Annotated in this window: 55 protein-coding genes, 1 tRNA gene and 2 pseudogenes (1 of these 58 cut by a window edge); 36 read left to right on the top strand and 22 right to left on the bottom strand. The window is 63.7% G+C overall.

The genetic code is table 11. From position 1 onward, the window contains the following. Window positions 1–198 precede the first annotated feature (198 nt). From istB to cysS, 8 genes are all read right to left on the bottom strand, one after another. Window positions 199–984: an IS21-like element helper ATPase IstB gene (gene istB / locus B7Y64_RS10275; protein WP_024815605.1), complete on the bottom strand. Its 786-nt coding sequence runs from the start codon at window positions 982–984 to the stop codon at window positions 199–201. After that, window positions 977–2,482, bottom strand: coding sequence for an IS21 family transposase (gene istA, locus B7Y64_RS10270; RefSeq protein WP_291328804.1), 1,506 nt, complete (start codon window positions 2,480–2,482; stop codon window positions 977–979). The genes istB and istA overlap by 8 nt, the downstream gene beginning before the upstream one ends. A gap of 562 nt (window positions 2,483–3,044) precedes the next feature. Then, window positions 3,045–3,137: transfer RNA gene (locus tag B7Y64_RS10265), tRNA-Ser, on the bottom strand. A 43-nt stretch (window positions 3,138–3,180) separates the two neighbouring features. After that, window positions 3,181–4,449, bottom strand: a complete 1,269-nt coding sequence (locus B7Y64_RS10260) for an aspartate kinase (RefSeq protein ID WP_024815725.1) — start codon at window positions 4,447–4,449, stop codon at window positions 3,181–3,183. 79 nt (window positions 4,450–4,528) lie between these two features. Continuing rightward, complete coding sequence (gene tilS, locus B7Y64_RS10255; protein ID WP_291328796.1) at window positions 4,529–5,491, bottom strand: tRNA lysidine(34) synthetase TilS; 963 nt, start codon at window positions 5,489–5,491, stop codon at window positions 4,529–4,531. A 111-nt stretch (window positions 5,492–5,602) separates the two neighbouring features. Then, complete coding sequence (locus tag B7Y64_RS10250) at window positions 5,603–6,580, bottom strand: acetyl-CoA carboxylase carboxyltransferase subunit alpha (protein ID WP_086911924.1); 978 nt, start codon at window positions 6,578–6,580, stop codon at window positions 5,603–5,605. A gap of 82 nt (window positions 6,581–6,662) precedes the next feature. Next, window positions 6,663–7,337 carry a DNA-3-methyladenine glycosylase 2 family protein gene (locus B7Y64_RS10245; protein WP_291326938.1) on the bottom strand — a complete coding sequence of 225 codons (675 nt, stop codon included), beginning with the start codon at window positions 7,335–7,337 and terminating at the stop codon, window positions 6,663–6,665. Window positions 7,338–7,382: 45 nt separating this feature from the next. Further along, the gene (gene cysS, locus B7Y64_RS10240) at window positions 7,383–8,759 is read right to left on the bottom strand and encodes a cysteine--tRNA ligase (RefSeq protein WP_291326940.1); all 1,377 of its coding nucleotides are present in this window, start codon (window positions 8,757–8,759) and stop codon (window positions 7,383–7,385) included. A gap of 218 nt (window positions 8,760–8,977) precedes the next feature. Between cysS and B7Y64_RS10235 the strand changes: the two are divergent. The 5 genes and pseudogenes from B7Y64_RS10235 to B7Y64_RS10215 form a co-directional block, all read left to right on the top strand. Next, window positions 8,978–9,490: pseudogene (locus tag B7Y64_RS10235) on the top strand (tetratricopeptide repeat protein); the annotation flags it as partial. Window positions 9,491–9,690: 200 nt separating this feature from the next. Then, window positions 9,691–10,275 (top strand): peptidylprolyl isomerase, encoded by a 585-nt coding sequence (locus B7Y64_RS10230; RefSeq protein WP_291326942.1) that lies wholly within the window; start codon window positions 9,691–9,693, stop codon window positions 10,273–10,275. A 24-nt stretch (window positions 10,276–10,299) separates the two neighbouring features. After that, a complete protein-coding gene (locus B7Y64_RS10225) occupies window positions 10,300–10,806 on the top strand; it encodes a peptidylprolyl isomerase (RefSeq protein WP_086911921.1) in 507 nt (168 codons plus the stop codon). 16 nt (window positions 10,807–10,822) lie between these two features. Continuing rightward, complete coding sequence (locus tag B7Y64_RS10220; RefSeq protein WP_291326944.1) at window positions 10,823–11,614, top strand: UDP-2,3-diacylglucosamine diphosphatase; 792 nt, start codon at window positions 10,823–10,825, stop codon at window positions 11,612–11,614. A 36-nt stretch (window positions 11,615–11,650) separates the two neighbouring features. Next, window positions 11,651–12,484, top strand: a complete 834-nt coding sequence (locus B7Y64_RS10215) for a M90 family metallopeptidase (protein ID WP_291326946.1) — start codon at window positions 11,651–11,653, stop codon at window positions 12,482–12,484. Window positions 12,485–12,568: 84 nt separating this feature from the next. Here B7Y64_RS10215 and B7Y64_RS10210 read toward each other — a convergent pair whose 3' ends face one another. The 6 genes from B7Y64_RS10210 to B7Y64_RS10185 all read right to left on the bottom strand — a co-directional run bounded on the left by B7Y64_RS10210 (window position 12,569) and on the right by B7Y64_RS10185 (window position 16,610). Continuing rightward, the gene (locus B7Y64_RS10210; protein WP_291326948.1) at window positions 12,569–13,243 is read right to left on the bottom strand and encodes a dienelactone hydrolase family protein; all 675 of its coding nucleotides are present in this window, start codon (window positions 13,241–13,243) and stop codon (window positions 12,569–12,571) included. A gap of 51 nt (window positions 13,244–13,294) precedes the next feature. Next, window positions 13,295–14,131 (bottom strand): class III extradiol ring-cleavage dioxygenase, encoded by an 837-nt coding sequence (locus B7Y64_RS10205; protein ID WP_291326950.1) that lies wholly within the window; start codon window positions 14,129–14,131, stop codon window positions 13,295–13,297. A 144-nt stretch (window positions 14,132–14,275) separates the two neighbouring features. Beyond that, on the bottom strand, window positions 14,276–14,683 hold the full coding sequence (gene arfB, locus B7Y64_RS10200; RefSeq protein ID WP_291326952.1) for an alternative ribosome rescue aminoacyl-tRNA hydrolase ArfB: 408 nt from the start codon (window positions 14,681–14,683) through the stop codon (window positions 14,276–14,278). Window positions 14,684–14,711: 28 nt separating this feature from the next. Further along, complete coding sequence (locus B7Y64_RS10195; RefSeq protein WP_291326954.1) at window positions 14,712–15,566, bottom strand: alpha/beta fold hydrolase; 855 nt, start codon at window positions 15,564–15,566, stop codon at window positions 14,712–14,714. 39 nt (window positions 15,567–15,605) lie between these two features. Continuing rightward, a complete protein-coding gene (aroQ, locus tag B7Y64_RS10190) occupies window positions 15,606–16,049 on the bottom strand; it encodes a type II 3-dehydroquinate dehydratase (RefSeq protein ID WP_291328794.1) in 444 nt (147 codons plus the stop codon). Window positions 16,050–16,199: 150 nt separating this feature from the next. Then, the gene (locus B7Y64_RS10185) at window positions 16,200–16,610 is read right to left on the bottom strand and encodes a hypothetical protein (protein WP_291326958.1); all 411 of its coding nucleotides are present in this window, start codon (window positions 16,608–16,610) and stop codon (window positions 16,200–16,202) included. Between the two features lie 183 nt (window positions 16,611–16,793). Between B7Y64_RS10185 and B7Y64_RS10180 the strand changes: the two genes are divergently transcribed. The 16 genes from B7Y64_RS10180 to B7Y64_RS10105 all read left to right on the top strand — a co-directional run bounded on the left by B7Y64_RS10180 (window position 16,794) and on the right by B7Y64_RS10105 (window position 26,982). After that, window positions 16,794–18,644, top strand: coding sequence for a glutamine--tRNA ligase/YqeY domain fusion protein (locus tag B7Y64_RS10180; protein ID WP_291328792.1), 1,851 nt, complete (start codon window positions 16,794–16,796; stop codon window positions 18,642–18,644). Window positions 18,645–18,699: 55 nt separating this feature from the next. Continuing rightward, on the top strand, window positions 18,700–19,779 hold the full coding sequence (locus B7Y64_RS10175; protein ID WP_291326960.1) for a DUF262 domain-containing protein: 1,080 nt from the start codon (window positions 18,700–18,702) through the stop codon (window positions 19,777–19,779). Further along, on the top strand, window positions 19,776–20,456 hold the full coding sequence (locus tag B7Y64_RS10170) for an MAE_28990/MAE_18760 family HEPN-like nuclease (protein WP_291326962.1): 681 nt from the start codon (window positions 19,776–19,778) through the stop codon (window positions 20,454–20,456). Before B7Y64_RS10175 ends, B7Y64_RS10170 begins: the two co-directional genes overlap by 4 nt. Window positions 20,457–20,604: 148 nt before the next feature. Next, window positions 20,605–21,333: a phospholipase D family protein gene (locus B7Y64_RS10165; protein ID WP_291328790.1), complete on the top strand. Its 729-nt coding sequence runs from the start codon at window positions 20,605–20,607 to the stop codon at window positions 21,331–21,333. A 21-nt stretch (window positions 21,334–21,354) separates the two neighbouring features. Beyond that, window positions 21,355–21,882 carry a zeta toxin family protein gene (locus B7Y64_RS10160; RefSeq protein WP_291328788.1) on the top strand — a complete coding sequence of 176 codons (528 nt, stop codon included), beginning with the start codon at window positions 21,355–21,357 and terminating at the stop codon, window positions 21,880–21,882. Continuing rightward, on the top strand, window positions 21,879–22,097 hold the full coding sequence (locus tag B7Y64_RS10155; protein WP_291328786.1) for a hypothetical protein: 219 nt from the start codon (window positions 21,879–21,881) through the stop codon (window positions 22,095–22,097). Before B7Y64_RS10160 ends, B7Y64_RS10155 begins: the two co-directional genes overlap by 4 nt. 99 nt (window positions 22,098–22,196) lie before the next feature. Then, entirely contained in the window at window positions 22,197–22,487 is a 291-nt protein-coding gene (locus tag B7Y64_RS10150) for a nucleotidyltransferase family protein (RefSeq protein WP_024815746.1), read from the top strand. Window positions 22,488–22,696: 209 nt separating this feature from the next. Continuing rightward, entirely contained in the window at window positions 22,697–23,008 is a 312-nt protein-coding gene (locus B7Y64_RS10145) for a hypothetical protein (RefSeq protein ID WP_291328784.1), read from the top strand. A gap of 108 nt (window positions 23,009–23,116) precedes the next feature. Next, window positions 23,117–23,407: a nucleotidyltransferase domain-containing protein gene (locus B7Y64_RS10140; protein WP_114656805.1), complete on the top strand. Its 291-nt coding sequence runs from the start codon at window positions 23,117–23,119 to the stop codon at window positions 23,405–23,407. After that, entirely contained in the window at window positions 23,404–23,754 is a 351-nt protein-coding gene (locus B7Y64_RS10135) for a DUF86 domain-containing protein (protein ID WP_291328781.1), read from the top strand. The genes B7Y64_RS10140 and B7Y64_RS10135 overlap by 4 nt, the downstream gene beginning before the upstream one ends. 169 nt (window positions 23,755–23,923) lie before the next feature. Then, window positions 23,924–24,433, top strand: a complete 510-nt coding sequence (locus B7Y64_RS10130; protein WP_291324232.1) for a helix-turn-helix transcriptional regulator — start codon at window positions 23,924–23,926, stop codon at window positions 24,431–24,433. Continuing rightward, window positions 24,423–25,136 (top strand): nucleotidyl transferase AbiEii/AbiGii toxin family protein, encoded by a 714-nt coding sequence (locus B7Y64_RS10125; RefSeq protein ID WP_291324231.1) that lies wholly within the window; start codon window positions 24,423–24,425, stop codon window positions 25,134–25,136. Before B7Y64_RS10130 ends, B7Y64_RS10125 begins: the two co-directional genes overlap by 11 nt. 17 nt (window positions 25,137–25,153) lie before the next feature. Then, window positions 25,154–25,483 (top strand): hypothetical protein, encoded by a 330-nt coding sequence (locus B7Y64_RS10120; protein WP_291324230.1) that lies wholly within the window; start codon window positions 25,154–25,156, stop codon window positions 25,481–25,483. 115 nt (window positions 25,484–25,598) lie between these two features. Then, complete coding sequence (locus B7Y64_RS10115; RefSeq protein WP_114656800.1) at window positions 25,599–25,916, top strand: DUF2322 family protein; 318 nt, start codon at window positions 25,599–25,601, stop codon at window positions 25,914–25,916. Window positions 25,917–26,052: 136 nt separating this feature from the next. Continuing rightward, on the top strand, window positions 26,053–26,514 hold the full coding sequence (locus B7Y64_RS10110) for an SRPBCC family protein (RefSeq protein ID WP_291324229.1): 462 nt from the start codon (window positions 26,053–26,055) through the stop codon (window positions 26,512–26,514). A 219-nt stretch (window positions 26,515–26,733) separates the two neighbouring features. Beyond that, window positions 26,734–26,982 (top strand): hypothetical protein, encoded by a 249-nt coding sequence (locus tag B7Y64_RS10105; RefSeq protein WP_024815754.1) that lies wholly within the window; start codon window positions 26,734–26,736, stop codon window positions 26,980–26,982. 166 nt (window positions 26,983–27,148) lie between these two features. Here B7Y64_RS10105 and B7Y64_RS10100 read toward each other — a convergent pair whose 3' ends face one another. Then, window positions 27,149–28,411, bottom strand: coding sequence for a phospholipase D-like domain-containing protein (locus B7Y64_RS10100; protein ID WP_291324235.1), 1,263 nt, complete (start codon window positions 28,409–28,411; stop codon window positions 27,149–27,151). Window positions 28,412–28,611: 200 nt separating this feature from the next. On the opposite strand from B7Y64_RS10100, the gene B7Y64_RS10095 reads away from it, so the two are divergent. Further along, window positions 28,612–29,532, top strand: a complete 921-nt coding sequence (locus tag B7Y64_RS10095; protein WP_291324228.1) for a M23 family metallopeptidase — start codon at window positions 28,612–28,614, stop codon at window positions 29,530–29,532. Window positions 29,533–29,653: 121 nt separating this feature from the next. Here B7Y64_RS10095 and gltS read toward each other — a convergent pair whose 3' ends face one another. Further along, window positions 29,654–30,850 carry a sodium/glutamate symporter gene (gene gltS / locus B7Y64_RS10090; protein ID WP_291324227.1) on the bottom strand — a complete coding sequence of 399 codons (1,197 nt, stop codon included), beginning with the start codon at window positions 30,848–30,850 and terminating at the stop codon, window positions 29,654–29,656. A gap of 404 nt (window positions 30,851–31,254) precedes the next feature. On the opposite strand from gltS, the gene B7Y64_RS10085 reads away from it, so the two are divergent. After that, entirely contained in the window at window positions 31,255–31,791 is a 537-nt protein-coding gene (locus B7Y64_RS10085) for a pseudouridine synthase (RefSeq protein WP_291324226.1), read from the top strand. Between the two features lie 47 nt (window positions 31,792–31,838). On the opposite strand, the gene B7Y64_RS10080 is transcribed toward B7Y64_RS10085, so the two are convergent. Continuing rightward, window positions 31,839–32,393, bottom strand: coding sequence for a DUF2242 domain-containing protein (locus B7Y64_RS10080; RefSeq protein WP_291324225.1), 555 nt, complete (start codon window positions 32,391–32,393; stop codon window positions 31,839–31,841). Between the two features lie 274 nt (window positions 32,394–32,667). Between B7Y64_RS10080 and B7Y64_RS10075 the strand changes: the two genes are divergently transcribed. The 3 genes from B7Y64_RS10075 to B7Y64_RS10065 all read left to right on the top strand — a co-directional run bounded on the left by B7Y64_RS10075 (window position 32,668) and on the right by B7Y64_RS10065 (window position 35,307). After that, window positions 32,668–33,588 carry a 2-dehydropantoate 2-reductase gene (locus B7Y64_RS10075; RefSeq protein WP_291324224.1) on the top strand — a complete coding sequence of 307 codons (921 nt, stop codon included), beginning with the start codon at window positions 32,668–32,670 and terminating at the stop codon, window positions 33,586–33,588. Then, on the top strand, window positions 33,585–33,992 hold the full coding sequence (locus B7Y64_RS10070) for a VanZ family protein (RefSeq protein ID WP_291324223.1): 408 nt from the start codon (window positions 33,585–33,587) through the stop codon (window positions 33,990–33,992). Before B7Y64_RS10075 ends, B7Y64_RS10070 begins: the two co-directional genes overlap by 4 nt. A gap of 658 nt (window positions 33,993–34,650) precedes the next feature. Next, window positions 34,651–35,307 (top strand): thermonuclease family protein, encoded by a 657-nt coding sequence (locus tag B7Y64_RS10065; RefSeq protein ID WP_366444426.1) that lies wholly within the window; start codon window positions 34,651–34,653, stop codon window positions 35,305–35,307. A 63-nt stretch (window positions 35,308–35,370) separates the two neighbouring features. On the opposite strand, the gene B7Y64_RS10060 is transcribed toward B7Y64_RS10065, so the two are convergent. Continuing rightward, on the bottom strand, window positions 35,371–36,306 hold the full coding sequence (locus B7Y64_RS10060) for a DHHA1 domain-containing protein (RefSeq protein WP_081739460.1): 936 nt from the start codon (window positions 36,304–36,306) through the stop codon (window positions 35,371–35,373). 234 nt (window positions 36,307–36,540) lie between these two features. On the opposite strand from B7Y64_RS10060, the gene B7Y64_RS10055 reads away from it, so the two are divergent. Further along, a complete protein-coding gene (locus B7Y64_RS10055) occupies window positions 36,541–37,008 on the top strand; it encodes a TerB family tellurite resistance protein (protein ID WP_024815765.1) in 468 nt (155 codons plus the stop codon). A gap of 21 nt (window positions 37,009–37,029) precedes the next feature. Here the strand turns inward: B7Y64_RS10055 and B7Y64_RS10050 are convergent, their stop codons facing one another. Next, window positions 37,030–37,365: an ankyrin repeat domain-containing protein gene (locus tag B7Y64_RS10050; RefSeq protein WP_024815766.1), complete on the bottom strand. Its 336-nt coding sequence runs from the start codon at window positions 37,363–37,365 to the stop codon at window positions 37,030–37,032. A 110-nt stretch (window positions 37,366–37,475) separates the two neighbouring features. On the opposite strand from B7Y64_RS10050, the gene B7Y64_RS10045 reads away from it, so the two are divergent. Continuing rightward, a complete protein-coding gene (locus B7Y64_RS10045) occupies window positions 37,476–38,270 on the top strand; it encodes a pseudouridine synthase (protein WP_291328779.1) in 795 nt (264 codons plus the stop codon). A 120-nt stretch (window positions 38,271–38,390) separates the two neighbouring features. Beyond that, window positions 38,391–38,930 (top strand): DUF924 family protein, encoded by a 540-nt coding sequence (locus B7Y64_RS10040; RefSeq protein ID WP_114656353.1) that lies wholly within the window; start codon window positions 38,391–38,393, stop codon window positions 38,928–38,930. Window positions 38,931–38,948: 18 nt separating this feature from the next. Here the strand turns inward: B7Y64_RS10040 and B7Y64_RS10035 are convergent, their stop codons facing one another. Then, complete coding sequence (locus tag B7Y64_RS10035) at window positions 38,949–39,884, bottom strand: succinylglutamate desuccinylase/aspartoacylase family protein (RefSeq protein WP_291324221.1); 936 nt, start codon at window positions 39,882–39,884, stop codon at window positions 38,949–38,951. Between the two features lie 175 nt (window positions 39,885–40,059). Between B7Y64_RS10035 and B7Y64_RS10030 the strand changes: the two genes are divergently transcribed. The 4 genes and pseudogenes from B7Y64_RS10030 to B7Y64_RS10015 all read left to right on the top strand — a co-directional run bounded on the left by B7Y64_RS10030 (window position 40,060) and on the right by B7Y64_RS10015 (window position 45,545). Then, window positions 40,060–41,697 (top strand): hypothetical protein, encoded by a 1,638-nt coding sequence (locus B7Y64_RS10030; RefSeq protein WP_291324220.1) that lies wholly within the window; start codon window positions 40,060–40,062, stop codon window positions 41,695–41,697. Between the two features lie 71 nt (window positions 41,698–41,768). Beyond that, on the top strand, window positions 41,769–41,912 hold the full coding sequence (locus B7Y64_RS10025) for a hypothetical protein (protein ID WP_291324219.1): 144 nt from the start codon (window positions 41,769–41,771) through the stop codon (window positions 41,910–41,912). Window positions 41,913–42,077: 165 nt separating this feature from the next. Further along, a pseudogene (locus tag B7Y64_RS10020) lies at window positions 42,078–45,014 on the top strand (MASE3 domain-containing protein). Next, on the top strand, window positions 45,015–45,545 hold the full coding sequence (locus B7Y64_RS10015) for an HD-GYP domain-containing protein (protein ID WP_291324233.1): 531 nt from the start codon (window positions 45,015–45,017) through the stop codon (window positions 45,543–45,545). 44 nt (window positions 45,546–45,589) lie between these two features. Here B7Y64_RS10015 and ylqF read toward each other — a convergent pair whose 3' ends face one another. Continuing rightward, window positions 45,590–46,540, bottom strand: a complete 951-nt coding sequence (gene ylqF / locus B7Y64_RS10010; RefSeq protein ID WP_291324217.1) for a ribosome biogenesis GTPase YlqF — start codon at window positions 46,538–46,540, stop codon at window positions 45,590–45,592. Between the two features lie 251 nt (window positions 46,541–46,791). Between ylqF and B7Y64_RS10005 the strand changes: the two genes are divergently transcribed. From B7Y64_RS10005 to B7Y64_RS09995, 3 genes are all read left to right on the top strand, one after another. Continuing rightward, complete coding sequence (locus tag B7Y64_RS10005) at window positions 46,792–47,046, top strand: hypothetical protein (RefSeq protein ID WP_024815773.1); 255 nt, start codon at window positions 46,792–46,794, stop codon at window positions 47,044–47,046. Window positions 47,047–47,105: 59 nt separating this feature from the next. Then, window positions 47,106–47,288: an oxidoreductase-like domain-containing protein gene (locus B7Y64_RS10000; protein ID WP_291324216.1), complete on the top strand. Its 183-nt coding sequence runs from the start codon at window positions 47,106–47,108 to the stop codon at window positions 47,286–47,288. 586 nt (window positions 47,289–47,874) lie between these two features. Further along, window positions 47,875–48,468 carry a PEP-CTERM sorting domain-containing protein gene (locus tag B7Y64_RS09995; protein ID WP_291324215.1) on the top strand — a complete coding sequence of 198 codons (594 nt, stop codon included), beginning with the start codon at window positions 47,875–47,877 and terminating at the stop codon, window positions 48,466–48,468. A 327-nt stretch (window positions 48,469–48,795) separates the two neighbouring features. On the opposite strand, the gene gshA is transcribed toward B7Y64_RS09995, so the two are convergent. After that, window positions 48,796–49,681, bottom strand: the 3' portion of a protein-coding gene (gene gshA, locus B7Y64_RS09990) for a glutamate--cysteine ligase (protein ID WP_291328776.1). 638 nt of this gene lie beyond the right edge of the window; only the last 886 of its 1,524 coding nucleotides appear in the window; the start codon falls outside the window, past its right edge; its stop codon occupies window positions 48,796–48,798.

The raw sequence follows: 49,681 nt of genomic DNA, 5'->3' as shown, positions 1-49,681 counted from the left end.
TGTTGGCGCCGATTCAAAATTGAGCCACCGTGCCGATTGAATTTTGAGCCAGGGCTAATGGCCAACCTGTGAAGGTCGGCTGTGGATAAGTGTAGTGCCTTGGGTCGGTTTTGGTCTCCTTGGTGATCGAGCTCGGTGGTCGTCCGTTGAGGGCAAGCCGCGCAGGGCGAAGCCCGTAGCGGCTTGCCCTTGAACCGCTCAGAACGGCTCAGCCTTCTTGGCCTGTTCGCGTGCCTTGATGCGTTTCTTGGCCACGGCTGTGCTGTGCATGAACCTGTGGGACTCGTTGCCCGTCTCGACGATGTGGCAGTGGTGCGTGAGTCGATCCAGCAGTGCCGTGGTCATCTTGGCGTCGCCGAACACGCTGGACCATTCCTTGAAGTCCAGGTTGGTGGTGATCATCACGCTGGTCTGCTCGTAGAGCTTGCTCAGCAGGTGGAACAGCAAGGCGCCGCCTGCCTGGCTGAAGGGCAGGTAGCCCAGCTCATCAAGGATGACCAGGTCCATGCGCTGCAAGCTCGCTGCGATGCGGCCTGCCTTGCCTTGGGCCTTCTCCTGCTCCAGTGCGTTGACCAGATCCACCGTGGAGTAAAACCGCACGCGTGAGCCATGGCGCGTGATGCCCGCCACGCCGATGGCCGTGGCCAGATGCGTCTTGCCCGTGCCGGGGCCACCCACTAGCACCACGTTGTGCGCCTGCTCGGTGAACGCCATGCTGGCCAACTGCTCGATGAGCTTTTTGTCCACGGGCGAGCATTCGAAGTCGAAGCCCGCCAGGTCGCGGTGCACGGGGAACTTCGCCGTGTGCATCTGGTAGCTCACTGAGCGCATGGCCCTGTCCGTGACTTCCGCTTGCAGCAGGTGCTCCAGCAGCCAGCGCGAGCTCTCCAGCGTGGCGTGGCCGCCTTGCTTGACCAGGTCCTCCCAGGCCCCGGCCATGCCGTACAGGCGCAGCTCTTTGAACTCCTTGTCCAGCTCACGCATGATCGGCCTCCTGCATGTCGCTGCCAGCGCGCAGGCTGTCATAGCGCGCCGTGTCGGCCAGGGGTGTCTGGCTCACTTGCAGGTTGGTCGCAACCGTCTCGGGCAGGGGCTGCGCTTGCAGGCGGCCGAGCACGTTGATGACGTGCTCGGTGCTCACCCGCCCCGATGGCGGCGCACTCTCCAGGGCCAACTCCACCGCCACCAGCACGGCGTCCAGCCCTTGCTTGGGCACCTCGGCCAGTACCTGCGCCATCACCCTGTCGCCCCCCTCCTGGTGCAGCAAGCCTTTGCGCATGCGCTGCAATGGCTCGGGCAGGTCTGCAAAGGGCGCGCCGTTGCGCAGCGCGCCCGGCTTGCGCTCGATCAGCGGCACGTAATGCTGCCAGTCGTAGCGGGTCTGGTTGCGATCGCTCAGGCGCTCGTGCGTGGCCACCATAGCATCGCCGGCCACCACCACGATCTGCGCCGGGTACAGGTGTGTGCTGACCATTTGCCCCGCCCATTCGCAGGGCACCGAGTAGCGGTTGCGCGCCACCGTCACCAGGCAGGTGCTGCTCACCTTGGCCGGGTTCTCAACATAGCCATCAAAGGCCACCGGCATCGGCATCAGGTGGCTTTGCTCCAGCTCCAGCATCTCGGCGATGCTGAACGCTTTGTGCTGCGGGTGGCGCAGCTCTCGCCACAGAGCCCGGCAGCGCTCGCCCAGCCACGCATTGAGCTCGGTAAAGCTGCCAAAGCGCCGTTGCCCCGCCTCCACCCAGATGCGACGGCGGCTGTCTTGCACATCCTTCTCCACGCGCCCCTTCTCCCAGCCGCTGGCACGGTTGCAAAAATCAGGGTCGAACAGATAGTGCGCGCACATGGCTGCAAAGCGCGCATTGACCACGCGGCCTTTGCCCTTCTTGACTTTGTCGACCGCCGTCTTCATGTTGTCGTAGATGCCACGGCGTGCCACGCCACCCAGCGCTGCAAAGCTGCGGGTGTGCGCATCGAACAGCATCTCGTGGCCTTGGCTGGGGTAGGCCACCAGCCAGAAGGCCCCACTGGCACACAGCTTCATGTGCGAGACCTGCATGCGGTAGTACACCCCGCCCACCAGCAAGCCGTCTTCGCTCCAGTCGAACTGGAAGGCCTCGCCAAGCTCGAAAGTCAATGGCACGAAGGCCTTGCAGGCCGCCTGTTGGCCTTCACCTTGGCGCCACTTGCGGATGAAGTCCGTCACCCGCGTGTAGCCACCTTCGTAGCCCGCTGCCTTGATCTGCGTGAACAAGGCCTTGGCCGTGCGCCGCTCCTTCTTGGGCCGCTTGGCATCGGCCTTCAAGGCTTGCTTGAGCTCCGCCTCGTGCGCCGACAGCTTGGTCGCCTTCGCCGCCTCCCGGCGGTACTTGGGCTCGACCGGCTGCTCCTCGTCCAGCCACTTGGCCACCGTGTTGCGCGACAGGCCCGTGGCCCTCCCTTGCTGCACAAAACAGCAGGGTAGGTAAAACACCTGGCTCAGTTTTAGGTCGGCATCACACCAAAAAGTGGCTCAGTTTTCGGTCGGCGTCAACAGGTACCCTTCGGGACTGCCTGCCGCTTGCAAAAGCGGTGTTCCTGCGAATAAAGGGGCATGGATCCTTGGTGAATGCTCCTTGTTTTTCACAAGGACCCACCCTCGCTTGGGTAGGTGCAGGTTCTTGTGCGCTTTTTCCATGTGACAGAACACATGGGGCGCCACCCGCGAGCATCCCAGCGTCAACTGCCTCCACGCTATCCCCCCGACACATCAGGATAACGCCATCAGCCAGCCACTGAGACACCATCATTTCGCCACAGAATCCCCGACCAGTCAAACCATTCCACGGAGTTCCCCCCGCAGTTCAGCGGGACAAAACTGGGGCGAAGCTCAAGCATGCTGGCGGAACATGAGGGAATTTCCGGGACAAAACCGGGACACCGGCATCGATAAAAACGCAATAAAAAAAGCCCAAACGCTTCGACTATCAGGCGATGCTGGTTGTAATCTGGCAAGGCTTTCCAAAGAAAAAAGCCTAAGTGATTCAATCACTTAGGCTTCATCTTGGCGGAAACGGAGGGATTCGAACCCTCGATGAGGCTCTACACCCCATACTCCCTTAGCAGGGGAGCACCTTCGGCCACTCGGTCACGTTTCCAATCCAGCTATTATGCCTCATTTTCGAGGCGTTTCTGGCAGTCTCAGGCCGCCGGCTGGTCCAGTTCGAACGCCTTGTGCAGGCTGCGCACGGCCAGTTCCATGTATTTTTCGTCGATGACCACCGAGGTCTTGATCTCGGAGGTGGAAATCATCTGGATGTTGATGCCTTCTTCGCTCAAGGTGCGGAACATCTTGCTGGCCACGCCCACATGGCTGCGCATGCCGATGCCGACAATGCTCACCTTGCAGATCTTGGTGTCGCCCGCCACTTCTTGTGCACCCAGCTCCGGCAGCACTTTTTCATTGAGCAGTTCGACCGTACGCGCGTAGTCGTTGCGATTGACGGTGAAGCTGAAGTCGGTCTTGCCGTCCTTGCTGACGTTCTGGATGATCACGTCGACTTCAATGTTGGCCTCGGCCACGGCGCCCAGGATCTGGTAGGCGATGCCTGGCTTGTCGGGCACGCCCAGCACCGAAATCTTGGCCTCGTCGCGGTTGAAAGCGATGCCGGATACGACGGCTTGTTCCATTTTTTCGTCTTCCTCAAAAGTGATCAGCGTGCCGGACTTGGCTTCTTCGTTGATGTCGATGTCCCAGGGCGTGAAGCTGGAGAGCACGCGCATGGGCACCTTGTATTTGCCTGCAAACTCGACCGAGCGGATCTGCAGCACCTTGCTGCCCAGACTGGCCATTTCCAGCATTTCCTCAAAGCTCACCGTATGCAGACGACGTGCCTCGGGCACCACGCGCGGGTCGGTGGTGTAAACGCCATCCACGTCGGTGTAGATCAGGCATTCGGCGGCTTTCATGGCGGCTGCCACGGCCACGGCCGAGGTGTCCGAGCCACCGCGGCCCAGCGTGGTGATGTTGCCTTCACCGTCGATGCCCTGAAAGCCGGTGACGATGACCACCTTGCCGGCGTTCAGGTCGGCGCGCACGCGCTGGTCGTCGATCGACTCGATGCGCGCCTTGGTGTAGCTGCTGTCGGTGCGGATGGGGACCTGCCAGCCAGCGTAGCTGACCGCTTCCATTCCTTCGGATTGCAGCGCGATGGCCAGCAACGCTGACGAGGCCTGCTCGCCGGTGGCGGCGAGCATGTCAAGTTCGCGATGGTAAGACTGCATGGCGCGCTCGGGCGCCAGCTCTTTGGCCAGGCCGAGCAGGCGGTTGGTTTCGCCGCTCATGGCGCTCGGAACCACCACCATCTGGTGGCCGGCGCGTGCCCATTTGGCCACGCGCTTGGCGACATTGCGAATGCGCTCGGGAGAGCCCATCGATGTGCCGCCGTATTTATGAACGATCAATGCCATTGGATATTGGGGTGACGAAACTGGAGCCGCAGCGCAGGTTGGACACTGTTTTGGTGCGCCGCCGTTTTTCGTGCCGTTGTTAGACCAAAACCTCGGGATTGTACCAACCGAGCTGCGGCCCCGATCGCACCACGAATCCCCGCCCCACCTTGATGTGAATGCGATGGCCGCGCGTGGTGCAGGCGGCAAGCTGGTTCAGCAACTCCCCAAGCTGCGCCGCGGAGGGCGTGGTGGCATGCGCCACACGCAACCAGTGGCGCAACACGTTGGCCTGGCGCGCACGGCTCAAGCCTTGCAATTCGGTGATGTGCGGCGGTGCGCCAACCCGCAGCAAGTCCTGCTGCGCCAGTTCGTCCAGCAATTCGGCCGCCTGTGCAGCGTTGGATGCCGAACGGGCAAATGTGTCGCGAAACGCCGGAAACGCGGCCTCCAGCGCAGGCAACAATTGCGCGCGAATGCGGTTGCGGGTGTAGCGCTGGTCGGTGTTGGTGGGGTCTTCCACCCAGGGCTGGCCCTGCAAACGCAGCCAGCTGCGGATATCAGCACCGGCCACCTGCAGCAACGGGCGATGCCAGACCACCCCTGCCCGCTCCCAGCGGGCGGGCATGGCGGCCAGCCCGGCAATGCCCGCGCCGCGCGAAAGCGCGAGCAGCAGGGTTTCGACCTGGTCGTCCGCATGCTGCGCAATTGCTATTGATTTAATAGCTGCTTGCGCTTTACTGGCAATGGCTACAGCCTCAAAAGCCTTGTATCGCGCCTGCCGGGCAGCGTCTTCGGGGCTCTGGCCAGGGGTGTGGCGGGCGTCCAGCCGCTTTACCCACAGCGGCACATTGAGGCTTTGGCACAGGGCAGCACAATGCTGCTCGAAACCATCGGCTGCCGCCTGCAAGCCGTGGTGCACATGGATGGCCTGCACCTGCCCCGGCCATTTGCGTGCGCAGGCAAGCAACAGGGCCGTCGAGTCGGCGCCACCACTCAGCCCCACCGCCATTGGCAACGCAGGCGAAAAATCGGCAATGGCCACGTCGAACGAGACAGTCATGGCATACCCTCGCCCGCCCGCAACAACCAGACAGCCGCACCAATGCAAAGGCCCCTTGCGGGGCCATGGCACAGGGGCGAGAAGAAGGCGGCAGCCTTCATCACCAGGCAATCAACGGCTGTCGGCTTTGGTGTCAGTGAAGCGGCCATAGCTTTGCAGACGGTCGTAGCGGCGATCCAGCAGGTCTTTGGTCTTGAGGTCGGCCACCTGGCGGAACGCGTCGCCCAGAGCGCGCTTCAAGAAAGCGGCCATCTGCTTGGGATCGCGGTGCGCGCCGCCCACGGGTTCGCTGACGATCTTGTCCACCAGGCCCAGCGCCTTGAGACGGTGCGCCGTGATGCCCAGGGCGTCGGCCGCCTCCTGGGCCTTGTCGCTGGTCTTCCAGAGGATCGAAGCGCAGCCTTCGGGGCTGATGACCGAGTAGATGGCGTATTGCAGCATCACCACCTGGTCGCCCACGCTGATGGCCAGCGCGCCGCCCGAGCCGCCTTCGCCAATGATCGTGGTGATGATGGGCACTTCAAGCTGTGCCATCTCGAAGATGTTGCGGCCGATGGCTTCGGACTGGCCGCGCTCTTCGGCGTCGATGCCCGGATAGGCGCCGGGCGTGTCCACAAAGGTGAACACGGGCAGCTTGAACTTTTCAGCCGTCTTCATGAGGCGCAGGGCCTTGCGGTAGCCCTCGGGCTTGCTCATGCCGAAGTTGCGCATGGCGCGCTCCTTGGTGTCGCGGCCTTTTTGCTGGCCCAGCACCATGCAGGCGTGGCCATTGAAGCGCGCCAGGCCGCCCACGATGGACAGGTCGTCCGCGTAGTGGCGGTCGCCATGCAGCTCGACAAAGTCGGTGAAGATGTCGCGCACGTAGTCGAGCGTGTAAGGGCGCTCGGGGTGGCGGGCAATCTTGGTGATCTGCCAGGGGCTCAGCTCACTGTAGATGTCCTTGGTGAGCTGCTGGCTCTTCTTGCTGAGCTGGTCGATTTCTTCCGAGATATCGACCGCGCTCTCGGTCTGCACGTAGCGCAGTTCTTCGATTTTGGATTCGAGTTCGGCAATGGGCTGCTCGAAATCCAGAAAGGTCTTTTTCGCCAACGTATTTCTCCTTGGGTCGCGCCCTCGGTGCCTCTGGTGCGAGGCCCGTGTTGCAACCGGTTCATGACTGATGAAACGGGCCTCAATAGGCCACGGGCAACGGGTCGAGCGATCTCCAAATATACCAAGTCGCCACACTGGACCAGGGTTTCCAGGCCTCGGCCACCTCGCGGGCATCGCTGCGGCTGACCGGATCGCCCGAAAAATAGTTCTTGCTGATACCGTTGATAAGGCCCACGTCATCCAGAGGCAATACGTTGGGCCGCATCAGATAGAAGATCAGGAACATCTCGGCCGTCCAGCGGCCGATGCCGCGGATGGCCACCAGTTCGGCAATGATGGCCTCATCGTCCATCGAGGTCCAGTCCTTCACATGCAGCTTGCCTGCATCAAAGTGCACCGCCAAGTCCACCAGGTAGTCCACCTTGCGGGCCGACAGGCCGGCCGCACGCATGTCGTCGATCTTGAGCTTGAGCACGTTGCCGGGCTTCATGGTGCGCGGCAGCGCGGCGAAGCGCTCCCACACGGTTTGCGCGGCCTTCACCGATATCTGCTGCCCGACGATGCTGCGCGCCAGCGTGGTGAATGCGTCACCGCGCGTTTGCAAAGCTGCATCACCAAACTGGGGAATCAGCCGCTTCATCACCCGGTCTTTCTTCATCAGGTGCTTGCAGGCATCGGCCCAGTAGTCGGGCGTAGCCAGCGCCGGGCTGGATGGGCCGAGTGCCTCAGTCGCTACATTTTTAGAAGCTGCCACTGCTCGCCCCATCTGCCCTGGCGGCGTATTTCACATTCAAAAAAATCACTGTGCAGCTTCCCAGGTCGTTCCGGCGGCCGAGTCCTTGAGCACGATGCCCTGGGCCAGCAGGGCATTGCGGATGCGGTCAGCCTCTGCAAAATCCTTGCCCGCCTTCGCGGCTGCACGGGCGGCAATCTGCGCCTGGATGGCAGCCTCGTCAAAACCCGCACCGGCCTGCAAAAAGGCCTGCGGATCCCCCTGCAGCAGGCCCAGGCAGCCTGCCAGCGCCTTGAGCAGGCCCGCCAGTTCGGCAGAACGGGACTTGTTGACCTCGCTGGCCAGATCGAAGAGCACGGCAATGGCCTCGGGCGTGCCAAAGTCTTCGTCCATGGCCGCCTTGAAGCGTGCGGCATGGGGCTCGGCCCAGTCGATGGCCACGCTGGCTGGCGCCACCAGGCTCAATGCCGTGTAAAGCCGCTTGAGCGACTGGCGCGCGTCATCCAGGTGCGCATCGCTGTAGTTGAGGGCGCTGCGGTAGTGGGCGCGCACGATGAAAAAGCGCACCGTCTCGGCGTCGTACTGCTTCAGCACATCGCGGATGGTGAAGAAGTTGCCAAGCGACTTGCTCATCTTCTCGTTGTCCACGCGCACGAAACCGTTGTGCACCCAAAAGCGCGCCAGCGGCTTGCCCGTGGCGCCTTCGCTCTGGGCGATCTCGTTTTCGTGGTGCGGAAACTGCAGGTCTGCACCGCCACCGTGGATGTCAAAGGTTTCGCCCAGCGTGGCGCAGCTCATGGCCGAGCATTCGATGTGCCAGCCGGGACGGCCCGTGCCAAAGGGGCTGTCCCACTTGGCTTCGGGCGGCTCGCCCTCTTTGGCGGATTTCCACAGCACAAAGTCGAGCGGATCTTCCTTGCCGTCCTGCACCGCAACGCGTTCACCGGCGCGCAGCTCATCCAGCGATTTACCCGAGAGCTTGCCGTAGCCCGCAAACTTGCGCACCGAGTAGTTCACGTCGCCATGGGGCGAGCGATAGGCCAGGCCCTTGCCTTCGAGCTGGCCGATCAGCGACAGCATCTGCGGCACGTATTCGGTGGCGCGCGGCTCAAGGGCGGGGGGCTCGATGCCCAGGGCGCCAATGTCGGCGTGCATGGCAGCGATCATTTCGTCGGTGAGCTGGCGGATGGTGATGCCCCGCTCCAGTGCCCGCTTGATGATCTTGTCGTCAATGTCGGTGATGTTGCGCACATAGGTCACGCGGTAGCCGCTGCTTTTGAGCCAGCGCTGCACCACGTCAAACGCCATCATCATGCGGGCGTGGCCAATGTGGCACAGATCATAGATGGTCATGCCGCACACATACATGCGCACATGACCAGGTTCGAGCGGGGAAAAATCTTCCAAGGCACGCGACAGCGTGTTGTAGATGCGCAAACTCATGGGATTTCTGTAACGAGAGACTTGATGGGGGGACGGGTGAAGCCAGCTCACCCTGCAGCGAAAGGGTTGGGCCCTGCGAGGGGATGCGCCCAGCCTAGGGCGCCCAGCGAAATCACCAGCGGCAACAGCGCACCGTCATGACAACCCCCTCAGCTACAATCCGCCGAAGTATAAGCCCCGCCCGGCCCCGGACGGCGCGCACCTCCTCCCTACCCGCCATGAAGCAAGTCTGCAGCACCCTCCCACGACTTTTGCGCCTGTTGGCCCTGACTGCATGGCTGGGCGCAGGCATGGCCCACGCCAGCGACTATGCCGAGATCAGCCAGCTGCTTAAAACCGGCAAGGCCGCCGAAGCCCTGGGCAAGGCAGACCAACGCCTGACGGCCGCCCCGCGCGACCCGCAATTGCGCTTTCTGCGCGGCGTGGCGCAAACCGACATCGGCCAGACCGATGCGGCCATCGCCACCTTCACCCAGCTCATCCAGGAATACCCCGAGCTGCCCGAGCCCTACAACAACCTGGCGGTGATCTACGCCAGCCAGAACCAGCTGGACAAGGCCCGCACTGCGCTGGAGATGGCAGTGCGCAACAACCCCTCGTATGCGGCGGCGCACGAGAACCTGGGCGACATCCACGCCCGGCTGGCCTACCAGTCCTACACCAAGGCGCAGCAGCTGGAGGCCAGCAACCCCGCCGTCAAGTCAAAACTGACCCAGTTGCGCACGCTGTTCCAGCCGGCTTCGGCCACTGCGGCCGGTGCTGCAGGCAAGCCCGCAGCTTCGCGCCCCTGACGACCGTCCGCGCGCAGGGGCTTGCGGCAATGCCGCCTGCATCGCAAACGGTCCGGTGGTAACTTTGGCGCCATATTCCCCATCGCCGCGGCGGCCCGTCCACCACGGTTCGCGGCCCCGATTCAATCAAGGAGTTTTGCATGATTTCCAAAAGAAAATCGACCATTGCGCTTGCTGGCATTGCGCTGGCAGCTATGTTTTCTATAGCATCTCCGGTGCAGGCACAAGACGCCCCCAAGGTGAAGCTGGCCACCTCGATGGGTGACATCGTGGTGCAGCTCGACCCGGCCAAGGCGCCCAAGACGGTCGAAAACTTTCTGGCCTACGTGAAAGACAAGCACTACGACGGCACGGTGTTCCACCGCGTGATCGACGGCTTCATGGTCCAGGGCGGCGGCTTCACGGCCGACATGGTGCAAAAGCCCACCAAGGCCCCGATTCCGCTGGAAGCGGCCAACGGTCTCAAGAACGACACCTACACCATCGCCATGGCGCGCACGGGCAACCCCAATTCGGCCACCGCGCAGTTCTTCATCAACGTGAAGGACAACGCCATGCTCAACGCCCCCCAGCCGGACGGCCATGGCTATGCCGTGTTCGGCAAGGTGATCCAGGGCACCGAGGTGGTGGACAAGATCAAGGCCGTGGCCACCGGCAACAAGGGCCCACACCAGAACGTGCCTATTACCCCCGTCACCATCCAGTCCGCCACGCTGGTGAAGTGATTTTTTTCTGAAAGAAGCATCGCCATGAGCAATCCCCAAGTCGAACTGCACATCGCCAACTACGGCGTCATCACCCTCGAACTCGACGCCGACAAGGCACCCAAGTCGGTCGAGAACTTCCTGTCCTATGTGAACAAGGGCCACTACAACAACACGATTTTTCATCGTGTGATCCCCGGCTTCATGGTGCAAGGCGGCGGTTTTGAGCCCGGCATGAAGCAAAAGAACTCGGATGCCCCCATCCAGAACGAAGCCAACAACGGCCTCAAGAACGCCAACTACACCGTGGCCATGGCCCGCACCAGCGACCCGCACTCGGCCACCGCGCAGTTCTTCATCAACGTGGCCGACAACGGCTTTCTGAACCACACCGCGCCATCGGCCCAGGGCTGGGGCTATGCCGTGTTCGGCAAGGTCGTTTCCGGCACCGACGTGGTGGACAAGATCAAGGCCGTCAAGACCGGCCGCAGCGGCTTCCATGACGACGTGCCCAAGGAAGACGTCGTGATCGAAAAGGCCGTCGCCCTCTGATCTGAATACGATCTTCGTGACCACGACCGTGCCCCGGTTCGAGGAGCTTGCCGCTCCTTCGCACTGGCGCACGGTCGATTTCATTTCGGACCTGCACCTGCAGGCCAGCGAGCCCGCCACCGTGGCCGCCTGGCAGCACTATCTGCAGACCACCACGGCCGACGCCCTTTTCATCCTGGGCGACCTGTTCGAGGTGTGGGTGGGCGATGACGCCATGCACGAACCCGGCAGTTTTGAAGCCCAGGGCTGCGCTGCCCTGCAGGCTGCAGCGCAGCGCCTGCCCGTGTATTTCATGCACGGCAACCGCGATTTTCTGGCGGGCCCGGCGTTCCTTGCGCACTGCGGCATCACCGGCCTGGCGGACCCGACAGTGCTGGTCTTCGGTGGCCAGCGCTTGGTGCTCAGCCATGGCGACCTGCTGTGCCTTGACGATGTGGACTACCAGCGCTTTCGCGTGCAGGCGCGCAGTGCCGGGTGGCAAGAGCGCTTTCTGGCGCAGCCCCTGAGCGTGCGCCGCGCGCAGGCACGCGGCATCCGGCAAGAGAGCGAGGCGCGCAAACAATCGGGCGCCCTCTACGCCGATGTGGATGGCCCCGCTGCCATCGATTGGCTTGACGCTGCCCATGCGCATACCCTCATCCACGGCCATACCCACCGACCCGCGAGCCACGCCCTGGCCCCCGGCCTGCAGCGGGTGGTGCTGAGCGACTGGGACGCCACCGCCCACCCGCCGCGAGCCCAAGTACTGCGCCTGACTGCACAGGGCTTGGAACGTGTGGCTTTGCCCCCCATGTTGGGGCGATCCTGAACTGCGCGGGGTTTGACCTCCTGCTGCCTGATCGCCATGCCTCCCCTTCTCAACCGGCTCTGGAGCCGCGTTCGCGCCACCGTGGCGCCCGTGCCTGACATCTCGGCCACGCTGTGGCTCGAAACCCTGCGGCGCTACCCGTTTCTCGCGGCCCTGCCGCTGCACGACCAGGCCAAGCTGCGCGCGCTCAGCGCCCTCTTTTTGCACCACAAGCAGTTCCACGGCGCCCACGGTCTGGTGGTGACCGACGCCATGGCCATCGACATCGCCGCGCAGGCCTGCCTGCCGCTGCTGCACTGGGGCGACGCGGCCGCCGCACTGGGCTGGTATGGCGATTTTGTGGGCATCGTGGTGCACCCCGGCGAAGCCGTGGCGCGCCGCCAGACGGTGGACCAGGCGGGCGTGGTGCACGAGCACACAGAGGTGCTGCTGGGCGAAGCCATGGAACGCGGCCCCATCATGCTCAGCTGGCAGCATGTGGCCCCTGCCAGCCACCACATCGAGCGCGGCACCAACGTAGTGGTGCACGAGTTTGTGCACAAGCTCGACATGCGCAGCGGCGACCCCAACGGCTGCCCGCCCTTGCCGGCAGGCTTCATGGGCACCCGCACGGCCCGCGCCGCGCATGAGGCGTGGTGGGCCGCCTGGGAACCGGCCTATGCCGATTTTCGCGAACGCGTGATCATGGCCCAGCGCTTTGGCGCCGCGCCGCCCTGGCTGGATGCCTATGGCGCCACGGCACCGGCCGAGTTTTTTGCAGTGGCGTGCGAGGCGTATTTTGTGAACCGGGCGCAGTTTGCGCAGGAGTTTCCGGCGCTGATGCCGGTGCTGGATGCGTTCTTTCGGCCCGGGCTGCCCCAGCCGGATTGATCAAGCGCCGCAGAGCGATTAAAGACTCTGAAGCTTTACTATCAAGCGCGGGTAGCTACAAAATCAGCAGCAATCCGAGAGACCTCAATACGGCGTGGGGATGGTCGAGAGCGACTCCAGCCACGCCACCGTGGCGGCCAGCTCGGACGGGCGGATCTCGTGCGCGGCCGGAAACTCGTGGTAGCTCACCGACACCGGCAGCGTTGCCATGTGGTGCGCAATGGCCTGCGCATTGGCCAGCGGGATCACGTTGTCGTGCGTGCCGTGGCTCAGCCACAGCTTCTTGCCGAGCAAGGCTTCGTGCGGGGCCTGCAGCGGTACCACCTGCGCCAGCAGGCGGCTGTGCCAGACCACGGCGGCATGCAGCAATTCGGGCCGCGTCAGCAGCAGCGACAGGGCCATGATGCCGCCCTGGCTGAAGCCCCCCACCACCACGCGCTCGGGCGGAATGCCCAGCTGGGCCGAAGCCGCCTCAACAGTCTGCGCCACCACGGCACGGCTGTGGGCCTCTTGCTCTTCGTTGATGCTGCGCGCGCCACTGCCCGGTTCGATCGAAAAATCAAACCATGCGTGCGAGCCCGGCCCCATGCGGTGGGGCGCGCGCAGGCTCAGCACATGAAAGCGCTCAGGAATCTGCGAAGACAGACTAAACAGGTCCTGCTCGTTGCTGCCCACGCCGTGCATCAGCACCAGCAACCAGGGCCGAGGGGTGCCCGCGGCGGCAGGGCGCTGTAAAAATGTGAGCGGTAGATCAAGCATGGTCAAGCGCCAGAGGCGGTTTTGGTTAGTAAACTGTGCAAGCTTTCACGGTCAGGCAACCGGCTGCAACGCGAAGGCATCCATCGCGAGCATGCTGTACATCACCTCGCGACTCAAGTAGTTTGCGTGCAAATCATCGCCTGCGGCACCCAGCGCAAAGAACAGCGGCAAAAAATGGTCTTCAGTGGGATGGGCGCGCTCGGCGTGGGGCGCCAGGCTGCGGTAGTTCAGCAGCGCCTGCATGTCGCCGCGCTCGAGCGCCGATTCAATCCAGCGGCTGAACGCAATCACATAGGGCGCGGGCTCACGCGCGCCGCCAAAAAACTCGGCCAGGTTGTGCGTCATGCTGCCCGACCCCATCACCAGCACGCCCTGGCTGCGCAGGCCGCGCAACGCGGCGCCCAGCGCATAGACCTCGGCGGGGCCAGCGCCCACGGGCAGCGCCACTTGCACCACCGGCAGGTCGGCCTCTGGGAACAAGTGCATCAGCGGCACCCAGGCGCCGTGGTCAAACGGGCGCCCTGCATCGCCCTGGGCGGCCACGCCAGCCGCCTGCAGCAGGGCCAGCACCTCCTGCGCCAGCGCCGGTGCGCCGGGCGCGGGGTATTGCAACTGGTACAGCGCGGGCGGAAAACCGCCAAAGTCGTGCCAGGTGGCGGGCTGCGGGCCCGTCATGACCTGAGGGGTGCGGGCCATCCAGTGCGGCGACATGATGACCACGCCACGCAACGCCGGAAACTGCGCGCGCAGACCCTGGCCCCAGCGGGTGAGCGCGGGGCCGGTTTCGCCCGCATCCACCGCAAACAAGGGCGCGCCGTGCGACACATAAAGCGCCGGGACAACGGTGGGACTGGCGGCGTGGCTGGCAACAGGGTCAGAAGTGGACATGGCAGGCTTTCAATGGATACCCTGAATGTAGAAGCTATCAGGCAGCGATTCAATCAACCCGCCAACAGACACATCGTTCTGCAAACCGAGCCAATCTCGCCATAGGTCGACACATGCAGCCGACCCAGCCAGACACCATGCCGTTCAGTCGCGCACCTTGCCGCGCAACGCCTTGGTTTCGCCGCGCTGGGTTTTGGCCTGCAACCGCCGCTGCCGGGAGCCATAGGTGGGCTTGGTAGCGCGGCGCGTGCGGGGCGGCTGCGCCACCGATTGCACCAGCGCATTCAACCGATCCAGTGCGTCGGCGCGGTTTTGCTCCTGGCTGCGGTATTGCTGGGCCTTGATGACCACCACGCCATCTTGTGTGATGCGGGTGTCGCGCAGGCACAGCAGGCGCTCTTTGACGTCCTCGGGCAGCGACGAGGCACGCACATCAAAGCGCAGGTGCACCGCACTCGATACCTTGTTGACATTCTGACCACCGGCGCCCTGGGCGCGCATGGCCGTGAACTCCACCTCGGCTTCAGCAACCTGCAGCAATGCGGCGGTCATGAAAAAAGCCAAACCGGTGGCATCGCGCTCAGGCCAGCGCCGCCAGCAGCGCGGCATCAAACGCCTCGGGCTGCTCAAACTGCACCCAGTGGCCGGCATGGGGCACGAGGTGCATGCCGCGAAAATCAGGCGCAGTCGCAGCAAAGGCCGCTTCAAGCTGGTGGATCCAGCTTTTGTACAGCGCGTCGTGCTCGCCATATATGGCATGCACCGGGCAAGCCACCTGCGGCAACGCCCGCGCCAGGATGTCGGTGTGCGCCAAGCGGCGGCGCGGCATGCGGTCGCGCACCACGTTGGCCACATGCGTCTGCAGCGCCAGGCCGTCGATGAGGCGCTTGTCGTGCAGCATCAGCACACCCAGGTTGTAGCGGTGAATGGCGAGCTGCTCGTCCAGGTCGGTCAGGTGGCGCCAGGCCTTCAGCTCGAACTGCCGGTTGGGCACCACGCCCATGGCAGGCGCACCCACCAGCACCAGGCGCTCGGCCAGCTCGGGGTGGGCCGCCAGCAACAGGCCCGCCGTCATGCCGCCAAAGGAGAACCCCACCAGATCACAGGGCGCGTTGCCCAGCAGCAGTTGCAGGCCAGTGCGCAGCGGGGCCACCATAGCGTCGGCATCGCCACCCGAAAGCGGTGGCGCCGAATCACCGAAACCAGGCAAATCGGGCACCCACAGCTGGTGCCCGGCTGCTACCAGGGCATCCAGGTTGCGCACCCAATGCGTCCAGCTGCCGCTGCCGCCATGCAGCAACACCAACGGGCGCACGCCCGGCCGGGCTTGGCCCCAGACATGCCACACCAAATCGCCCGCCCCGCAGGGCGTGGTGTGGCGCACGGCTTGCGCAGCCAGGCGCTGCACCTCAGAAGGAATCACCAAATCGCTCATTGCACAGGCACGAGGGGGTCAGAAGAAAAAATCAGGCCCTTACAGCCCGGCCAGGCCGTCAATGGCCAGGCCATAGCCCTTCACGCCAAAACCGCACATCACGGCCTTGGCTGCAGAAGCAATATAGGAGTGGTGGCGAAAGCTCTCACGCGCGTGCACATTGCTGATGTGCAGCTCGATCAGCGCAACGCCCGTGCCCTTGATGGCATCGAGCAGCGCCACGCTGGTGTGGGTGTAGGCGCCCGCATTGAGCACCACGCCCGCCAGCTCACCCGCAGCGTGCAGACGGCCCGCCTCGTGGATCCAGTCCACCAGCGCGCCCTCATGGTTGCTTTGGTGGAAGCGCAGCGCAAACCCGTGGCGCGCACACGCTTCGATACACATTTGCTCCACATCGGCCAGCGTGTGGGCGCCGTACACGGCGGGCTCGCGCGTGCCCAGCAGGTTCAGGTTGGGGCCGTTGAGGACATAAACAGTTTTCAAGGGTGCGCTCCAGCGTGGCGCCTGCCGAAAGCGAAGTCTGCCGACAGGTCAGAACGCGGGATTATGCGGCCCCTGAAAGCACAAAGCAGCCTCAGCAGGCTGCTTTGCATGCGCCGCGACCAACACACGGCAAAGGCTACGCCTTAACGGTCAATCACGATGACCATGCTGGCCTCGCTCGCCGCGCCAGCCGCGCTCACCGCGCCAGCCATCGCCACGCCAACCTTCATCGCCGCGCCAGTGGCGATGCCCACCGCCACGGTAGTAGCCACCATACACAGGCGCGCCCACCACAACCGGCGGAGCGTAGTACACCGGCCGGGGCGGTGCGTAATACACCGGAGGCGGTGCCTGGTAATAAACGGGCTGGGGCGCTACATACACGGGCGCAGGGGCCACATAAGGGTAGCCGCCGTTACTCACGCCTAAGGCCACGCCTGGCGAATTCACGCCCACCGACCAATACACATCACGCGCCTGGGCAGTGCCAGCGCCCGCAAGCAGGGCCAGCGCCACACCGGCAGCTGCGGCCATGGCATAGATAGAACGGGTTTTCGTCATGGAAATCTCCTTGAGGGACAGAGGCAGCCAACCAACTGGACATGCCTCACTGGTACACAACGCACCACAAGGCCTAAAGGATGTCATGAAACGGGCCCCATATTGTTTCCGGACGTACACACCCCATCTGCGCCCACCTGTGCACGCGCCTTATTTCAACAAGCCGCCCCCTAAAATGGCCGCATGAGCACCCCCACCCCTGCCAACACCACACCCGCCGCCCCAGCGGCAGCCCCCGAAGCCGTCAAACCCAGCAACTTTTTGCGCCAGATCATCGAAGCCGATCTGGACAAAGGCACCTACGCCAGCCGCCACTGGGCCGGCAGCCCCGGCGATGCTGCCCACCACGCAGCGGGCCAGCCCGACCCCGCCAAGATTCGCACCCGCTTCCCGCCCGAGCCCAATGGCTACCTGCACATTGGCCACGCCAAAAGCATCTGCATCAACTTTGGCCTGGCGCGCGACTACGGTGGCGTGTGCCACCTGCGCTTTGACGACACCAACCCCGAAAAAGAAGACACCGAATACGTCAACAGCATCAAGGACGCGGTGCAGTGGTTGGGCTTTGGCTGGAACAACGGCGGCGAAAGCAACCTGTACCAGGCCAGCGACTACTTCGGCTTCATGTACCGCGCGGCCGAATATCTGATCGAAGCCGGCCACGCCTACGTAGACGAGCAAACTGCCGAGCAGATGCGCGTGAACCGCGGCGACTTTGGCAAGCCCGGCGTGGACAGCCCCTTCCGCACCCGCACCCCGGCCGAAAACCTGGCGCGCTTTCGCGAAATGCGCGACGGCAAGCATGAGGACGGCAGCATGGTGCTGCGCGCCAAGATCGACATGGCCAGCCCCAACATCAACATGCGCGACCCGGCCATCTACCGCATTCGCCGCGCCACACACCACAACACGGGCGACACCTGGTGCATCTACCCCATGTACACCTACGCGCACCCCATCGAGGACGCGCTGGAGCAAATCACCCACAGCCTGTGCACGCTGGAGTTTGAAGACCAGCGCCCGTTCTACGACTGGCTTCTGGAGCGTTTGACCGAAGGCGGCCTGCTGGCCAGCCCGCCCCCCCGCCAGTACGAATTTGCGCGCCTGAACCTCACCTATGTCATCACCAGCAAGCGCAAGCTGGCCCAGCTGGTGTACGACCACAAAGTCAGCGGCTGGGACGACCCGCGCATGCCCACCATCGTCGGCCTGCGCCGCCGTGGCTACACCCCCGCCGCCATCCAGACCTTTGCCGACCGCATCGGCGTGACCAAGTCCGACAGCTGGATCGACTACAGCACCCTGGAAGGCTGCCTGCGCGAAGACCTGGAACTGAAGGCCCACCGAGGCATGGCCGTGCTCAACCCCGTCAAACTGGTGCTGACCAACTGGGACGACGTGATGGGCGCAGGCCACCTGGAGCCCTGTACCCTGCCCGCCCTGCCACACGCGCCGCATGGCGCGTCTTCTGGTGCAGCGCCCGAAGGCGTGGAAAGCCCCGAGCGCCACTTCACCATCGGCAAGGAAGTCTGGATCGAACGCGAAGACTTTGAAGAAGTGCCCCCCAAGGGCTACAAGCGTTTGTTCCCCGGCAACAAGGTGCGCCTGAAGGGCGGCTACGTCATCGAATGCACCGGCGCCAACAAAGACGCCGACGGCCACATCACCGAAGTGCTGGCCACCGTGGTGCCCGACACCAAAAGCGGCACCCCCGGCGCCGATACCGTCAAGGTCAAAGCCGCCATCACCTGGGTGGGCGTGGCCGACGGCGTGAACGCCGAAGTGCGTATGTATGACCGCCTGTTCCTGGACGCCCACCCCGACGCGGGCGGCAAGGACTTCATTGAAAGCCTGAACCCGAATAGCCTGAAGGTGGTGACTGCCATCGTGGAGCCGTCACTGGCCAATGCCAAGCCGGACGACAAGTTTCAGTTTGAGCGGCATGGGTATTTTGTGGCGGACCGGGTGGATCACCGGGCGGAGAAGCCGGTGTTTAACTTGGCGGTGGGGTTGAAGGATTCTTGGGGGAAGTGATTTGCTCAGCAGAGAATAAGCCTTCAACATAAAATGAATATATAAAGAGGACAGCATGGACCTAATTGATTCAATCGATAAGAAAATTGGGGAAGTTCGCACGGAGAGCCTCGATCTTTCGGTAGGTGAGATAATTACCCTACATGAGCAAAGCGAGCTGGTAATCCAACCAGACTTTCAAAGACTATTTCGATGGTCATACGAACAACGCTCAAGGCTAATTGAGTCCTTGCTGCTTGAATTGCCGATTCCATCCATTTTTGTAATTGAAAAAGAGTCTGGGGTTTTAGAGCTTATTGATGGCTTACAAAGAATCAGCTCACTACTGCATTTCATAAGCACAAATGGTGTTCCTACCGAATCAGCACCACTTACGCTTGAAGGCTGCGATCTAGTACCAGAACTTAATGGTCTGAAATTCGATGAACTGCCATTGACTTTACGACTAAGGCTTAAAAGAACCGCAATCAGAACGGTTATCATAAAGCGACAGAGCAGTCAATTCTTGAGATATGAGATGTTTAAACGCCTTAACACTGGCGGATCACGACTCTCGGAACAGGATATTAGGAATGTTAACGCCAGAATGATGGGAGACATCGGCTCGAACTTTTACAACACAATATTAAACTGCGCGAATACGCCCCAATTTCAAGCAACTACCGAACTTCTACCGACGAACGCGCTAGAGACTCGCCAAAACGAAGAACTTGTTCTGCGGTACTTTGCCGCAAAGAACTTCAGGTATGGTTTCAAGGGCAATGTTAGTGATTGGCTTGACAACTATATGGAACAGGTCCTAATAGGCGGAGCGCAACTCACTGACAATGACATTAGCACCTTCAACGAAGTCTTCTCAACGTTAGCGGAAAAATTTGGCCAATACGCTTTCGTGAAGTACAGGAACGGGTCGCCAGTTGGGGGAGTAGCGCCAGCCTACTTTGAAGCAGTGACCATGGGTGCTCTAAATAGCCTCGACCAACTCAAAGCTATGAATCCTGATGACGCACGCCGGGCGCTTGCATCGTCAGTGGAGTCTGAAGAATTTAGAAAGGTAACTGGACCTGGAGCAAATTCTCTGCCAAAACTTGAGAAGCGAATTCAGCTCATCCAGACTGCCTTCTCAGAAATATGAGCACCTTCGCAGGACTTTTTATTAAACAGATTGAAGACGATCTGTCTTGGCGCGAAGCCGAGTTAGCCATCCTGCGAAAAGAGGTCATAAGTTCGACGCCAGGAACACCAAAACACATTACGTTTCTGCGAACAAACTTGGCCATGATCTATGCGCATTACGAAGGGTTCTGCAAATTCGCAATTAGTGTTTATATCGACGCACTTGAAAAAAGAAATACAAAACGGATTGATCTGAAGTGGAAACTTGCCTCTGCATCACTTTTTGAGCTTGTTTGCAGCCTCAAAGATGAGAAAGAGACAGCTGATTTTTTGAAAAGATTTCTAAATGAATTCGACTCTGCGCTCGAGCAGAGTGCAACCTTTCCACGTCCCGACAATATCGCCAATCTTTGGCCGGACCTTCTGATCTCGTGGCTGGATCGCTTAGATCTTAGTCATAATAACGTAAGCGAGAACTCGACACAGCTTGACAGCCTAGTAAGCAATCGGAACCATATTGCCCATGGGAAAAAACTTACGATTTCGACGCTTCCCCAGCTTGACGAGTATGCGCATGCCGCAAAAATCGCTATGCACGAGGTCGCTATCGGAATAGCTGACGCGCTCGAGAAACAGCTCTACTTAAGGAAAAGTCGAGCAATGACAATTTTTGGTCATGCGACGGATAAAGAATAGCCTAGCAAATGCTTCCAAGGGTCGGGGAGCTTGTTTCGCCGGAAGGCGCCGGCAGCTTAGCTTGGTCTTTCCCTCTAATTTATTGATGATCACAGTCAGTTGGCATCAATAAGCCATAAGCGTTCTTTTTCATGGAAGATCAACATCAATGGCGAAATTTCTTTCGACAACCGGCACCAATTACCACCTTGAAGAACTCATCAAGAGTGCGTCAGATCGCTTGATTCTGATCAGCCCCTTCCTCAAGCTCAACGACCGAATGAAGGAGCTGCTGGCCGATAAAAACCGTCTGAAAATCGACGTCCGTATCGTGTACGGCAAAAGCGAATTGCAGCCGCAAGAGATTGAATGGCTGCGCGGCCTGACCTACATTCGCACCAGCTTCTGCAAGAACTTGCATGCCAAGTGCTACATGAATGAAGAGATGTGCATCATCACCAGCCTGAATCTGTACGAATTCAGCCAGGTGAACAACAACGAGATGGGCATCCTGATTCAGCGCAGCGACGATGGGCAGCTCTACAAAGACGCTTATGAAGAGGCGCAGCGCATCATTCGCATCAGCGATGAAGTGCGCATTTCTCTGGAGCGTGTGGCCAGCAGCGAGCCCGAACCTGCGGCAACGCCTGCCGCGGAAGCCTCTGGCATCGACAGTGACTCATCCACCGGCGACAAGATTCCATCGTCCAAGCTGGCCCAGAAATTTGGACTGAAGACGGCTCAACTGCTGGAGCGAGCCACCGAACTGGGCTACCTCTCGCAGCAGGGGGACAAACATGCGCTCACGGCGAAGGGTGAGCAGGCGGGGGTGGAGTTTGTCGCCAAGTCCCGTTTTGGCCCTTACTTTCTGTGGCCGCAGGATCTGGCCTTGAACTGACCCGCAGGACGTGCCCCATCCATGATTCAAACCCAGCCTCGCGCCATCATCATTGCGGGCCCCAACGGCGCCGGTAAAACCACCTTCGCACGCGAGTTTCTACCCGCAGAGGCTCACTGCCCAGTATTCGTCAATGCAGACCTGATTGCGGCGGGGTTGTCACCCTTCGCGCCCGAAGTCGCCGCCATCAAGGCGGGGCGCATCATGCTGGCGGAAATAGACGACCACGTTGCCCATCGGCGCAGCTTTGCGTTGGAAACGACCCTGTCCGGGCGGGCTTATGCAGCGAAGGTGCTGCACTGGCGATCACTTGGCTACCACGTCAGCTTGTATTTTCTGCAGCTGCCAACCGCTGAAATGGCCATTGAGCGGGTGCGGTTGCGAGTAGCCCAGGGCGGACATAACATCCCGGACGATGTGGTTCGGCGGCGTTTTAAAGCCGGGCTGAACCAGCTTGAAATGACCTACAAGCCCATCGTCAACGCCTGGTTTCTGTACAACAACCAGCATCACCAACCCGTGCTACTGGCCAAAGGAGTTAATCCATGAGCGCCATTCCCATACCCACTCCCATCCTCGACCCTGCCCAAGCGGCACTGGCGGCCCTTTCACGCGCGGGGTTGCGCGCAGCCGAAGAGGCTCAGCGAGCCAACACCTACATGGTGGTGGAGGAAAACGGCAAAGTGCTGCATGAAAGCCCGCAGGAGTATTTGCGTAAGCGCCAGCAACAGACAACGCCGTCCACCACCAAGAACAACGATTGAAACAGAAATTGCTATTTATTTAATAGCTATTAGCGTAATATTCAAAGGTGCCAGAGGCCGATTTGATTCAAGACATGCAGCACCGCTAAACGCCAAGCTATGCGCCCGTCAGAAGCCCTATTTCGGTACCGATCACAAATCCGCGAGATCGCACTGCGCCACCGCGTCAGCAGTGTGCGGGTGTTTGGCTCGGCGCTGCATGGAGACGACACGGCCGACAGCGACCTGAATCTGTTGGTGGAGCCCACCGCGCAAACCACGTTGATGGACATTGGCGCGATTCGGTTTGAACTGAAGCAGTTGCTGGGCATGGAGGTGGATGTGCTCACGCCCAACAGCCTGCCCGCCGCCTTTCGGGACCAGGTGTTGCGCGAGGCGATGGCCGTATGAGCCGGGCGCACCCGCTCCGGGTGTGATTGCCAAGGTACAAGCTGCCGCCCAGCGCACATGGGCACCCGGTTGCTGGAGCCAGCACAAACGGGGGCGGAGCCGGGAGACGCCATTTAGAACACTCCTGTTTTGATAGCTGCTTGCGCTTACCTATCATGCGCAATAGGCCGATTTCATCCAAAGAACTGCCGCACCACCAAAGCCCATCGATGACGCCTCCGTTCACCCCCACCTACACCCACGTACCGCCCGGCCCGGTGGCAGGCCCCTTGCAGTTGTTGCCAATCAACGCCGGGGTGGTGTCAGTGCACACGGCCGATGGCGCGCATGTGGGCTCACTCAAGCAGGTGGGCGGGGTCTGGAAGTTCAAGGCCATGGGCTACAGCGCTGCCGGTGGCATGGAGCCGGGCCACGGCCCGCTGACCGAGCAGCACAACATGCAGTTCACCACACCCGATGTCGCCGAGGTGAGCGCGCGGTTGCTGGGGGCGCTGGCGGGCACACCGGGGTCATTGCCTTGATTCCTTGCATACCCAGTTTGCTTCTATTTTTATAGCTGCTTGCGCAATAGTCATGAGCTCAGGAGGCCGATTTTTCACAAAATGGCCTGCTCCGCTAAACTTCCACCCATGCGCCCTTCCCAAGCCCTCAGCCAGCACCGTGAAGCCGTCTGCCGTGCCGCAGCGCGCTACCACGCGGCCAACCCTCGGGTGTTTGGTTCTGCTCTGCGTGGGGACGATGGCGACGGCAGCGATCTGGACCTGTTGGTGGACACACTGCCCGGAACCACGTTGCTGGATCTGGGTGGCCTGCAGGACGAACTGCAGGAGTTGCTGGGCGTGCCGGTCGATGTGCTCACCCTCAAGGACCTGCCCGCCAAGTTCCGCGATACCGTCGCCCAGGAAGCCCGGCCTGTATGACCGTGAACAGGCTGGCGGATTATCTGGACCCCATGCGCCAAGCCATTGCCGACGCGCAGTCGTTCACCGAAGGCATGGCCCAGGCGGACTTCGAGCAAGACAGGCGCACCCAGCAGGCGGTGGTCATGAGCCTGATCGTTCTGGGGGAAGCGGCCACCAAGGTGATGGATCAGCATTCCGCCTTTGCAGCCGAGCACAACCACATTCCTTGGCGCAGCATGCGCGGCATGCGCAACCGCATTGCCCATGGCTACTTTGAGATCAACCTCGAAGTGGTTTGGGACACGGTTCAAACCGCCTTGCCGGTTTTGAAAACTCAGCTCGACGCCTTGCCGTTGTCCATTTGATCTGACGCCGCCGAGCGCAACCGCTTTTCGGAGCAGCACAACATGCCGCTCGCAACGCCAGATGCCGTAAAGGTGAGTGCTCGGATTGCTGGGTGCGCTGGCGTTGGATTTTTCAAAAAGCGTTTCTCATATTTGACAAAATTACGCTTTTGCAAATAATGAGAAACAAATGCCGTCACCCGCACCCCTTACCCCCGAGCATTGCGCCGCCCAGCTTCAAGCCTTGGGCGCACAGATTCGTGCCCAGCGCAAGGCGCTGCGGCTGAGCGCGACAGTGACCGCCGAGGCAGCGGGCCTGTCGCGGGTGACGCTGCACCGCATCGAGAAAGGCGAGCCGTCGGTCACCATGGGTGCGTGGTGCAACGCCATGGCGGCGCTGGGCATGGGGCTGCAGGCAATACCCGTCGCAGCCGATACAGCAAAGCCAGCACCCGACCGCACCGTCTGGATTCCGGCCCGGGTTCCGCTGGCCGACTACCCGCAGTTGCGTGCGCTGGCCTGGCAGGTGCACGGCACCGACACCCTCACGCCCGCAGAGGCCTTGGGCATTTACGAACGCAATGCGCGGCACCTCGACATGCAGGCCATGTCTGCCAACGAACTGGCCCTGCTGCAGGCATTGCGGCTGGCCCTGCCGCCCAGTGCCAAAACCGACACCGGGGCCAGCGATGCAGTTTGAGCGCCCCCACCACCAGCGCATTGCGCATGTGCTGCAGGCACTGAACGGGGACACGCTGCGCCAGCATGGCTGCCTGTTTGGCGGAGGCACCTGCATTGCGCTGCGCCATGGCGAATACCGCGAGTCGGTGGACATTGATTTTCTGGTGTCTGACGCGGCGGGTTACCGCGAGCTGCGGCAACTGCTCACAGGCCCCGACGGGCTGGCTGCCATCACCCACGCGCACGCGCAGCCACTGGAGGCATTGCGTGAGATAAGGGCCGACCAGTACGGCATACGCACCCAGGTGCAGATGGATGGGCAGCCGATCAAGCTGGAAATCGTGCGCGAGGCCCGCATTGCTTTGGAGCCCCCGGTGGCCGATGACACGCTGTGCGGCGTGAGCACGCTGACGCGGCTGGATCTGGCCACATCCAAGCTGCTGGCCAATTCCGACCGCCAGGCTGACGACGGCGTGTTCAGCCGCGACGTGATTGACCTGGCCATGATGGACCTGCCCCTGCCCGCGCTACGCGCCGCGCTGGCCAAGGCGGCAGAGGCTTATGGCCCCTCGGTGGCGCGCGACCTGGGCAAGGCGATAGACCGGTTGCAGACCCGCACCGGCTGGCTGGAGCGCTGCATGCAGGCCATGGCGATGCAGATGCCCAAGGCGGTGCTGTGGCAAAAGGTGCGCGCCCTGCGGCGCGTTCTGCCCGAGGTTTGAAAAGACTGACAAGCCCCATGCGCCGCCGCAAACCCCACCACCACGTTTACGTGGTCGAACTCTCCAAGGACGTGCTAAACGAGCCGCGCTTTCGCAAGTGCAACCCCGGCTACGTGGAAGGCAAGCCCTGCGTGTACGTGGGCATGACGGGCCTGGACCCGGATGTGCGGTTTGACAAGCACAAGGCGGGCATTCAGGCCAACCGGTTTGTGACGCAATATGGTCTGCGCCTGCTGCCTGACTTGTACGATGGCTTCAACCCCATGGGCTACGAAGAGGCGGTGGACCGGAAGATCGAGATGGGCATTGACCTGCGCTCGGCAGGGTTTGGGGTGTGGCAGGCGTGATGCGTTTACCCCGCTCATCCTTTAACATCAAGGTTTACTCATATTTTCATAGCTGCTTGCGCTTATCCAATAAGCGCTAGAGGCAAATTTCATTCAAACTTTCATCACCATCACCATGAACTTTGCAGACCGCCTCAAGCAACTTCCCTCCGCCAGCCACCTTGCCGCCCTGCAATTGCTGGGCGCGGACGGCCAGGTGCTCGCCACCATCGAGAACAAGCCCGGCCAGACGGGATCGCTGGTGGTGTATGCCGCGCTGGCGGCGCTGTATGGCGGCAGCATCACGCCTGCGGCGGCCAGCCTGGGGCTGGAGTGGTATGCCGAGCATGTGGCCGATGCGCGGGCTTTCCCCGGCAAGCACCCCAACATCGACCGGCTGCTGGCGTGGGCGCAGGGCACCGAGAGCTACCGCGCCCAGCCCGTGGCCGCGTGATGGCCAGGTGGCGGAGGGTGCTCTTTTGGTTACAGGGTGTCGAACACGCCCCGGTTCATTCGTCGTAAAAAGGTGGGCGGTTTGTCGCTGCGCGTGCGGTCACCCGCACCGCTTTCCACCTGAAAGGACACCGACCATGACCACCACCGGCCCCTCCACGGGCACCGTCACCCTGCACCGCGTGCTGCGCGCGCCGCCCGAGCGGGTGTACCGCGCGTTTCTCGACCCCGACGCCATGGCCAAATGGCTGCCGCCGCACGGGTTTACGGGCCGGGTGCTGAGCCTGGACGCACGCGTGGGCGGCAGTTATCGCATGCAGTTCACCAACCTGGGCAGCGGCGCCGTCCATGCTTTTGGCGGCGAGTATGTCGAGCTGGTGCCGGGTGAGCGCATCGTGCACACCGACCGGTTTGACGACCCCCACCTGCCGGGCGAGGTGCTCACCACGGTCACGTTCAAGGCCGCGTCGGTGGGCACCGAGCTGGCGGTGGTGCAGGCGGGCATTCCGGCTGTCATCCCCACCGAGGCGTGCTATCTGGGCTGGCAAGAGTCGCTGCAGTTGCTGGCGCTGCTGGTCGAGGCGGAAATTCCGGGCTGACACCTGCTGTGGCCGGCTTGCGCCCAGCGCGCGTGCAATGGTGTGGCCCAGTGCGAACGCGGAGGTGTGCGGCAGACGGGTGCAACGCACCATCGCGAGGGCTGACGAGCTTCTTTAGCTATTTTTTCCATAGCTGTTCGCGCTTATCCCTTCTGCGCAAAGTGCCCGTTTGCCATCAAATTGGGTTACCCTCGCCGCCTTATCCTCAAGGAACCCGCCATGAAAAAACTCAACGTCACCATCCAGCTTGAAATGTCCGTGCCGGACGACTGGGAACTGGTAGGAACGTCCGAAGGCACGCCGGTGCTCAAGTTGCCCAATGGCGTGTTCATGGACGTGGCCATCGAGCCGCTGTTTGCCAGCGATCCCGAGGAAACCTGGAGCAGCACCGATGACGACGATGTGCTCAACGACATTCTGGACATGGTGGAGAGCGAGGCGGTGACTTACGAGTTCATCACGCACTGAGTGTGGCGCGGTGGTGGTCATGGCCACTCAAGTAGCCATGGCCATGCCGTGACAAGCACTGCGTGCGCTGCAGCGCACGTGTTTCAGGCTGCACGCAGGCACATCAATCGCTATATTTTATATAGCACATTGCGCTTATCCAGCGTGCGCTAGCGCCGTATTTGACTCAAAGTTGCGACCGCAGCCAGCCGGTCAGCTTTTCGTGCGCCTTCTCGCGCAGCGGCCGGTTGAGCCATTCTTCGTAGGTTACGCGGCGCGATCTTTTGAGGTCGTCTTCAAACACCTCGGTCTGCCGCTTGGCAAACGCGGCGTCGTACACGTTCAGGTTGGCCTCGTCGTTCAGGCGGAATGAGCGGTTGTCGAAGTTGGTGGAGCCCACCGACACCAGCAACTGGTCCACGATCATGACCTTGCAGTGGTACATGGTGGGCTGGTATTCATAAATCAGCGCGCCCGCCTGCAGCAGCGGGCCCCAGGTGGCGCGGGATGCGGCTTTCACGGTGTCGGTGTCGGTGTGCTCGCCGGGGGTGATGAAGCGCACGCGCACGCCGCGCGCCAGGGCGTCCATCAGGTGTTTCTGGGTCAGTTCGTCGGGCACGAAATACGCCACCGACAGGTCGATGCTGCGCTCGGCCGCCGTAATGGCCAGGTGGTACATGAGTTGCATGCTCTCGCTGCCGCTCGATGGCGAGCTGGAGAACATCTGCGCCTTTTGCGCACCGGCGGGCGCAATGGGCGGGAAATACAGCTCGCCATGCAGCACCTTGCCGGTGACCTTGAGCCAGTTGTCCAGAAAGGTGGCCTGCATCTGCGCCACCACGGGGCCGCGCACCAGGTAGTGCGAGTCGCGCCAGTGGTCGGGGTCTTGGGCGTTGCCCATCCAATGGGGGGCAATGCCCACGCCGCCGGTAAAGCCCACCTGCCCGTCCACCACCAGCAGCTTGCGGTGGGTGCGGTTGTTCAGGCGGGCCAGGTTGTACCAGTGGGGTTTGTGGAATTTTTCGATCTGCACCCCGGCCTCTTTCATCTCGGTCAGGTAGCTTTCGTCCATCTTGGCGCTGCCCACCCAGTCGAGCAGCACATGCACGCGCACACCGGTGCGGGCGCGCTCGCTCAGGGCGTCGGCAAACTGCTTGCCGATATCGCCCGACCAGTAGATGTAGGTTTCAAAGGTGATGCTTTTTTTTGCGCCCTGGATGGCGGCCAGCATGGGCGGAAAAATCTGGTCGCCGTTGAGCAGCTCGGTCACCCCGTTGCCGCCCACGATGCCAGGGCCCAGCAGGCTGCCCAGCGCGCGCTCGAAATCCGGGCTGGCGGTGCTGTACAGGCGTGGCAGTTGTTGCTGTACCTTTTTTTCGCCCGCGGTGAAGTTGAGCGCTAGCAACACAAGGGCGCCCGTGGCCAGGGCGGTCAATACAACGGTGAGCATGGTGGAACGGCGGCGGCCCGCTGCTTTTTGCATGGGGCGATTGTGGGCGGCGCCTGCGCGGCGCGATGTAGGCGAACGCCGCCAACGAAAGCGCGTGGTTATGCGGCATGGCGGCCCGCTGCAGCGGCACAATGGCAGGCTGCCGTGGGGCCTGGGTGCGCTGCACCGGGGCCCTGCGCCCTTGTTTTTTTGCTTTACCCATGTCTGCCACCGCCGTGCCCGCACCAGCCCCTCACCCCACCGCCCTGCCTCTCTTCACCCGCCGCGCCGCATTGCTGGGCGCGGGCGGCCTGCTAGCACTGCCGGCCCTGGGCCGCGATGCAAAGCCGCAACCCGCAGCCCCCACGGTGTGGCCCCAAGCGCTGGCGGTACCTGGCGGCGTGGTGCGCCTGTCGCTGGGCCCGGCGGCCACGCGCCCGGTGGCGCAGGCGCGCCAGGGCCATGCCGATGTGCCGGTGCTCGTGCTGGGCGATGCCATCGAATGGACCGCCGTGGTGGGCATACCGCTGGCGGCGATGCCGGGCGATGCGCACATCACCGTGGCCACCGCCGATGGCGGCACCCGGCAGGTGGCCTACACCGTGGCGCCCAAGCAGTACAAAGAGCAGCACCTGAAAGTGTCGCCACGCACGGTGGACCTGTCGCCCCAGGACCAGGCCCGCTTTGAGCGCGAGCGCGACCACCAGGCGCAGGTGATGGCCACGTTCAGCGAGCAGCCCGCGGGCGGTGCGCTGCAGTCGCTGCGCATGCAGGTGCCGGTGCCGGGGCGGCGCTCCAGCTCGTTCGGGCTGCGGCGGGTGTTCAACGGCCAGCCGCGCAATCCGCACAGCGGCATGGACATTGCCGCCGCCACGGGCACGCCCATCGTGGCGCCGCTGCCGGGCAAGGTGATTGACGTGGGCGACTACTTCTTCAACGGGGGCACCGTGTGGCTGGACCATGGCCAAGGCCTGCTCAGCATGTATTGCCACCTGAGCAGCATGGATGTGCGCGTGGGCGATGTGTTGAAAGCGGGCGAGGCGTTTTGCAAGGTGGGCGCCACCGGCCGCGTGACGGGCCCGCACCTGCACTGGGGCGTGATGCTGAACCGCACCATGGTGGACCCCGCATTGTTTTTGTAGCCCCCCTGAGGCGCTGCGCGCCTTCCCCCCAGGGGGACGCCACCCTCACTGCGGGGCGGCCCTTGTTCGGCGGCCCTCGCCCAGGCCACGCCCGCCTCCCAGGCTGCGCGACTGCACGGCGCTACTTCAAGTAGTTCATGAACCCGGTGATGATCACCGCGTTGAAGAAGTCGATGAACAGCGAGCCCACCAGCGGGATCACGAAAAACGCCTTGACCGACGGGCCATTGACGGCCGTAAAGGCCTGCATGTTGGCCATGGCGTTGGGCGTGGCGCCCATGCCAAAGCCGCAGTGGCCAGCGGCAATGACGGCAGCGTCGTAGTCGCCGCCCACCACGCGGAAGGTGACGAAGTAGGCATACACAAACATCAGCACGGTCTGCGCCAGCAGAATCACCAGCAGCGGCCCGGCCACCTCGGCCAGCTCCCACAGCTTCATCGACATGAGCGCCATGGCCAGAAAGAACGCCAGCGACACATTGCCCACCACCTCGAACTGGCGCAGTGGCAGCTCTGCATCGCGCCAGTCGATGATGTTGCGCACCACGGCGGCCACCAGCATGGGCCCCAGGTACGAAGGCAGCGTGATGCCCATGCCTTTGAGCCAGTTGACCAGCAGCGTGCCCGCGCCAATGGACACGGTGATCAGGATGCTGGCATACATCACCGTGTCGCCGGTGAGTGCGGATGACGGTGCCTGCAAGAGGGTGGCATCAGGCTTCACGCCCGCGGCTACCCCGGTGGGGTGCAAACCGTTGCGGCGCATGAGCAGCGTGCCCAGCGGGCCGCCAATCACGCAGCCGGACACCAGGCCGTAGGTGGCCGCCGCAATGGCAGCGGGCAGCGCACCCGCGGCGCCCGCCTGCTCCAGCAGCGGGCCAAATGCTGCCGATGTGCCATGCCCGCCCGTGAGCGAGATGGACCCCGCCGCCACGCCAATCAGCGGATGCACACCCAGCGCGGCCGCCAGCCCGGCGCCCAGCAGGTTTTGCAACACCACCAGCCCTACGGCAGCTGCCAGAAAAAGCGCCACGCCCACGCCGCCTTTTTTCAAGAGCTCAAAGCTGGCCGAAAAGCCGATGGTGGTGAAAAACACCAGCAGCAAAAACGCGCGCATGTTGTCGTAAAACTCGAACGCAAACAAGCCCGTCTGGTGGCCCACCAGCGCAATGACCGAAAACGCCAGCCCGCCGATGATGGGGCCTGGGATGAAGTAGCGCGCGAGCACATCCACGCGTTTTTTGATGAACTCACCTACCACCAGCAAGATGGCGGCGATGCCGATGGTTTGGGCGATGTCAAGCTGGATGGTGACCATGGGGGTGTCTCCTTGATTCCTTGGTGGGGGTCAGGCAACACATGCCAGAATAATTCGCTATTGAATAAATAGCAGCAAGCACAAGCGCCAGTAGCGCTGGATTGCAATTTTACCCTTTGAACTACGCCCGATCGTCCGACCCGGCGTTGAAAAAATATCCGGCGCTGGCCTGTGGCGCCCGCACGTTGAATCGCTAAAGACGGCAAGCGCAGTGACTGCCGGAATCGAGAAAGCGGCTGCGGATGGCGCCGATCTGGCAGCATCAATTCACCGGCATCGATGCACTCCGGCACGCGGCGTGCAGCAGCTATGCTCGGCAGCCCGCACACCGCGCCGCTCACTGCACCACTTGGTAAGCAGCTTGTTGCGCGACTCAACACACCCACCCCGTCAACCAAACGCCCATGACCGCCTGCCTGATCCGCTTCAACAAGCCCTATGGCGTGCTCAGCCAGTTCACGGCCGAGGGCAAATGGCAGGGCCTGAAGGACTACATCGATCTGCCCGGCGTGTATGTGGCCGGGCGGCTGGATGCCGACAGCGAGGGCCTGCTCTTGCTGACCAACGACGGCAAGCTGCAGGCCCGCATTGCCGACCCGCGCTTCAAGATGGAAAAAACCTACTGGGTGCAGGTAGAAGGCATACCGGACGAAACCGCGCTGGCCGCGCTGCGCAGCGGCGTGCAGCTCAACGACGGCCCCACGCTGCCGGCCCGCGCGCGCCTGCTGGAGCCCCCGCCTGCCGTGTGGGAGCGCAACCCGCCCATCCGCGAGCGCAGGGCCATCCCCACGGCGTGGATCGAGCTGGTTATCCGCGAGGGCCGCAACCGCCAGGTGCGCCGCATGACGGCCGCCGTGGGCCACCCCACGCTGCGGCTCATTCGCGCGGCCATCGGGCCGCACACGCTGGAGGGATTGGCGCCGGGCGACTGGGCCGACTGAAATGGCTTGAATGAGGCGGGGGCTGGACGAATCTCACCCCGCACGCACTATTCCACCGCCCCCTCACCCATGACCAGGTAGCGGCTGACGAGCTCAAAAAAACTGTCGTAAAAACCATCCGAAGCAATGGTCTCGCTGCCCACCTTGATCAGGGCTTCGTCCGTGGCCAGCAAGGGCAACGACAGCGAACCCACGCCGCCCACGCCCAGGCTGGCGGAGTTATTGGTTTTTTTGAGGGTGTAGCGGTCTTGCAGCGCGGTCACAAATCCCAGGCTCACCTTGCCGTTGGCGCTTTCGGGCACGCACACCACCCGAATCATCACCTGCAGGTGGGCGTCGGCCTCGGGCTGAAAGTTCTTGCGGCCTTCCACCATTTCGGGCACATGGGTGTTGATGATGTAGCCTTGGCTGAGCAGCGCACGCCGGGCGGCCTCGCAGGTTTGCGCGGGCGCGGCGTCGAACAGGCGCGAATAGGTGGCCACCGAACCAAAACTCTCTTGGGGCGAATACACCTTGGCTGGCGCGGAGCAACCGGCCAACAGGGCAACAACGCCCAACCCGGCCCAAAGGCACAGGGCGGCTCTCAAAGTACGGCGCCCCATGGGCGCAGTTTCAGCAGCGTGAAAAGAGGTGCGCTGGGGCATCCAGGAAAGACTCAAAGCCGGGCACTCCTCGGGGTGAAATTTTTCGCGGGCATCGCATGATCATGCCACTGGGCATCTGACCACAAAGGGGGTGGCCGGTTCCCCGGCGGGCCATGCGGTGGGCACGGGCATCGCACAATGGCGCCTTTGCCCGAAAACGGGCTGGCTGCGACGGCAGGGCGGTGCTCAGCCTGCCACCAGCGCCCGCCGGGCTTGAGACAAAGGTTGTTCCATGAAAATTGCCGTGATGGGCGCGGGTGCCGTGGGCTGCTACTACGGCGGCATGCTGGCGCGCGCAGGCCACGAGGTCACCGTGGTTGCCCGCGCGCACCATGCCGAGGCCATCAACGCCAGCGGCCTGCTGCTTGAAACGCAGGCCTTCACTGAACGGGTGCGCGTGGCCGCCAGCACCGATGCCAGCGCCGCAGATGGCGTGCAATGGGTGCTTTTTTGCGTCAAATCCACCGACACCGAGAGCGCGGGCCGCGCGCTGGCCCCGCACCTGGCCGAGGGCGCTGTGGTGCTCAGCCTGCAAAACGGCGTGGACAACGCCGAGCGCCTGCAGGCGACCATTGGCCACCCCGTCATCCCGGCCGTGGTGTATGTGGCTACCGAGATGGCGGGGCCGGGCCATGTGCGGCACCACGGGCGCGGCGAGCTGGTGATTGCGCCATCGCCCGCCAGCGCAGACATCGCCGCCACCCTGGGCTCAGCGGGCGTACCCGTGCAGGTGTCCGACAACGTGGCCAGCGCGCTGTGGGCCAAGCTGGTGCTCAACTGCGCCTACAACGCCTTGTCGGCCATCACCCGGCCGCCCTATGGCGAGATCATGAACAGCCCCGGCCTGGCCGTGCCCCAGGTGATGCAAGACATCGTGCACGAGTGCCAGCGCGTAGCGCAGGCCAGCGGCATCGCTCTGCCGGCGGACACCCTTGACGCCGTGCTGCACCTGGCGGCCACCATGCCTGGGCAAATGTCGTCCACCGCGCAAGACCTGGCGCGCGGCAAGCGCAGCGAGATCGACCACCTCAATGGCTACATCGTGCGCCGGGGCGAGGCGCTGGGCATTGCCACACCCGTCAACCGGCTGCTGCACACGCTGGTGCGTCTGCTGGAGCGCCACCTGCCCGCGCAGGCAGGCGGTGCCGCATGAGGGCCGCAGTGCACATGCTGCGCCAGCAGCAACGGGTTCTGGTGTGGGGGTTCTGGGCGCTGGCGCTGTGCGTGGCGGTGCTGTCGCTGATGCCCACCAACTATTTGCCGGCACAGGTCTTCAGCCTGTGGGACAAGGCCCAGCACGCGCTGGCCTTCACCGCACTGGCCTCGCTGGGGCTGCTGGCCTATCCGCGCCAGCCCTGGCGCGTGGCCATCGCCCTGCTGGCCTTTGGCGGCGCCATCGAACTGGCGCAGGCCGCCACCGGCTGGCGCTATGGCGAATGGAGCGACTGGCTGGCCGACGCAGTGGGCCTGGCAGCCGGCAGCGCACTGGCCGCACACCCCCGGCGCCTGATCGCCCTGCCCGCCCAGCCCACAGCGCAGACACCAACGCCGCGCTGACGCCCCGCCAGCACCCCCGTCCAGGCGCCTCCGCCCGCCAGTTCCCCTGGGTTGACCGCTGCGTCACCCAGCCCTTTGTCTACACCCCTGGGGCGGCCTGCATCGCTGCCTGCAGTCTGTGATGGCGCGGTCTCGCGCAGTCTTCTGCGTTGCTTTTGTTGCCAACATCCCAGCCATTGGCTGCAAAAAGACGCCTGGTGGCCCCGTCCGATCCGTACCACCATCGACGCGCAAGGGTTGTGCAGGCCATCCCTTGCAGGTTATGCCCGCCCCATGTGCAACACCCTGTGGATAAGCCCCTGAAGAAGCCGCGCCACCCGCACCACCACTGGCTTTGCGGGCGATGCCGCATTTTTAGGCAAGCAGGGTGAATGGCGCACCAGAAACCCGTGCAAACCCAGAATCAGCGGCGCCCAATCGCTATTACTTTAATAGCTACTCGCGCTTTATACATAAGGACAAAAGCCGTATTTGACGTTAAATTACGCCCTCTACTCCCATCCTCGGCCGGCGCCCCAGGCGATCTGCCTGGCGGCACGCCCGGGCAGTGCCATTGGGTTATGCCCAGCACCTGTGGGCTGGTCTGTGGAAAACCACGGGCATAACCCGCCAAACCCGCGCCCGCACTGGGCTGGAACGCGTTGCCCATTGATTGAGCATGGTTTGGGCATGGTTTGGGCATGCGGCACCCGGCGGCGGGGTTGCGGAAACAGCGGCTGCCGATGCCGATGCAGACACCACCGCCACCGCCGGGCTTATAGTCGCCCCTTCGTTGCGCGGCCAACTTGCCGCAGTGCTGCCGCGCAACCCGTGCGGCAAGCCGCCCGCCACGCGCCATGCGCGCCCTGAAACGGCTCCCATTTATTTATCCGCTTCACCCTTGCCTGTCTCTGCCCTGCTTTGCCTGGTCGTCGCCATCAGCGACGGCGACACCCTCACCGCCCGTTGCGGCACGCCCGGCGCTTACCAGCAAGTCACCGTGCGCATCGCCGCCATTGATGCCCCCGAGCGCAAACAGGCGTTTGGCCAGCGGGCACGGCAACACCTGGCGCAGCTGTGTTTTAGGCAACGCGCCACGCTGCGCCCCCTCGCGCGCGATACCTATGGCCGCACTGTGGCCAACGTGCGCTGCGGCCGCACCGATGTGGCAGCGGCGCAGGTGGGCGCGGGCATGGCGTGGGTGTACACGCCCTATGCCAGCGCGCATCCGCACCTGGCGCGATTGCAGCAGCAGGCCCGTGCCAGCCGAAAGGGGCTGTGGGCACAGCCCCGCCCGCTGGCGCCGTGGAGCTATCGGCAGCGGCACCAGCGCTGACCCAGACTGGGGGGCGACTGGGGCGAATGAGGCAACTGGGGCAGCTCCGCGCCCCGCCGTCCTTCAGGCAGTGGCTGCAGGCTGGGCGTTGAAAACGCCGCTCAGCAATTCGACAAGCCGCTCGGGCCCCATCTTAAAACCGCAGGCCTGCGCATGGCCGCCACCGCCCATGCTTTCGGCCAGCGCAATGCAGTCGAAATTGCGCTGCGCGCGCAGGCCCACCTTCACGCCCTTGGTGCCCGCGCTCCACATCAGCGCAAAGGTGCCGGTTTTGGCGGACAACAGGTCGCCCACCAGGCTGTGGAACATGCCGGGGGCGTTGACCATCAGGCCCTCGATGCCGTTGAACACCAGGGGCTGTGCGCCCTCGGCAATGTCGGCCGCGAGCTTGCGGTATTTTTCATCCATGGCCGCGCCGCGCGCCATGAACTGCGTGAGCTGCTCGGGCGTGAAGGCGGCAATCTCGTGCCAACGCGCAAATGTCTGGGGCTCCATGTCCAGGGCCGACAGAAAGCCCGCGCTCTCGGGGAACTCCCATTTCCAGATGTCGCGGTCTTCGATGTATTGGAGCAGTGGCGGAACGGGCTGCGTGGGGTGAAAGAACTCCCATGCCAGCCGGGCGCCAGACTTGTTCATGTCAAAGTGCACCACACCGCAGCGGCAGGCAAAACCGGTCAGTTTTTCGGCGGCGCTTTTATGGTGGTCCAGCATCACGAGCTTGGTGGCGCGCTCTTCGATGGCGTGCAGGACCTCGGCCGAGAACGAAAAATCGAGGATGTAGACCGCGCGGCCCGCCACGGGCGGCAGATCGTCCAGCGTGCTGACATCGCCGTGATCCAGCCCCAGGTATTCGGCGCCCTCGCCGTAATAAAGCCACGCGGCCAGCGCGGCGCCAAAGCCGTCGGGGCAGTTGCGCCCGTGGTACAAAACCAGCGGCGCGGGGTCGTTCTTGTCGGGCGCAACCAGCAGTTGCAGGGGGAGTATGGTTTTCTTCATCATGGGCGCCGATTGTCGCCGGGCCGCCCAGCGGTGGGCGAAGGCACGGTGGCACATGCCCTGCGGCAAACTGACCAGGCCTCAACAGCCCTTGCCAGCCCTTGCCAGCCCTTGCCATTGCTTGCCGGTCCTTGCCAGCCCCGTTCGCACACCGTGCGCCATGGGAACCAATGCCGCGCTGCGCCCCTCCACCGTTGTCCTTTTCTCACGCCGCCCTGCGCCAGACCCCAAAGCCCCATGCTAAAGACACTCAAAGATCTGTTTGACAGTTTTGCCCAGCCTGCCCCCAGCCAATCGCCCGCACAGCGCGAGCACGCCGTGCAACTGGCCGCCGCCGTGCTGCTGGTCGAGGTGGTGCGGTCTGAATCATCGATGGACACGGCCGAGCGCACCACCATGGTGGCTGCGCTGCGCGGCAAGTTTGCGCTGAGTGATGACGAGCTGGAGCGCCTGCTGGAGCTGGCCGTGACCACCTCGCGCACGGCCTACGACTACCAGCGCTTTACCAGCAGCCTCAACGATCACTTCACGCAGGACCAGAAAATCCACCTGGTCGAGGCCATGTGGCAGGTGGCCTATGCCGATGCCCATGTTGATGCCAACGAGAACCACACCATCAGCAAGGTGGCGGGCTTGCTGCATGTGACCCATGGCGAATACATCGCGGCCAAATTACGGGCCAAGGAAGCTGCGCAGTTGGGCTGAACGCCCCCCGCGGCCGTCCAATCAGACCGGTAGCCAGCGCCACCAGAAGGGCTTGCGCTCCTCCTGCGCGCCCCGGGCCTGCAGCAGGGCCACCAGCTCGGTGCGCTGGTGGCGGCGCGCTGCTTCCAGTGGGGTCATGTCGTCAAAGTCCGAGCGCAACTGAGGGTCGGCACCATGCTCCAGCAGATAGCGCGCGATGTCGCTGTGGCCATGGATGAGGCTGGCAACCAGCGGTGTGCACAAAATCTCGGGGTGCTGGTAGTTGGGGTTGACGCCCGCGTTGATGTGGTAGCGCACCAGCGCCAAATCGCCCTCCACTGCGGCGGCGTACATGTCCTTCCAGTCTCCACCTGACATAACGTGAATCCTCTGCACAAACGGTAGTCGATGCAGTGTAGGCAGGCGGGCGTGCTGCACAATGCGCGCCTTCCCTACGTGTCCGCTGTTTGCCACCCGCCACCCCCGCCATGCCCCCCTTGCACATCCTCTGGCGCGACGAGCACCTCGTGGCGGTTTACAAGCCCGCCGGCTGGCTGGTGCACCGCACGGGGCTGGATGCGGGCGAAACGCGTTTTGTGATGCAAACCCTGCGCGACCAGCTGGGCCAGCATGTGTACCCCGTGCACCGGCTCGACAAAGGCACCTGCGGCGTGCTGGTGATGGCGCTGCACAGCGCGGCTGCACGTGCGTTGTCGCACGCGTTTGAGCACGGGGCGACGCACAAACGCTACCTGGCCGTGGTGCGCGGCTGGGCGCCCGAAGCGGTGGAAGTGGACCACGCCCTCAAGCCCGACGATGCACCGGCGGATGCCGCCGTGCAGGATGCCCACACGCGCTTTCGTCGCATGGCACAGCTCACGCTGCCCGAGGCCAGCGACGCGCGCTTTGCCACCACGCGCGCCTCGCTGGTCGAGGCCGTGCCCACCACGGGGCGGCGCCACCAGATCCGCCGCCACCTCAAGCACCTGGCGCACCCCATCATTGGTGATGCCACCCATGGCAAGGGCCCCATCAACCGCTGGTGGGCAGATCAACTGGGCCAGCAAAGGCTGTGGCTGCACGCCTGGCAGCTGACCATCCCGCACCCCGAGACGGGCGCTGCACTGGTATTTGACAGCGGCTTGCAGTTGCCTGCGTGGAGCCCACCCCGTGCCGCAGAAGTGCAGGCCGTGCTGCCAGACAACGGTGCTGCAGTCCCCACGGCAGACTGGCAACGGCTGCTGACACGGCTGCCCTGGCACGCCTCGCCGGGTGCACGCTAGCCAGGCACGGCCAGTGGCCGAAGGCCTGTGCGGGGCACCGAACCGGCAACTATGTTTTTCATAGCACGCCGCGCTTTATCATCAAGCGCTAGAGCCATTTTTGACACATAAACCATTGCCATGCAAGCCGAAGACATCCTTCATTTCTGGTTCGAAGAACTCTCGCCCGCGCAGCACTTTGCCCAGGAAGACGCGATCGACGCCATGATCCGCGTGCGTTTTGGGCCCATCTGGCAGGCGGCGCAGCATTGCGAGCTGTGGGAGTGGCGCGCCACGCCGCAGGGGCGGCTGGCCGAGATCGTGGTGCTCGACCAGTTCTCGCGCCACATCCATCGCGGCACGCCGCTGGCGTTTGCACAGGATGCCCAGGCCCTGGTGCTGGCCCAGGAGCTGGTGGCCGGTGGCCACGATGCCACCCTGCCCCCGGCGCAGCGGGCCTTTGCCTACCTGCCCTACATGCACAGCGAATCGCCCGCCATCCACGCCCAGGCCATGGTGCTGTTTGACCAGCCGGGGCTGGAGAACAACCTGCGCTTCGAGGTGCTGCACCGCGACGTCATTGCGCGGTTTGGCCGCTATCCGCACCGCAATGCCGCACTGGGGCGCGTGTCCACGCCGGGCGAGCTGGCGTTCATGGCCCAGCCGGGTTCGTCTTTCTGAGGCCCCAGCCACTGGCCCTCACAGGGGCCGCGTCAGGTAGACCGCCTCGCGGCCCACGATGGGCTCACGCGTGGGCATCATGACGGTGCAGCCATCGCACAGCGCGCGAATCTCGTGGGGCCCGTCGGTGGCAATGAGCGCATCTTTGGCAAACACCTCAAAGCCCACCAGCGGGCGCACAAAGCAAAAATCGGGCGTGCGCACCATGCAGGTCTGCAGCAGCTCATAGCGACGCTGCGGGCCAGGCGCCAGCCTGCCGGGGGCCGCTTCGATCAGCCCGAAATGGGCCAGAAAATCCAGCGCCACCGCCGTCGCCATGTCGGCCGCCGATTGCAGAAAATGCTGCCCGCACTCCACCACCAGCGCCGCGCCGGGCCCATCGGCCTGGCCATGGCGGCCGTGCTGGATGAGGGGCGTGCCCGAGCCAAGGCCTTGCGGCATCACCAGGTGCACAGGCGGCCTGCCAATGGCCTGGGCTACCGCCGCATTGCGCGCATAGGCCGGATACGCCCAGAAGGGCTCGACATCCTGGCTGGTCGAGTGGATGTCCAGAATGTGATCGGCAGCGGCCACCACGGGACGCAGGGCGCGGGCACGGGCCAGCTCGGGGCTGTCGGCGGCGCCGTCCAGCTCTGCGGCCGACCACACGCGGTTGAGGTTGTGCACCAGCTGGCGGCTGTCAAAAGGGCGCGCGGGGTTGAACGACTCGTAGGCGGCCACGTTGGCAAAGCTGATGGTCAGCGTGCCGCACCGGGGCCGCACGCCGGTGTCGAGCAAGTGCGTGGCGGCCACCATGCCGCACAGCTCGTTGCCGTGGGTGAGCGCATTGATCAGCACATGCGGCCCGGGCTGGCCCGAATCGAAACGGTGCACATAGTCGATGCCCACATTGCCCTGGCGGTAGGCTGAAAGGTCACGGGGCAGCACTTCGAAGGCGGGAGGATTTTGGGTCATTGGGTAGGGCGGGCATGCAAGGAGAACCCGCCATCGTATGCGCAACGCGGCGGCTCCGACCCCCCTCGGGTGTACGATGCCCGCCGCCGCCCTGGCCCACCTTGCGGCCCGACTTACGGCCCACCTCCCGGCCCACGCCCCGTGGCGCCAGCGGCCGCGCGCTCTGCCACTTTCCATGCCCACCTTCCGCGTTGCCACCCTGTCCGAAGTTGCCTCCAGCCTGCCCAGCGGCCATGTGCTGGCCCGGCGCATGCAGGAGCTGGCCGGCACGCAACGCAGTGAGTGGGTGGCCTGCTTTTCGGGCAACCTGCGCCTGCCCGCGCTGGACCTTGCAGCGCCCCTGGCCGCTGGCAGCCCGCTGCTCGCCCTGGTGCCGGCCGGGCAGGCACTGCCCCCGTCGCCGTGCCGGGTGTTCATCGACGGCGACCTGCACATCGACGGCGCCCTGACGGGCGGCGCACCGCAAGGCGCCACGCACCTCATTGTTGCCGGCAACCTGCAGGCGCACGACGCCACGGTGGATGGGCTGCTGGACATCGGCGGTGCGCTGGCCGTCACCGATCTGCTGTGGGGCCATGGCGCCCAAGGCGCGCTGTGCGTGCACGGCGGGCTGAGCGCGCGGGTGGCGCTGTTCACCCATGGGTTCCAATTGCAACTGCAGGGGCCCGAGCACATTGCCTGGCTGCTGGATGAAGTGCGTGGCGTGCCCCACCTGGCCGAGTTCTCCCGCGAGGCGGCAACGGCCCTCTTCCTGCCGCCCTGCCTTGCCGCCAGCGATGCCCCCCTGAGCGCGGGCGAAGACGGCATCACGCCCTTGCTGAACCGGGACGCCATCGTCACGGCCCTGCGCCACGGCCAGTGCGTGGTGCCAACCGACGAAGCCATTGGTGCCGCGTGGCCCCTGGCCACCGCACTGTTTGCCGATGAAACCATCAGCGTTGCCAACGTGCTGGCCGCCGTGCACTGCGCCGCAGTGGCGCGCAAACAGCACCAGGCGTCAGGCTGGTTTGGCCAGACCGACTTTTCGCTGTGCCAGCGGCATGTGGACGAAGACGGCGACCCGCGCGACGCCAGCGTGTTCATGACCATCTGGAAAACCTGGGATTTTTACGTGGCAGTGGAGCGCGTGCCTGTGCACCGGGGCGCACTGGCCCGGCTGGGTGCCGCTTTGCGGCGCCATCCTGCGCCCTTTACCGAGCAGTTGCTGCTGGCGTATCGCAGCTACAGACATGGCGCTCCCCTGCAGTGGCAGCCCCTGGACGAATTCGCCCACCCCGAGGCCTGGCGCGCCTGCAGCCACGCCTGGCGCGGTGTGCTCGACTACCTGCGCAAGGCCGAGGGCCAGGCCCGCGCAGGCTATCCGCTGTGGCGGCGCCTGCAGGCCGAGCTGACGCCCGCGCGCATCGAGGCCTTCACCAGCCTGCCCCGGTTTACCGAGCGCTGCAGCGACTGGTGGAACAGCGACCGCAACGGCTGGTGGGAGGACGACATCTGGGTGGGCGCACGCCAGCCCTGCATGCACGAGGGCCAGCCCTGGGGGCGGGCCTTCAAACTGAGCTGGAAAAACGGCGCGCCCGCACCCGGCGATGGTGCAGACAACGCCCACAGCGCCTACCAGTGCGACATGGACGAAGCGCGTGAAGGCCCCGCCTTGCTGCAATGGAGCCTTGCCCAGCGGCAAAGCGATGAGCGCACGCCCCTGCCGCGCTGCGCCGCCGACCATATTGCGCGCCTGCTGCGCCTGTACGGCCTGGTCGAATCCCGCCTGCAGGCGGCAGGCACTGCAGCAACTGCGGCAAAACCCCCAGGATAGGTCGGACAGCCCGTTTTGTGACGTACCATTCCACCGAGTGGTCCCATCCCGAGACCCATCCAGGAGGATCTATGGCCAAAGGACAAATGCACAACAACAAGATGGCGAAAAAGCCGAAGAAAGACACATCGCCCCCCAAAGAGGGCTCCGGCTCTGACCGCCCCATGCCGCCCATGACGTCGGTGATTCCACGCGGCAAGGACAAGAACAAATAGGTGGCGCCTGAGTTTGCTATTTATTAAATAGCTACTGACGCATAAAGCAAGGGCGCTCGCGCTGGTTTTCATCAGCACCGAGCGCCCTTTTTGCAGGTAAAACGCGTCGCCACCCAAAGCCCGTGGCCGACTGCACAACGCCCTGATCCAAGGGGCACACCACCTATGCCGCCAGCCAGTTCGCCAGCCACAGCACCCACGGTGCACGCCCCCGCCCCGCCCCTGTGGCGGCTGGTGCTGAAAAGCCTTCCGCCGCCCGTGCTCGTGTCTGTCATTTGCTGGGTGGGCGCAGGGGTGAACTACCTGCTTTTTCACACGCTGGCCGAGCTTTTTTCCATCGTGATCGCCATGGTGGCCTTGGTGGTGGCCACCACCTCGCAGCGCTTCACGCGCAACCATTTCGTGGTGTACATCGCCGTGGCCATTGGCTGGTGTGGGGCGCTCGACTTGTTGCACCTGGTCGTGTTCGACGGTATGCAGCTGCTGCCCGGCAACAGTGCCGACCCGGCCATCCAGCTGTGGGTAGCCGCCCGCTTCATCCAGGCGGTGGCGCTGGTATCTGCACCCCTGCTGCTGTACCGCCGCGTGCGTCCATTGCAGATGCAGGCGGGCTTTGGCATGGCCGCGGTGCTGAGCGCAGCGCTGATTGCCAACGATTTCTTTCCCTCCGCCTATGTGGACGGCCAGGGGCTGACACCGTTCAAGATCTACGCTGAATACGTGATCATTGGTCTGCTGACCGGTGCGCTGGCACTGTTGTGGCGCCAGCGCGCCCTCATGTCCACGCGCCTGCTGGCCAACCTGTTGGCGGCCGTGGTGTTCATGATCTTGTCGGAACTGGCCTTTACCCGCTATGTCAGCGTGTATGCAACAGCCAACCTGGTTGGGCATCTGCTCAAGATTTTTGCGTATTGGTACGTTTACCTGGCACTGGTGCACAGCACCCTGCGTGAGCCCTTCAGCATGCTGGCGCGTGCTGCCAGCACCTACGACGCGGTGCCCGACCCCACGCTCATCGTCACGGCCGACGGCAAGATCCACCAGGCCAACGCGGCTGCGGCTCTTTTTGCGGGCCAGGCTGCCGCGCAGCTGGTGGGCCAGTCGAGCCATGCGCTGTTCCATGACGCCGAGGTCAGCGCCGCTGCCTGCCCGGTATGCCAGGGCATGCAGACCGCCAAGGCGGCTTTCCAGGTGGAAATCGAACGCAACCACGGCCGCAATGCCATTGAATGCAGCGTGGCCCCGTTTCACGACCACCATGCCCAAAACGCCTACGTGCAGGTGGTGCGCGACATCACCGACCGGCGGCGCCTGGCGGCCGAGCGCGAGGCCTTGGTGCTGGCGCTGGGCGAGCGCATCAAAGAGCTGCGCTGCATGCACGCCATCGCCCAGCTGGTCGAAACGCCCGGCCTGACGCTGGCGCAGTTGCTGCAAGGCGTGATCGACCGGCTGAACGCGGGGTTTGTGCTGCCCGACCAGGTGCAAGTGGCCATCACCGGCGACTGGGGGCATTTTGGCGACCAGATCCCCAGTCCCCGCCCCACGCCGTGGCTGGAGCGCGCCATCAGCGTGCACCACACGCCCCGCGCGCAGCTGCACGCTTGGTACCCGCCCGAGGCCAGCGCAGCCGGCGCATCCTTCCTGCCCGAAGACGAGGCCCTGCTCGACAACGTGGTGCAACAGATCGGCAGCACCATCGAGCACCTGCAGGCAGCCGAGAAGGTACAGCGCCTGTCCAACCTGTACGAAATGCTCAGCGCCACCAACCACGCCGTGGCGCACAGCAACAACCAGGACACCTTGCTGGCCAACCTTTACGAAGCGCTGCTCACCCACGGCAAGTTCCCGATGATGTTCATCGCGCTCACGGAAACGGGTGGTTTCCCGCTGCACCTTCACCGCTCACATGGCATCCCGGCAGAAAATCTGCTGCTGCTGACCCAGGCGCTGCAATCGCCTCAAAGCCCGTGGTACCAGCTGATGGGCGGCCTGGCAAAGGGCGAGATCCACCTGCATTCCATCCCGGCAACCTACGCAGACGACACCGACCCCTGGCTGACTTTTCTGCACGCACAAGGCATTCAGGAGCGCGCCGTGATGCCACTGGCCTGCGAAGGACGGTTGCTGGGGGTCTTTGGCCTGTATGCACGCGGGCTCACTGTTTTCGATGCCGACGAAATACGCCTGCTCACCGAAATGGCGGCCGAGCTTTCTTTCGCCTTCGGCCGCTTGGCCAGCGAAAACCGCCTGCAACAGGCCGAACAAAAGGCGCAACTCTCGGAGTACCGGTTCAGCGAAGTGTTCGACGCCTCGCCGTTGCCCATGCAGATTTTCTCGCTGGGCACGCGCAGGCTGCTCGCCTGCAACCCGGCCCTGCAGCAGTGGCTGGGCTACACGTCCCAAGAGATCTCCACCCTGTCGATATGGGCCGAGCGCGTGTGTGCCGACCACGCACAGTGCCGGCAGGTGCTGGAGCTGTGGCAACACGCCTCACCGCAAAACCCGAAAGGCGAGAGCTTGCTTTTGCCTGAAATGCACCTGCGCTGCAAGGACGGCAGCGAACGCATGGCGCGAGGCACGATGACTATGGTGGGCGACGAGGCCATCATCGTCTGGACCGACCTGACAGAAATCCGCCAAAGCGAACAGGTGCTGCAGGAGAGCGAGCAACGCTTTCGCAACATGATCGAGCAGACCATCAGCGGCATCTATGTGCGCCGCGACGGCCGCTTTATCTACGTGAACCCGCGTTACTGCGAAATTGTGGGCTGGTCTGCCGCTGACCTGCTGGGGCAGGACGTGCTGCAGTTCACCACCACCGCCCCCGACAACCTGGCGAGCATCCACTAGGCCTGGGAGCAGCTGGCGGCCGGTGCACGCAACGTGAAGTACACCCTGCCCATGCGCCGCAAGGATGGCCAGCTGATCGAGCTGGGCCTGAACGCCTCCATCATCACCTGGGACGATGGCCAGCCCGCCACCATCGTGATGGCCCAGAACATCACCGAACGCAAGCGCGCCGAGGAACAGATCGCCAGCTATGTGCAGCAGCTCGAAGGCGCCATGCAGGGCACGCTGCAGGCCATCTCCAACATGGTCTAGCTGCGCGACCCCTACACCGCCGGCCACGAACGCCGCGTGGGCCTGATTGCGGGCGCCATTGCCCGCGAGATGGGCTGGGACGCAGAGCGCTGCAAAAACCTGGAGCTGGTGGGCCTGGTGCACGACATCGGCAAGATCGCCGTGCCTGCCGAGATCCTGTCCAAACCCGGGCGCCTGAGCCCGCTGGAGATGGAGCTGGTGCGATGCCACGCACAGGCGGGTTACGACATTTTGAAGGACGTGACCTTTGCCACCCCGATCGCCGAAATCATCCGCCAGCACCACGAGCGCATGGACGGCAGCGGCTACCCACGCGGCCTGCGGGGTGACGAGATCCTGCCCGAAGCGCGGGTGCTGGCCGTGGCCGACGTGATCGAATCCATGGCGGCGCACCGCCCCTACCGCGCGGCGCTGGGCCTGGATGTGGCGATGGCCGAAATCTACAAGAACCGGGGCCAGCTCTACGACCCCGAAGTGGCCGACGCCATGGGCCGGCTGGTGCGGCAAAAGAACTACCAGCTGCCCGATTGACTGCCCGGTGGTGCCGCGCGTCGGGTCCGCGTAGGGCTTTGGACTCAGGGCTCGCGGGTGCCGCTGCCCTTCTTCTTGCGGTTTTCACGGGCCTGCTTCTTGGCCTCGCGCTCGGCGTCCGCCAGCGCACCGGCGGCCCGCCAGACCTCGAACTCGGCAGGCGTTTCCAGCGTGATGCGGCCCAAAATGGCGGTGCGGAAATCGGTCATCACGATCTCGGCCGTCTTTTGCAGGTTCACGCGCCCGCCGCCCAGCATGGCGCCGCGCTTTTTGCCAATGGCGGCCAGCAGGTCTTCGTCGTGCATGCTGGCCACGGTGCCGGCCGGCAGGCCCAGCTTGTAGCGTGCCTCCAGCAGGGGCGCATAGTGCGTTTGCAGGCGGCGCAGCAGCTCCAGCGCTACCAGTTCTTCGTCGTATGCATTGCGGCCAATGGCGCCGCTGGCGGCCAGGTTGTAGCCGCTTTCCACCACCACGATGCGCGGCCACAGCATGCCGGGCGTGTCCCACAGGTAAAAATCGTCGGCCAGCGTGATGCGCTGCTCCAGCTTGGTGATACCCGCCTCGTCGCCCGTCTTGGCCTGGCGCTTGTTGGTGAGGGTGTTGATGAGCGTGGACTTGCCCACGTTGGGCACGCCGCAGATCAGCACGCGCATGGGCTTGACCATGCCACCCCGGTTGGGCGCCAGCAGGTGGCAGGCGTCAATCAGTTTGCGGGCGGGCGCGGGGTCTGAGGCATCCAGCCCCACGGCGCGCGTGGCGCTCTGGGCGTTGTACCAGTCCACCCACAGCGCCGTGCGCTCGGGGTCGGCCACGTCCTGCTTGTTGAGCACCTTGAGGGTTGGCTTGTGGCCCGTGAGCTCGGCCAGCAGCGGATTGGCGCTGGAGCCGGGCAGGCGCGCGTCCAGCACCTCGATCACCACGTCAATGTCCTTGATGCGTTCGGTGATGGCTTTCTTGGTCAGGTGCATGTGACCGGGGAACCACTGGATGGCCATGCGAGGGGGTACTTTCTTGATTGTTCTGTTCGGGCTGAGGGTGGCCAGGAGGCTGTCGGACTTGGAGCGTCGATAGCGAAAAACGGCCCCAGCGAGGACAGTTTTTGCCGGGTTTGCAGCGCCATAGCCCGGCTATGAGGCAAAAAGACGGGAATAAATGGACCGCTGCGGCCGCTTTGCAGCCGATTATTTCCAAGTTCGAGAGCCTCCTAGGATAATCGCGTCCCGTTCCCCACCGTTTCACCCCTGCCATGCCCTCACCCGCCAACCGCCCCGCAAGCCCTGCCAACAAGGCCGACAAAGAGCTTTTGTTCAAGGGCGTCACCTGCGCGCTGATTGGACTGGTGGTGCTGATCGCCCCCTATGTGGCCCGCTCGCCCAGCGTGCAGGACATCATGGCGCAGTCGGCGCTGGTGGGCTGGTTTGCGCTGGTGCTGGGGGGCGGCTTCATGGTGCGCTACGCCATGCGCCGGGCGGCGGCAACCAAGGCCCGCAACCAGTCGTGACGCCAGAACCACGGGTGCAGGTGCCCGCCCGCGCCACCGACGCCCCCTCGGCCCGCGCCATGTTCGAGGCGCTGCAGCAGCAAGCCCAGGCGCACGGCGTGCTGCTGCGGGCGCCCCCGCCCGAGCCCACCACCTGCTGCGGGCGCGGCTGCAACGGCTGCGTGTGGGAGGGGTATCTCGATGCGGCCGAATATTGGCGCCAGGAAGCTCTGCTGCAGATCGACCCTGCCAATTTTGAGTGAAATATGCCTGCAGCGCTTTCTGCATAAGCGCTAGCAGCTATCATTTTTGAATTCTTGGTGATACGAGCGGATGCCGATGGAAATGACCGGTTGGTTGATGGCTCGCAGCCAGACCTCTGCGTGAATGTGACCGCTTCAATGGCAGTCGCAAAAACCAACCGGGCTGTATTGGGTCGGCTGCTGTCGGCCACAAACCGTCAACGGCGACTGGCCGCGTCCTGACTTGATGCGTTCACCGCAGCCAACATTTGGCGTGCTGTGACCGAGAAGATATTCGCGCGCCCGGGAGTGCCCAGGCCGCTGGTATGCGCTCACGACCATGGGCAACGGCACTCAACCGGTAGCCACCAACCACAGACACCCCAGTCAGAGCCTCGACCAACAGGGCTGACCATCCCATCGCGACCCCAGCGCCCCGAAAGCGCGTTGAAAAGACTTGCTCTCGAATGTCGGATTTCTTTACACATCAAGTTGCCACGGCAGGTCTTTCTCAATTGCGACAACAGGTTACAGCGGTGGCATCAAATGTGCTTCAGCGACAGGACAGGGCAGTAATCCCACTGCTTCCAACGACGAGAGAAAAGACATGAAGCAATTTTTCGAGTTCAAACGCCTGGCTCTGGCAGCCAGCCTTGCGTTCGCTGCATGCGCCTCGCACGCTGCCACTGTCAGCGTGTTCAACTTTGGCGGCTTCGCGCAGAGCGGATCGGTGACATCGACTTACTCTTCAACCATGGTCGGTTTTCAAATTGACTTTGTGGCCGACAGCGGCGCACCCCCTTCGGCCATCTGGGAATTGCCGCCGATTGGAGCCCTCGGAACACCGGTGGCTACGTTTACCAATTCGCCTCATCCCGAAGGCGCATTTACTGCGACATGGAACTTTGCCGGCAGCAACGCTTTCAACTATTCGGGCATGGACTACGGTGGCTGGAACGGAACTTTCGTTGATGAGTCGCTCATTCCAGACTTCCGGGGTGACGAGTTGGCAACGATCTTTTTTGCCGATGGCAAGAGCGTGAGCGGTTTGTTTGCCTCTGGTGCCTCAGGCGCGGCGGGAACGATCGTTTTCGATGACGCAAACTTGACTGGCGGGTCCGTGCCAGAACCAGCGTCGCTGCTGCTGGTCGGTCTTGCCCTGGCGGGGGTCGGTTTCTCCAGGGCCCGGGCAGCCAAGTAATCGCATTGAGCGCCAAAGCTGTCGTGCCGCCGGGCTGGATTGTGAAAGTGCAGCCCGACACATCCGCTTGACGCGTTCGTCTGAAGGCGTTTGCGGTCAGGCGGCGAGATGCTGCTCCGCGCCCCGTTCTTCGCGCCGCTAGAAAGGGCATTCGCAACGGGTCGCAGCCACACCGACAGAACTCGCGGGCACATGGGCCCATTGCTGCGCTTTCGATCATCACAATGGATGCTCACCAGTGCGCCAGCTCCGCGCAGCCCCCGTCAAACGCCATCCACCCTGAGTCGGCCCTGCCCTGAATCCTCCGCAGGGCTCGCAGGGCTCAGTTCAGCCCAGTCCCTGCGCAGCCATGTAATGCTGGCGCCATTCCTCAAAGGGCAGCGTGTCGGCAGCCTCGATGGCCTTTTGCGCGGCCACGGATTCATCGGCCAGTGCGGCAAACCGCGCCTGCTGGGTGTCGCTCCAGGGCAGGGCCAGCAGCGCATCGCGCGCCAGGGCCGACTGGCGGGTAGTGAAGCCGGTGAAGCTGTTGCTGTGCTCGCGCGCCATGTGCTCCAGCACGCGGGCCGAGGGCGTCTGCAGCGGGTTGGCCAGCGTGGTGCGGGCGCCGGCCAGCGCGGCGCTGTAGTCGGTGCTGTGGTGCGTGGCGTCCAGCGCGGCGGCCAGCGGCGCGCATTCTTGCAGCACCTGCGCGGCCCAGTCCACCAGAGGCACATTCTGGCCATTGCGCACCAGACACAGGCCTGGTTCGCGGCCACGCGCGGCCGTGAGATGCTGGTTGTGCTTGAGTTCGGTGATCTCTTGCGGCGTGTCGGGCGGGCTGTCGGTCAGCAGGCAGTGCAGCAGGAACACATCGAGCAGCCGCATGGTCTCGGCCGTGATGCCCACGGGCACGAACGGGTCCAGGTCCATCAGTCGCACCTCGACATATTCGACCCCGCGCTCGCGCAGTGCGTGCAGCGGACGCTCGCCGGGCTGGATCACGCGCTTGGGGCGGATGGTGCCGTAAAACTCGTTTTCGATCTGCAGCAGGCTGGTGCCCAGCTGGTTGTAGTCGCCACCCGGGTTGCGGATGCCCACGGCCTCATAGGCGGGATAGGGCTGCGTGAGCGCCTCGTGCAACGAGTCGGCATAGCCATCGAGGCCGTTGTAGCTGACGGCCAGCGTGGCCTGCGCATCGCTTTGGTAGCCCAGGCGGCCCATGCGCAGCGAA

The organism is Acidovorax sp. 35-64-16, from assembly GCF_002281195.1.
Taxonomy (GTDB): Bacteria; Pseudomonadota; Gammaproteobacteria; order Burkholderiales; family Burkholderiaceae_C; genus Acidovorax; species Acidovorax defluvii.
The sequence above is the reverse complement of the archived record's forward strand: the minus strand, read 5'-3'. Positions and strand labels throughout refer to the sequence as shown.

Excerpts from the sequence above, each read along its gene's own strand:
- B7Y64_RS10185 (WP_291326958.1), bottom strand. The coding sequence starts at position 16,610 with ATGACGAAAACCCGTTCTATCTATGCCATGGCCGCAGCTGCCGGTGTG.
- B7Y64_RS10130 (WP_291324232.1), top strand. The coding sequence starts at position 23,924 with ATGCCGTCACCCGCACCCCTTACCCCCGAGCATTGCGCCGCCCAGCTT.
- B7Y64_RS10035 (WP_291324221.1), bottom strand. The coding sequence starts at position 39,884 with ATGACCCAAAATCCTCCCGCCTTCGAAGTGCTGCCCCGTGACCTTTCA.
- B7Y64_RS10170 (WP_291326962.1), top strand. The coding sequence starts at position 19,776 with ATGAGCACCTTCGCAGGACTTTTTATTAAACAGATTGAAGACGATCTG.
- B7Y64_RS10180 (WP_291328792.1), top strand. The coding sequence starts at position 16,794 with ATGAGCACCCCCACCCCTGCCAACACCACACCCGCCGCCCCAGCGGCA.
- B7Y64_RS10030 (WP_291324220.1), top strand. The coding sequence starts at position 40,060 with ATGCCCACCTTCCGCGTTGCCACCCTGTCCGAAGTTGCCTCCAGCCTG.
- B7Y64_RS10000 (WP_291324216.1), top strand. The coding sequence starts at position 47,106 with ATGTTCGAGGCGCTGCAGCAGCAAGCCCAGGCGCACGGCGTGCTGCTG.
- B7Y64_RS10060 (WP_081739460.1), bottom strand. The coding sequence starts at position 36,306 with ATGATGAAGAAAACCATACTCCCCCTGCAACTGCTGGTTGCGCCCGAC.
- B7Y64_RS10225 (WP_086911921.1), top strand. The coding sequence starts at position 10,300 with ATGAGCAATCCCCAAGTCGAACTGCACATCGCCAACTACGGCGTCATC.
- B7Y64_RS10140 (WP_114656805.1), top strand. The coding sequence starts at position 23,117 with ATGCGCCCTTCCCAAGCCCTCAGCCAGCACCGTGAAGCCGTCTGCCGT.
- B7Y64_RS10075 (WP_291324224.1), top strand. The coding sequence starts at position 32,668 with ATGAAAATTGCCGTGATGGGCGCGGGTGCCGTGGGCTGCTACTACGGC.
- B7Y64_RS10095 (WP_291324228.1), top strand. The coding sequence starts at position 28,612 with ATGTCTGCCACCGCCGTGCCCGCACCAGCCCCTCACCCCACCGCCCTG.
- B7Y64_RS10080 (WP_291324225.1), bottom strand. The coding sequence starts at position 32,393 with ATGGGGCGCCGTACTTTGAGAGCCGCCCTGTGCCTTTGGGCCGGGTTG.
- B7Y64_RS10040 (WP_114656353.1), top strand. The coding sequence starts at position 38,391 with ATGCAAGCCGAAGACATCCTTCATTTCTGGTTCGAAGAACTCTCGCCC.
- B7Y64_RS10005 (WP_024815773.1), top strand. The coding sequence starts at position 46,792 with ATGCCCTCACCCGCCAACCGCCCCGCAAGCCCTGCCAACAAGGCCGAC.
- B7Y64_RS10100 (WP_291324235.1), bottom strand. The coding sequence starts at position 28,411 with ATGCTCACCGTTGTATTGACCGCCCTGGCCACGGGCGCCCTTGTGTTG.
- arfB (WP_291326952.1), bottom strand. The coding sequence starts at position 14,683 with ATGACCGCCGCATTGCTGCAGGTTGCTGAAGCCGAGGTGGAGTTCACG.
- B7Y64_RS10215 (WP_291326946.1), top strand. The coding sequence starts at position 11,651 with ATGCCTCCCCTTCTCAACCGGCTCTGGAGCCGCGTTCGCGCCACCGTG.
- B7Y64_RS10150 (WP_024815746.1), top strand. The coding sequence starts at position 22,197 with ATGCGCCCGTCAGAAGCCCTATTTCGGTACCGATCACAAATCCGCGAG.
- B7Y64_RS10050 (WP_024815766.1), bottom strand. The coding sequence starts at position 37,365 with ATGTCAGGTGGAGACTGGAAGGACATGTACGCCGCCGCAGTGGAGGGC.
- istB (WP_024815605.1), bottom strand. The coding sequence starts at position 984 with ATGCGTGAGCTGGACAAGGAGTTCAAAGAGCTGCGCCTGTACGGCATG.
- B7Y64_RS10175 (WP_291326960.1), top strand. The coding sequence starts at position 18,700 with ATGGACCTAATTGATTCAATCGATAAGAAAATTGGGGAAGTTCGCACG.
- B7Y64_RS10105 (WP_024815754.1), top strand. The coding sequence starts at position 26,734 with ATGAAAAAACTCAACGTCACCATCCAGCTTGAAATGTCCGTGCCGGAC.
- B7Y64_RS10165 (WP_291328790.1), top strand. The coding sequence starts at position 20,605 with ATGGCGAAATTTCTTTCGACAACCGGCACCAATTACCACCTTGAAGAA.
- B7Y64_RS10115 (WP_114656800.1), top strand. The coding sequence starts at position 25,599 with ATGAACTTTGCAGACCGCCTCAAGCAACTTCCCTCCGCCAGCCACCTT.
- B7Y64_RS10205 (WP_291326950.1), bottom strand. The coding sequence starts at position 14,131 with ATGTCCACTTCTGACCCTGTTGCCAGCCACGCCGCCAGTCCCACCGTT.
- B7Y64_RS10085 (WP_291324226.1), top strand. The coding sequence starts at position 31,255 with ATGACCGCCTGCCTGATCCGCTTCAACAAGCCCTATGGCGTGCTCAGC.
- B7Y64_RS10070 (WP_291324223.1), top strand. The coding sequence starts at position 33,585 with ATGAGGGCCGCAGTGCACATGCTGCGCCAGCAGCAACGGGTTCTGGTG.
- tilS (WP_291328796.1), bottom strand. The coding sequence starts at position 5,491 with ATGACTGTCTCGTTCGACGTGGCCATTGCCGATTTTTCGCCTGCGTTG.
- B7Y64_RS10055 (WP_024815765.1), top strand. The coding sequence starts at position 36,541 with ATGCTAAAGACACTCAAAGATCTGTTTGACAGTTTTGCCCAGCCTGCC.
- B7Y64_RS10145 (WP_291328784.1), top strand. The coding sequence starts at position 22,697 with ATGACGCCTCCGTTCACCCCCACCTACACCCACGTACCGCCCGGCCCG.
- B7Y64_RS10120 (WP_291324230.1), top strand. The coding sequence starts at position 25,154 with ATGCGCCGCCGCAAACCCCACCACCACGTTTACGTGGTCGAACTCTCC.
- B7Y64_RS10025 (WP_291324219.1), top strand. The coding sequence starts at position 41,769 with ATGGCCAAAGGACAAATGCACAACAACAAGATGGCGAAAAAGCCGAAG.
- B7Y64_RS10045 (WP_291328779.1), top strand. The coding sequence starts at position 37,476 with ATGCCCCCCTTGCACATCCTCTGGCGCGACGAGCACCTCGTGGCGGTT.
- B7Y64_RS10160 (WP_291328788.1), top strand. The coding sequence starts at position 21,355 with ATGATTCAAACCCAGCCTCGCGCCATCATCATTGCGGGCCCCAACGGC.
- B7Y64_RS10210 (WP_291326948.1), bottom strand. The coding sequence starts at position 13,243 with ATGCTTGATCTACCGCTCACATTTTTACAGCGCCCTGCCGCCGCGGGC.
- B7Y64_RS10260 (WP_024815725.1), bottom strand. The coding sequence starts at position 4,449 with ATGGCATTGATCGTTCATAAATACGGCGGCACATCGATGGGCTCTCCC.
- B7Y64_RS10195 (WP_291326954.1), bottom strand. The coding sequence starts at position 15,566 with ATGAGCGATTTGGTGATTCCTTCTGAGGTGCAGCGCCTGGCTGCGCAA.
- B7Y64_RS10125 (WP_291324231.1), top strand. The coding sequence starts at position 24,423 with ATGCAGTTTGAGCGCCCCCACCACCAGCGCATTGCGCATGTGCTGCAG.
- B7Y64_RS10065 (WP_366444426.1), top strand. The coding sequence starts at position 34,651 with ATGGTTTGGGCATGGTTTGGGCATGCGGCACCCGGCGGCGGGGTTGCG.
- B7Y64_RS10155 (WP_291328786.1), top strand. The coding sequence starts at position 21,879 with ATGAGCGCCATTCCCATACCCACTCCCATCCTCGACCCTGCCCAAGCG.
- B7Y64_RS10230 (WP_291326942.1), top strand. The coding sequence starts at position 9,691 with ATGATTTCCAAAAGAAAATCGACCATTGCGCTTGCTGGCATTGCGCTG.
- B7Y64_RS10135 (WP_291328781.1), top strand. The coding sequence starts at position 23,404 with ATGACCGTGAACAGGCTGGCGGATTATCTGGACCCCATGCGCCAAGCC.
- B7Y64_RS09995 (WP_291324215.1), top strand. The coding sequence starts at position 47,875 with ATGAAGCAATTTTTCGAGTTCAAACGCCTGGCTCTGGCAGCCAGCCTT.
- ylqF (WP_291324217.1), bottom strand. The coding sequence starts at position 46,540 with ATGGCCATCCAGTGGTTCCCCGGTCACATGCACCTGACCAAGAAAGCC.
- B7Y64_RS10110 (WP_291324229.1), top strand. The coding sequence starts at position 26,053 with ATGACCACCACCGGCCCCTCCACGGGCACCGTCACCCTGCACCGCGTG.
- cysS (WP_291326940.1), bottom strand. The coding sequence starts at position 8,759 with ATGAGTTTGCGCATCTACAACACGCTGTCGCGTGCCTTGGAAGATTTT.
- gltS (WP_291324227.1), bottom strand. The coding sequence starts at position 30,850 with ATGGTCACCATCCAGCTTGACATCGCCCAAACCATCGGCATCGCCGCC.